The sequence below is a fragment of the Vibrio sp. 704 genome (assembly GCF_033339295.1).
Map to the genome: position 1 here is coordinate 115,343 of NZ_JAWOUH010000005.1, position 57,671 is coordinate 173,013.

Genomic DNA, 57,671 nt, shown 5'->3' on the forward strand with positions numbered 1-57,671 from the left:
GACTCTGCGTCTTCAACTACCCCAGATGCGATATCGTTAACGTTAAGCTCAGACCCTTGCGCAGTTTCAGCGTCTGGTTCGTCTTCCACTTTGTCTTTAACCCAATCACGCAGCGTCTCAGCGACGTCTTGAGAAAGTGACTTTAAGTTACTGTAATCATCATCGTAATCGTCTAGGCCGTCACGCACGTTAAATTCTTCGGACAAGAACATTTTGCGCAGCGCAGCTTTCTTGACGCTTTCTGAGGCTTCAGAAACCAGCAGTTGCGCCACAGACATTTCTTCGGTTTTTTCAGTCTCTACACTCGCGGTAATGTCTGGAGCCTGACTATCCTCATTGACGTTCAAAGCATCTGAGCTTTCGTCAGCGTTTGAAAGCGCTGTGACACTATCTTCGGATTGCGCCGTCTCTGCTATCGGCGTGATCTCTTCATCATGTTGGGAAGATTCTTCTAACTTACGTTTCGACCAACGGCTTAAAAAACTAGTTGCCATTTGCTCTGCCCGCTCCTTTGCGTTTCTTACGTCTTACTTCTAACAACTCACCGTGGCGACCGATAAAGGCTTCCATCCAAGCCTGAACGGCTAACGGCATATCGTTAGATAGTACAAGGTTATCACCATCCATATATTGCGCCGCAACAGATTGTGAAGCCGTCAGTAACTGTATCGCTGGTTTTTCACCAGACTCGACGTTATCCATCACTAAAAAGAGTTTAGGTTGCAGAGAGCTTAAGTTAAAGCGGTAGTCTGTACGTTCATCTTTATGTAATTGCAACGGACAAACATCTGGAGTCTCTTCCGTCGGATTCAGCGCAAATCCTGTCAACTGCCATTGGGTTGTCACCCAAATCCCTGTACTGATCTCATGCTCAACAAGCTCTACGCCGATTGGCCATGTATCCTCAGTCTTTTCGTAATTTTTTTCGAAATCTTTCTTATCCGACATAACTCAACCAGTCTTTCTATTTTTGGTCTGAAAACACACAGGACATTTTGCCCCCGTTTTCGACCATTTTTATTGTCTTCGAAGCAATAAACGCGCCAAGCTGATATAACTTAGTCTATATACTCCCTCAGGCTATAAGTACCAAACTAGACGAAACTCAAATGTATTGATGTGTCATTACTGCGAACTCGCAGTTTTAATGCATTGTTGACATAAAACCTCGCAATTTCTGTGGGAACCGCTATTTTGGAATGAGATTTGCTAGCCACTTAACAAGCTAAAATGCGTAGCAACCTAACGCTCTTAATCACTAGGACACGACTGTGCTGAAACCAAACATTATTAAAACCAGTGAAAATCCCCTGCAAACCATTGAAGTCGATGTGTACGACGAGTACGGCGAAAAACTGACAAAGCAAATCGCGTGCGAGCGTCCTCTTACGGTCATGCTGAACTGGAAAGAAGTGGTCACGCTCATGACGCTAGGTTCGCGTCCAGAAGCACTAGTACTGGGTTATTTAAAAAACCAAAGCTTCCTGTCCGACCCAGCCGCGATTGAATCCGTTATTATTGACTGGGAAACGCATTCCGCAGCGGTGATTACTAAAGAAAACACTGAACACTTAGAAGGCGCCCTGAAAAAGAAAACCGTCACCTCAGGTTGTGGCCAAGGCACTATGTATGGCAACGTGATGAAGCAGCTTGAAAATTATCAAGTGCCTCAAGTTCCTCTTAAGCAGTCAGAAATTTATTCTGCGCTGGAAGCGTTAACTCATTACAACGACACCTACAAAAAAGCGGGCGCAGTACACGGCTGTGCGGTTTGCAAAGGTAATGAAGTGTTGTCATTTGTGGAAGATGTCGGCCGTCACAACGCAGTGGATACACTTGCAGGTGAGATGTGGCTCAAAGAAGAAACAGGTGAAGATAAAATTTTCTACACAACTGGTCGCCTTACATCAGAGATGGTGATTAAAGTGGCTCAAATGGGCATTCCTGTTCTGCTTTCTCGCTCTGGCGTTACTCAAATGGGGTTAGATCTAGCGAAGCAATTTGGTATTACAACCATTGCGCGTGCGAAAGGTTTGCGCTTCCAAGTGTTTACAGGAGCCGACAAGGTTGAATTTGATGTAAAAGGCAACCAATAACACCTTTTCAGTGTAAACTAAAACCAATAATGCGGATTCACAGAGGATGTGGACTATGAATAATGACCAATTGTGGAATTTTCTGCTTACGCCCAGCGGTATCATGCTTTCTATGATTATTACCTTTGGCGTGGTCGGGCTCTATGCGTATATAACCGGTCAGTTTAAGGATTAAGGCCAAATATCAAAAAAGCCTCGCTAAATAGCGAGGCTTTTGCTTTTTAAACGCTTTGCGAGTAATTACGCGTCAACACCACGAGATTTTAGGAACTCAGAGTAAGTGCCTTTAAAGTCTGTGATTTTACCATCGCGGATTTCGATAATACGCGTTGCTAGTGAGTCTACGAATACACGGTCGTGAGATACGAAGAACAACGTGCCTTTGTATTGCTCAAGCGCAGTGTTCAAAGATTCGATCGATTCCATATCCATGTGGTTGGTTGGTTCGTCCATTAGCAACATGTTTGGCTTGTGCATCATCAGCTTGCCAAGCAGCATACGACCTTGTTCACCACCAGACAGTACTTTTACTGACTTCTTAATGTCGTCTTGGCCAAACAGCATACGACCTAGGAAACCACGAACGACTTGCTCGTCATCACCTTCTTGACGCCATTGACCCATCCAATCCGTTAGGTTCATGTCTTCTGCAAAGTCATGCGCGTGGTCTTGCGCGTAGTAACCGATGTTTGAGTTTTCAGACCATTTGTACTCACCCGCACGCGGTTCAAGCACACCAGCAAGCGTGTTTAGAAGTGTTGTTTTACCCACACCGTTCTCACCGATGATCGCAACGCGCTCACCCACTTCAAAAATTGCATTGAAGTCTGAGAACAAGTCCTCTTCGAATCCTTGGCTTAGGTTTTCAACAATCAGAGCGTTACGGAACAGCTCTTTCGACTGTTCGAAACGAATGAATGGGTTTTGACGGCTAGACGCTTTAACTTCATCCAGTTTGATCTTGTCGATTTGCTTAGCACGAGATGTCGCTTGTTTTGCTTTCGATGCGTTTGCAGAGAAACGAGCAACGAACGTTTGTAGCTCAGCGATTTGTGCTTTCTTCTTCGCGTTGTCGTTTAGTAGACGTTCGCGAGCTTGAGAAGCCGCAGTCATGTACTCATCGTAGTTACCTGGGTAAACACGTAGCTCACCGTAATCCAAATCAGCCATGTGCGTACATACTGAGTTTAGGAAGTGACGGTCGTGCGAGATGATGATCATTGTGCAGTTACGTGCGTTTAGCGTGTCTTCCAACCAACGGATAGTGTCCATATCCAAGTTGTTGGTTGGTTCGTCAAGAAGCATCACATCTGGGTCTGCGAATAGAACCTGCGCTAGAAGCACACGAAGTTTCCAGCCTGGTGCTACTTCACTCATTAGACCGAAGTGCTGCTCCATTGGAATACCCACCGCAAGAAGAAGTTCGCCCGCTTTGGCTTCTGCCATGTAGCCGTCCATTTCCGCAAACTGAACTTCTAGGTCAGCCACTTTCATGCCGTCTTCTTCACTCATTTCAGCAAGTGAGTAGATACGGTCACGCTCTTTCTTCACTTCCCATAGCTCTTTATGACCCATGATAACGGTATCGATTACCGTAAATTCTTCGTAAGCGAACTGGTCCTGGTTCAGTTTTGCAACGCGCTCGTTTGGATCGTAGCTTACGTTACCACTGGTTTGCTCAAGCTCGCCGCTGAGGATCTTCATAAAGGTTGATTTACCACAACCGTTAGCTCCAATTAAGCCATAGCGATTGCCTTCGCCGAACTTAACTGAAATGTTTTCGAATAGCGGCTTAGCGCCGAATTGTTGAGTAATATTCGCTGTGGAGATCAAAACCTTTACCTTAGCAATTGGGGTGTATTTAGAAAAACCGGGCAACGGTACTTGTTCATGCTACATACTGCAAGTGTTGTTTTTATTAATTCACTCCAAGTAAAATCATTGTAAGGTTTCTAAGAAGCAAAAGCGCAAACATAAATGCGTCATTAAATACAAAAAAGAGCCACTATCGTCAGTGGCTCTTTTTCCATTAATACTTCAAAAAAGTGACTAAGCGATGTTCGTCACCTCTAGGATCAGTTCGGCTTTTTTAGGTAAATAAATACTGAATTTACTGCCTTTTCCCCATTCAGACTCTGCTTTTAACTCACCACCCGTTTGGCTGAGAATACTTTGGGAGACCGATAGCCCTAACCCTGTGCCTTCTCGTTTCGTTGTGTAAAATGGCGAGAAGATTCGACTCAAGTTTTCTGGTTTAATACCGCAGCCCTCATCGATAACATGAATCGCGGCTCCTTTCACTTCTCCCTCGTCAATCCAGTCTTCACTGACTACTGTTAACATGCCTTTACCGCTCATTGCGTGAATGGCGTTCATTTGCAAATTAACTAAGATTTGTAGCAAGTGGTGACGGTTTATCTCAACGGACGTATGCGCTTGTAGGTCAGTCACAAACTCAACGTCGCGTTTCTTGGTGCCAGTTTTAACCAAGGTGATGCTTTCATCAATGATAGGATTGACATGTTGCCAAGTGATTTCATCTTGAACACCGCCTTGGCGACTGTATTGCAATAAACTGCGTGTGATATTGCGGATACGATCAATTTGCGCGTGAATCGCATCAATTTCTTCTTGTACTCGACTTGCATCGTCACCCAATTCAAAATGGATCAATTCTACGTTGCCAAGAATCACGGCGGTTGGGTTATTAATTTCGTGAGCAATCCCCGCGGTGAGTTCTCCCAATGCTGCCAGTTTTTCATGAACAACGAGTTTGTCGCGAGTTTGGTTAAGCAATTGAATATGCAGCTCAAGATCTTGGGTTTTTTCTCTCAGGCTTGCCGTACGCTCTTGAACTTTGCATTCAAGTTGAGCTGTGGAGTTTTTCAGTTCAATTTTGCGCTCTTCTAGCGCGTCTAACATATCATCAAACTGTCTGGCTAACTGCGCAAGTTCATGATCGGCATCTAATCCTAACGGGCCAATCCGTTTTTCTTTACCTTGTTGGACCTGCTTCACCACTTTGTGAATGCGTTCGATCGGTCGAAACAGATCATAAGAACCGCGATATACCATCACGCCAGAAACCAGCAATAACATAACCGTAATCAAGCTGATTTCGGCAATGTTGGTCATGTAGGCTTTAACGAATGGCCACATTAGGTAACCGGTATAAAGCATACCAATGACGTTGTCGTATTGGTCTTTGATCGGTTGATACGCCGTAATATACCAAGCGTCATACACATATGCTCGGTCAACCCACTGTTCACCCTTCGAAAGTACTTGGTTATACACTTCTGCGCTCACGCGAGTGCCTATGGCGCGCCCTAGTCTATGATCGCTGTCTAGAGGAACGTTGGTGCTCACACGCAAATCATCGAGAAATACCGTCAACGTACCCACAGGGCGAAGGCGGTCATTATCACTTAAGTAAATGAGATCGCGGATTTGATCCACCAGCACTGTGCTGTTGTTAAGGAGCAAACCACCATCAAGAAAGCCGATCAAATCGTTCGCTTGGCTGTATACCGGAATCACGGTTCGACTGACTAACCCACGCACTTCCCTGTCACCATCAGCAAGAATAGGCACTTCAGCTCGTTTGGCGAGTTCAGGATCGAGGCGTTCGAGTTCTTCTTTATTGAGTACATCAAAAAACGATTCGCGCTTGGTGAGATCCATAAAGCGGAATTTGTTTTCCATGGAATTAACGCGTTGGAAAGAGAGAAAATCTAAAGCATATCTTTTCTTCTGCTCTGTGACCCACTTTTGCAGGTCACCTTGTGGCGTTCCTTGATTAATGCGAATACGGAAATCGTACGAATCGGCAAACGCCCGCACGTAATTGGCTTGCTTTTGCTGTAACAACGTTACGCTGTTATTTGCAACACCAAGACGCTCCGAGACATCAAGCAGCGCATTTTGCCACGTGTAATGAATAGACCAATAAATGGTAATGCCGATCAGAGCTAACAATGTGAGGAAAATCGGCGCAGAGGTTAAGAATAACAAGCGATAACGCACCATGGTTTTAAAACGGTGCGTCCATTTTGACAATCCTTTGTACTGTGGGCCGTTAGTCGGCATATTCCTCATCCTCAGAATCCCATTCTTTGTATTTACGTTCTAAGGTCTTGCGAGCTACGCCCAAGTCACGAGCAGCAGCAGACTTATTGCCTTCATGCAAGTTAACGACTTGTTTAATATGTGCTTTCTCGACTTCTTTTAACGTCCAGCTGTTTGGATAGCCTTCGCCAGTAAATTCTTTGCCTTCTCTAAAGGTTGGTAACTCAGCAGAGTGAGAAACAGTAATCGATACATTAGGCAGTGAATGCCCGCCATTCAGCTCTCGCCAATAGTGTGCAGGTGGTTTGCCAAGCAAGATACAACGCTCAATCAAGTTTTTCAGCTCACGAATGTTTCCCGGCCAATCGTACTCACTCATGGCTTCCATGTCCTCGTGCGCCCATTTGGGCGCAGGCATACCGAGCTCGCGCGTCAGCATGTTGCTGAAAAATGGCACCAACTCAAATAAGTCGGTTTTGCGCTCTCGCAGCGGACACACTTCAATTTTCAGAACGTTTAAACGGTAATAGAGGTCACTGCGGAAATTACCTTGATTGACCTCTTCTTGCAGGTTTCGGTTGGTTGCCGCTACGATACGGACATCAATACTGATCTCTCTTTCTGAACCGACAGGGCGAATCGTACGCTGCTCTAACACACGTAATAATGATGCCTGCATTGCAAGTGGCATCTCCCCGATTTCGTCAAGAAATAAGGTGCCACCGTTAGCAACACGGAACAAACCTTCACGCGATTTTTTTGCACCGGTAAACGCGCCCGATGTATGACCAAACAACTCACTCTCTAAAAGCTCAGGTGCAATCGCGCCGCAGTTGATTGGCACAAACGGGCCCGTTCTCCCACTCGCCTGGTGGATACCTCGTGCAACTAGCTCTTTACCCGTACCCGACTCACCTTCCACCAAAACAGAAGCGCGTGATGGTGCAAATTGGTTAATAAGTTGCTTAAGCAGGCGCGTTTTTTCTGAGCCGCCGATGATCTCTGAGGTATTGTGACGTTGGTAATCGCGTGTCATGGCGTACTGCATGCGTTCGTTCAAACGGCGATCCATACAGCGACTGACCGCTTTTAACATCTGCTCAAGGTTGAATGGTTTGAGGATAAAGTCGGAAGCACCGAGCTGTAGCGCTCGAATGGCAATTTCTAAATCCGCATAACCCGTCATAAAAATCACATCGGCACGTTTGTCATCATCTTCAAACGCTTCTTCCCACTCAATTCCAGAACGCCCTGGCAGATTAATATCCAGTAAGATCAGATCATAATGTCGAGAATTACGCAGTTGTTCTGCTTCTTCGATGCTACCAGCTGTATCGACATGTGAAAAAAGCTTACCCAATGCCTTTTTCAAGATGGCTTGCATGCCTAATTCATCATCGACGACCAGTACGGAAAAGGCGCTATATTGTTGGTTTGTACTAAGATGGGATTGAGTAGACATATTTACCCCAGATGGATTTCGATGGGACAGAGTGTACCAAGTTTAAACAGAGATACCCTACAAAAAGTGCGACATTTTGTACCAACGCAAACTTTTATGCAAATAACCCCATGATTTAGTGCATAAACCAAGCACTTTAAGCTTGTAAAAGGTTGGCATCTTGTTTGCTATAAGGTGGATACGGAGCGCATTTAAGTGATCTCAGGATGTTGATGTTTGCTTATTCCAACACCCTGAGACAACTTGCGTATTACGCTAATCGCTCTCGTCCAAAAAGGCTTCTCCCTAAAACCTGGAGAGATTCCAAAGAATCATTGGAAAGGAACACATAAAAATGAAAAAAATTGCGCTAACTCTGGCTGCAACGTCAATCACGCTTGTAAGTTACTCTGCGTTTTCTGCTCAAGACGGAGAACACGTTCGCCTTGCAACCACAACCAGTACTTACCATTCAGGTTTACTTGATTACCTGCTTCCACAATTTGAAAAAGACACGGGCTACAAAGTCGATGTTATTGCTGCAGGTACTGGTAAAGCCTTAAAAATGGGCGAAAACGGTGACGTAGATTTGGTGATGACACATGCACCAAAAGCTGAAGGCGCATTTGTTGAGAAAGGCTACGGCGTTTTACCTCGCAAGCTAATGTACAACGACTTTGTGATTGTAGGCCCGAAAGCTGACCCAGCAACAATCAAAAATGACGAAGGCGTGTTAGATGTATTCAAAGAGATCGCAAACAAAAACGCAACGTTCATCTCTCGCGGCGATGATTCTGGTACACACAAAAAAGAAATGGGCTTCTGGGCTCAAACTAAAATCGAACCGAACTTTGGTGGCTACCGTAGCGTAGGTCAAGGTATGGGCCCAACTCTAAACATGGCGTCTGAAATGCAAGGCTACACCATGACGGATCGCGGCACATGGCTGGCTTACCAAAACAAATTGGATCTAGAAATTCTGTTCCAAGGCGATGAAAAACTGTTTAACCCGTACCAAGTTATTCTTGTTAACCCTGAGCGTTACCCAACGATTAACTACCAAGGTGCGAAGGCATTCAGTGATTGGTTGGTAAACCCTCGCGGACAGGAACTTATCAATGGTTTCCGCCTAAACGGTAAACAACTGTTTGTTGCGAATGCTGAGAGCAAATAACGCAATATGAATCTTGCTGATACAACACTGGAAGCGCTTCGCTTACTGGTGAATTTTGATGCAGACCTATGGGAGATCGTTGCGGTCTCCTTTAGTGTTTCTATCACGGCAATATCCCTAGTGGTATTGCCGGCTATTTTGATGTCCTTTGTACTGGCGTATACCGACTTTCGCGGTAAATGGTTTTTGTTGTCGATCGTAAATACGCTGCAAGCGGTCCCTACCGTGGTGATTGGCCTGTTGCTGTACATGTTGCTGTCGCGTGCTGGCCCTTGGGGAGACTGGCAAATGCTGTTCACTCAGAAGGCAATGATCTTCGGCCAAATGGTGATCTGCTTCCCTGTTTTGGTATCGATGATGCATGGTGCATTACAATCTAGCGACCGTCGTGCAGTGGAAACTGCCATCACGCTGGGCGTCTCCATTCCGCGCTTGGCAGCTACGATGATTTGGGAAACCCGCTTTCCTCTACTTGCGGCTATCATTGCAGGGTTTTCACGTATCGTGACCGAGGTGGGCTGCTCAATGATGGTTGGTGGTAACATTATGGGCGTGACGCGAAATATTCCCACGGCTATCGCAATGGAAAGCAGTAAAGGTGCTTTTGCGCAAGGAGTTGCATTAGGAATTGTATTACTATCTTTAGCGTTGGCTCTAAACTTCTTCTTATCAAGTATGAGAGGCAAAGGCTACCTCAGAACATAGAACATGAAGCAAACAAACGACTCACCATTAACCCCATGTCGAGGCGAATTATGACTATAAAAATCACCGCCGAACAGTTATCCATGCGCTTTAAAGAGCGTGTGCTTTTCCACATCCCTGAGTTAGCCATCGGCCCAAATGATGCCATTTATCTCAAGGGTGACAATGGTGTGGGCAAAACTACCCTACTCAAAATCCTTGCTGGCTTGCTCAAACCCTCTACTGGCGATGTTGTTGCGCCAAAAGATACGTGGCTGAAAAAACTGACGCGTCGCAATGGTCGTGTCGATGTGATTTATCTCCATCAATCCCCTTACCTTTTTGACGGCACTGTATATGAAAACGTAGTCTATGGAGTGAAATATCAACAAGACACGCAAAAAGATAAGCGAGCTCAAGTTATTCACGCGCTGCGCATGGTAGGTTTAGAAACCTTAGCGGACGAACATATTTCCGTGTTGTCCGGCGGTGAAAAACAGCGCGTTGCCATGGCAAGGGCTTGGATCTTAAAACCGTCGATTTTGTTGATGGATGAGCCAAGTGCGTCTTTAGACCAAGAATCCATTGAACGATTGGTGGTGATGGCGAAAGATCTTTTGGATCGTGGTTCCAGTATCGTGGTGACAAGCCATCAGGCCAACGCACTGACCGACTTATGTAAAAAACAGTGGTGGATTAAAGACAAGACTTTGATAGAGTCTCCTCTGTTGTATGTCATACCAAAAGAAACATCCCAAGAGAATGCATATGCTTCAACCAACACAAACTAGTTGGGTCATTTTGGCTGGTGGCCAAGCCAGCCGTATGGGTGGAAAAGATAAAGGTCTGATTGAGTTAAATCAGAAGCCACTCATCGAACACGTTATTGAACGTTTATCTCCACAAACTCCACGCATTTTAATTAATGCCAACCGAAACCAAGATGCGTACAGCAAATTTGGTTTCGTATTTAGTGATCAATTCAAAGATTTCCCTGGGCCTATGGGCGGTATTCACGCGGGTTTGATGCATGCTGAAACTGACTGGGTCGGATTTGTACCTTGCGATAGTCCACAAATTAACACCGACCTTGTCGAGCGTTTCTGCCAGTTTGTCAAAGAAGACAGCGATATTTTGGTCGCGCATGATGGTGACCATCAGCAACCTGTTTTTACGCTCTACCACAAGCGCGTACTGCCAAAACTCACCGCATTTTTAGAACGTGGCGACCGCAAAATCATTCTACTCTACAAAGAGTGCAATACCAGTTACGTTGACTTTAGCGACTCACCAAACTGTTTCGTCAACTTGAACACTCCGGAAGAACTGGCGCAATTTGGACAATTAGAATCATGAAACACACGCTAAACATTCCTATTCTTGGTTTTGCAGCTTATTCAGGCACAGGCAAAACCACGCTACTTGAAGCCCTATTGCCAAAACTGACTGAAGCAGGTTTACGCATTGGCATGCTAAAACATGCTCATCACAACTTCGATGTCGATAAGCCGGGTAAAGACAGCTACCGTTTACGCAAAGCTGGCGCATCTCAAATGCTGATTGCTTCTCGCAACCGTTTTGCGTTAATGACAGAAACGCCAGAAGCCGAAGCGGAGTTTGAATACCTATTAACACGTTTTGATGAAGACATGCTTGATGTGGTTTTGGTCGAAGGCTGCAAAAACATCGCGTTTCCTAAAATCGAATTGCACCGTGAAGAAGTCGGCAAGCCTTGGCTTTATCCAAACGATGAAAACATCATCGCTATCGCTTCAGACGGCGGCGAGTTGGACTCTGAACTGCCACAAATGAACATCAATGATCTTGAAGCGATTGCTCAGTTCGTTATTCAGTATGTTCAAGAAGCGAAAGTACCAAAAAACAAAGAGAAAGAAGCCGCATGTTGCGATACCCTTTCTCCTGCTTTCCTTTCTGTGGTTCAAGGCCAAGAGAAAATCCTTTCTTTGGTGAACACGGTTTCGGAAATAGAAGCATGCAAGATTGAAAACGCCTATGGCCGCGTTCTTGCGGAACATATCGTTTCACCAGTAAATGTGCCGCAATACACCAACTCCGCGATGGACGGTTATGCCATCCGCAGTGATGATGTTGACCGTGATAGCTACCAAGTGGTTGCTGAAGTGATGGCGGGCCATGCTTACGAGCAGCCTCTGGAAGTTGGTCAAGCAGTTAAGATCATGACTGGCGCACCAACACCACGTAACGGCGATACAGTGGTCATGCGTGAGCAAGCCATTCAAGAAGGTGACAAGGTCACTTTTAACGGTGCGAATATCAAAGCAGGCCAAAACGTTCGTCAAGCAGGTGAAGATCTCGCTATCGGCAGTGACGTCTTTACCGCAGGTACTCGCCTCGCCTCTCCAGAGATGGGCATGATCGCTTCGCTTGGCTTTGGTGAAGCGAATGTATTCCGCAAATTGAAAGTTGCCGTGTTCTCCACCGGTGACGAAGTACAAGCACCGGGAACAGAGCAAAAAGCGAATTCTATCTACGATTCCAACCGTTTTACCATCATGGGCATGCTTGAAAAGCTCGGCTGCGAGATCTTGGATTTCGGTATTCTGGAAGACAACGAACAGTTAATGATTGAAGCGTTGGAAAACGCATCGGCGCAAGCGGACGTGGTTATGACTTCTGGTGGCGTATCTGTTGGTGATGCGGATTACATCAAACTTGCCTTGGATAAACTTGGTCAAATCGATTTTTGGCGAATCAACATGCGTCCGGGACGTCCACTCGCGTTTGGTCAAATCAACAACAAGCCGTTCTTTGGTCTGCCGGGCAACCCTGTTGCCGTGATGGTCTCTTTCATTAACTTTGTCGAGCCTGCACTGCGTAAGATGCAAGGCGAACAAGGCTGGAAGCCTCTGAAAGTGAATGCCATCGCGACTGAAAACCTTCGCTCTCGACAAGGTCGTACCGAGTTTAGCCGTGGCGTCTATGAACTGGATGCAACTGGCCGTTTAACCGTTCGTACAACAGGCAAGCAAGGCTCTGGTATTTTGCGCTCAATGAGTGAGGCAAACTGTTTGATCGAAATCTCCCCAGCTATTGATACAGTAAAAGCGGGAGAAAGCGTGACAATTATCCCACTTCAAGGCAGAATCTAGCTCAAACTAGAAATTCAAAGGTCAGCGAGTCTGGCCTTTTTGTTTAATACAGAAACCTTTTCAGAGAGACAGCTATGGCTCGCACCATTCTTTACACTTACAAAGACCAAGACAAAGAACTGACATTCTCATACCAGCAACACCGCAACATTCAAGAAGCAGTTGCCGAGGCAGAAGGTATCGATATCACTGAGTTCCTAAAGATGGAGCAACAAATCGAAGCAGTGTCTGACACTAAAGCAGTGCGCAACTACCGCGACAACTACTTCAGAAAATTAGGCTTTAGTAAAATCACCCTAGCCCAAAAAGAAAACCTAGGCGTAGGCAAAAAGAACAAATAAGCTTAGCTGTAAACAGAAAACTCGCGATTCGTCGCGAGTTTTTTATGCATGCTATTTTTTGTTCGTGCTCTATACCCAAGCATATAGAAGTTACTTGGGTATATAAGTTACTTCGATATACAAGTAAAAGCCCCGTTTTACCTCGATGGTCTAAACGGGGCTTTAAATTTCTTCTTACTTTGTATCGAGTAAGGTTTCAGTCACTACTTGATGTTTAAGAACGCAGCGCCGCGTACACCACCTGAATCACCGTGTTTTGCTTTGATGATCTTAGGACACTTAGCTACAGACAATAAGTGTTTAGGGATGCGTTTTGGCATCTCTTCGTAAATCAATTCGAAGTTAGATAAGCCTCCACCAAGTACAACGGTGTGTGGGTCTGTTGCAGTAAACAGGTTTGCAAAGCAGATTGCTAGCAGCTCCATAAAGCGCTCGACGTGCTCTACTGCTTTCTCTTCACCCTCTGCGTGCGCTTTAATAATGTCGATCGCTTTCTTCTCTTCGCCGTAGTAATGCGCGTAAAGAAGCTCGAAACCACGACCAGATAGGTAACTATCTAAACAGCCTTTGTTGCCACAGCCACAGCCAAGTAATGGTGCGTTTTCGCCCAGGTGGAACCATGCGTCGATAGGAAGACGTGTGTGACCCACCTCACCCGCTACGTGGTTGCGGCCAGAGAATACTTTACCTTCGTAGATAAAGCCACCGCCAAAACCAGTACCAAGGATCAAACCTAGTACAGATGGTTCATCTTGAAGATCTTCGTCCCACGCTTCAGAAAGCGCGAAACAGTTTGCATCGTTTTCAATTTTTACGCTGCGACCGATTTTAGCTTCCAGATCAGCACGAAGTGGTTTGCCTTTTGCCGCAGGAACGTTAACTGTTAGTACCGTTGCATCATCGGCGTCTTCCATACCTGGCAAGCCAAGACCAATCGTACCTTCGCAGCCAAACTCTGTATCGTATTTATTCACCAATTCCGCAATGGTATCAACCAGCAGCTCGTAGTTGTCTGTTGGTGTAGGTACACGTTCCGTCGCTACACGCTCAAGCTTCTCGTTAAATGCACCAAATTCAATTTTAGTGCCACCGACATCAAAGCCGTAATACATGTATTTCTCTCCTAAAAAATGCTTCAAACGACTCTCAAAAATGGCTAGAGTCAAAAGTATAAACTGATGGCATTATCCATATCTGTACGCCTGCAAACCGTGACCGAATGCAGATTTATCCCCTCACCGAAGCCAGTTGAACAACATACCATCAACAAAAGCTCATTCCTTAGAGTCAGCTCTCGGTTTTCATCCACTCTTTGAAACGTTTCAAGTGTGGCTGGTTAGGGTCGCTTTTGACTCGAGTCTTGCTCAGCATGTAAGTTTCTCTGAAGGCTTCAAACCACAATTGAAGGCATTCCGCAGCTTTAGGCTCACCAGCTTGTTTTAAAACTAATGTCGCGACTTCGGCGGTTGAAAGATGCTGATCATTCTCGGAGCGGCGCATGATGTATTCAGACAGAGATTCCGGCTCAATGGAAAGCACAGGCAAAGATTTAAGAAAATCAGAACGACGGAATATCTTTCGTGCCTCACGCCAGCTACCATCAATAAAGATCAGCAACAATTTTTTGTTCTCGACATCTTCTTTTACCAATCGCCCTGGCTCTAGATCTTCAATTAAACGAGAGGGATCATCCACATAGTCTGCAGGAAATACAATCACCGGTTGATAACTGTCATCCTGTAGTAGCGCTAGCATCTCTTCAGACGGTTCTGTTCGGTTCCATTGATACACGTAAGTCTCTTGAATCGTATCAGCGATTAGACGACCGGTATTACTTGGCTTAAACACTTCGTTTTCAGAAACAATCAACATACATGCAATATTGGCCTTGATGTTTGGCTGAAGGTCGCACAAACAGTGTTGCTCAGAAACCTGGCAATATTGGCAACGAACCACTTTACATCCACGCGCGTTGAAAGGCTTGGTTGAGATAGATTGTCGGTACTGATATAAACGGTGGAAAGCGTGAATTCTCATGGTAAGTAATGCCAAGTAAAAAGTAGAGCGCGATTCTACTGATATTATGGCTTCGCCTCAAGATAAGCCCATCAGCAGTGTGTTGAAATAATTTCACTCTTATCTCGGTCATAGATAAAGAAATAAATAAGGGAATGACAGTGACAGAAACGACATTTCAAGAACCCTCATGGCTCAGATTAGGCTTTTTCCTTGGCGTATTATTGCTTTGTGCCATTTGGGAAAACAAATTGCCTAGAAAAACACTGACCGCTTCGCGCAGGTTTCGCTGGGTCAATAACTTGTCATTGGTCGCTTTTAACAGCCTAGTTATTGCTTTAATCATGCCTATCGCCGCCTTTCAAGCTGCGGTCATAGCTCAGGAGCAACAGTGGGGGCTGCTCAATATTCTGTCCCTCCCCGCTTGGTTAAATATTTTTCTAACCGTCATTTTGCTTGATTTCGTCATTTACGCTCAGCATGTTGTCTTTCATCATGTAAAGCCGCTGTGGAAGATTCACCGAATGCATCACGCCGATCTCGACATAGACGTCACTACAGGCGCACGCTTTCATCCCTTCGAAATAATCATTTCAATGGGAGTAAAAATTGCAGCCGTGTTTATCTTAGGTGTTTCACCTATCGGAATTGTGGTATTTGAAATTGTGCTTAATGCGAGCGCGATGTTTAATCACAGTAATGCAAAACTGGCTTTATCCATAGACCAAAAACTGCGAAACGTCATCGTTACACCAGACATGCATCGCGTGCACCATTCAGTGATAGTAAAAGAGACCCACTCAAACTTTGGTTTTTTCCTTTCAGTTTGGGACCGCTTTTTTGGGACATACCGAGCTCAGCCTAAGTTGGGTCATGATGATGTTGTTATTGGTGTGCCGGAAATTAGAGACGAAGAAGAGCAAAGATTAGATAAGCTTTTAACGCAGCCCTTTCGCTACAATAAAGAGAAGAAGTAATGGTTGAAAAAATATTGTTGGATGAAGTATGTCAACAAAACGAATAGACCAAGCCTAAACCCCTGTTAAACACTACTTCATCCTCATGATGTGTAAGAACAGATTAGTTTTCTGCTAGCTGACGCTTTTTGTTTAACTGAGTAATACCAACAAATAAACCAACAACACCAAGCACTGCACATGCCAAAGCATTGGTGTTCATTACTTGCTGTGCCTCTATTGAGCTGTATAGAAAAGCAAGGCTGAAGAAAGTGGTGGCAAAGCTCAAACCTGTCAGTACGCTGAAACCAGCAAAACTGGCCAAGTCTTTAAAATCGTTCATAACGAGTCCCTGTTTACAATCCTTAATCGAGTGTTGTGAAAATAATAATTAACGAAATATTTGGCGCGATTGACTATGTTTTCGCGCATTCCATAACCAGATAGATACCCCAAATGAGAACCCTAAAAACAGTGTCTTCATTTGTAGGGCGACGTTGTTATCTAATATTTCTAATGTATAGTGAGCGTGGGAACTAAAGATAACATTGGTTATAAGAATCAATAACATAACGACTAGGCCAGAGCGGCGATGCTTGACCAATAGATACGCTGCTAATAAGTCCAATAGTCCCAAAGCGCTCCAATACATATTCAACCAGCGTGGCGCAAAATCGTAAGGTAAAAAGCCACCAACAATGTTGTCATAAAGATGAACCACTCCGCCAACTGTCATAAAAAGGCATAAGAGAAACACGACGAATTTATCCATTACCGTTTCCTTATCTGAATGAATGAGCAAAGCATATAGAAGTCACTTAAACATTTGTAATCCCATCGCCATTTTTGAGATCGACAGTGCCATTATCAACACGATGAGAACAGTAACGGCTGCTCTACCTTCTTTATTTAGCATAGTGTTTGCTTTGTCATTGTCCCAAATCCGCCAATGCAACGACAGAATCCTCCTTTAAATCACGCCTTGGTTTATCAACTCTCGTACCTTTTCCAGCCCGCGCTGAAACACAGTATGTGCATTCGCGGGAAGGCCGCTCTCGACATCGTGCCAGAAGAACGCGAAATCATGTCCACCATCGTCTTGCGTATGAAACAGCCATGAATTAGCGAGGTCAGCACACTCACACAAAACAAAATGCCATACTTGATTTTGAAAGCCACTGTCCCATGAGCATAAATATCGTGCGGAACGAACATGTGTGATACCAGACTCCTCAGCGAGCTCCCGCTTGGCCGCTATGATGTAACTTTCATCAAACACTTCAACAGTGCCCTTGACGAGCTGAACACCCGCCAACGGATGTTTAAAAAGTAGGATCTCTTGATTTTGATTACGTAGAACGACGGGGCAAACTTTATCGATCACAAAACCACTCCTTCTTATGGCTTTAGCTTTCTCTGGATATAAAAAAATCGCATGAAGCTGCATGATTCATTCCTTTGAATTCTGGCGACATTCTAGTCAACGAGTCCCTCGAACAAAGCATTAACATCACGTTGTGATAACTAAACCCTTTAGAAATGAACGAGATGAGATGTAACTCACTTTTGCGATGCAAATAGGAGCCATTAAATGAGTAGCCGTAACAAAAAAGCAGAACCTCGGTTCTGCTTTTAGTCGGTGGAAACATCTCATTTACTTGGTCTGATGAAGCTCATACTTGTGCAGCATTGCTTGCTGGTGCCCAGCAATTTCCGCCACTTGCTCAGAACTCTCAACCATAGACTCAAGCTGCAGCTTTGTGCGTTCGCCAAGATCAGAAATATGTGTGATGGATTGAGATACATCTGCCGTCGCTCGTTCTTGTTCTTCTGTAGCAACTGAGATTTGCCCAACACGTTCTTGAATGTGCTTAACCGCGAGGTTGATATCAGAGAATGTCGATTTCACTTCATTGCTGGACTGTAGCGCGTGGGTCATTTCTTCTCTTGAATCATTAACTGCTTGGCGCGAGCGCTCTGCGGCAGTAATAAGCTCGCTCATCATTTCTCGGATGTTCGTAGTTTGTTGAGAGGTATCACTTGCAAGTTTGCGAACTTCATCAGCGACAACCGCAAATCCACGCCCTTGCTCACCAGCACGGGCAGCCTCTATTGCCGCGTTGAGAGCAAGTAAGTTGGTGTTGTCCGCGATCCCACTGATCATATCCACCATTTCACGAATCTGTTTAACACGCTGGTCTAGCTCTAACATTGACTGTTCATTTACATCCAAAGAGCTTTCTAATGACTCCAAACGTTCGCGGTTTTGTTCCACGACTTGAACCCCTTTTTCAGTGTGTTGGGTTGCAAGGAGCGAGTCCTGTGAAGATGCATTTGTCACCATTGCTATTTCACGAATAGAGGCTTCAAGCTGCGTTATGGTCGTGATCATACTCGACAACGCTTCATTTTGTGTTGCCAACCCATCACTTGTTTGTTCGGCTGCACTGTGACTTACTTCTGCCGTCTGATAAAGCGTTTCACAATTGCGCGTCACCGTTTGAATGGAGTCATGTGTGGAATCGATTACTTGATTCAACTTTCGTGCTACTTCTTTCAGCTCATAGGGGCCAACTTCTTCTGCCTTGTCACGAAAATCATGTTCGGTAAGTGCTGAAAGACGCGTTAGTACATTCCTTAACCCTCGGTTTGTCCATGACTTGAGACTAAACCAAGTAACAAGAATAATAAAAGAAATCACACACGCCGCAAACACGAGCACAACGCTCACCGATTCAATGGTCTCGTTGACCACCCGCTCCTTTTCATCGATCAACTGACCAGCGGTTTGGGAGATTTGATCAAGTAACCGCATGGTTTCATCCGCAAGCATCGAAGCCTGTTTAAACTCTGAACGTTGCAATTCCCCTTGTTCTAGTTTGGCGAGGATCAAACGCAGCACGCCCTTTTCACTAAAGCCTTGTTTCACCATCTCATATGGTGCGGTTAAGCTTGCATATTCACTTACTTCAGGATGGAAAGATTGGAAGTCTTCATAGGCGAGTTTAATACCTGCTATGCGATTTCGCATTTCTCGGTATTCTTTTTCGGCTTTGTTTAATTCTGAGTGCATCATCATGACTAAGAACGTACTTTCCATTGAGCTTGCAGAAGCAATGAAACGGTTAGCGGCATCGCTCGACTCAGGATTATCAGCACTAAGGAACGAACTGATTCGATTCATTTCCGGGCCGATAGAGCTAAGCCCATAGCGAAAACCACCAACAGCGGCATCAATATCCATTTGAATTTGTATCACCGAAGATTGCTTCAACAAAATGGACTGCGTGATGTTATGTAAACGCGCTAGTTTGGTGTCTAACTCCTCCGAGAGTTGCTGAGCTACACCAGACGCTTTCACAACCAAAGTTGTGCTTTGAGTTGCAAGAGAGTCGATTTGCTCTTTTATGAGAGGCAACTCTTTCGGCTCAGTAATCTGCATACCATGGTTGAGTAGCTTAACCATCTCCAATACATTCCTGGTTAACTTTGCGTTTGCCATCGCGATTGGTAATGCTTTTTGCGACAAGTCTTCAAATTGTTCCCCTACCTGTTCCATTCCTTTGAAACTTGAGACAGAAAGGGCTATAACAAGAGCAATGATAGTTAAAAATGTTGCACTGACAGCCTGAATCAGTGAAAGTGATGTGCGTGAGCGTTTTCGCTTTGCCATAATCAATTTTTATTCTTTCTTAAGGTTGAATCGGTTCTGCAGTGATTCCGTCACATTTGTGAGACAAAACCGTGATTTGCAGCCCATACTATGGATTGGTTATGACACTAATATTTCAGTTGTGGGTCATAGAGATGACAGGTGGTGATTTGCGTCGAGTATATTTTCCTTTGATAATCAGTGTGCTACTAAGCGCCTGCTCTTCTGGGCCTGAGCCTAGTGAGCAAGCACAGGTGACAACACCTACAAATCAGCTATTGTCGGACAACCCTGACTTGTTCGACTTTTACACAGAGTGGCACGGCACGCCTTATCGCTTAGGCGGGACACAGAAATCTGGAATTGATTGCTCAGCATTTGTACAAAAAGCGTTTGTTGAGGCTTATCAGCTCTCGTTACCGAGGACAACTAGGCAGCAATCAAAGCAAGGTGTGGAGTTAAGTTGGACAGATGCCAAGCAAGGGGATCTAGTGTTTTTTAAAACAAGACGTACAACTTATCATGTCGGAATTTACTTGGGTAACAAGCAGTTCATGCATGCATCGACGTCTAGAGGTGTGATTATTTCAAGAATCGACAACCCATACTGGGCATCTAAGTTTTGGCAAATAAGAAGAGTTACAATGTAACTCCTCTCACTCTTTAACCGGACATTGCTGTAAGTTAAAACAATATCAGTCGTAAGTCGCAACAGCATTATCGAACAGATTTTTGACCAGAGCGATGTATTCATCAAGGAACGTGATCTGTTCATTGGTCGCTTTTTTATGCCATACCCCAGCCAATATCTCACCAAGATCTTCAACAACTGCATCAGCCTCTTTCAACAATTTGAAGCGTACGCTCGAGTGAAGTTCTGGATTTTGCTCAAAAATCGCCATGATGTTTGAAGCCACCATATCGGTGACAACATCTTCGATGCTTTCGGATCCAGTGTCGCCAATTTCGGTCGTAAAAATATCTAGATTTAGAGACAAGTGCTCGATAAGAGCGAGATATCCATCGGTTTCTAAAACCACTGTTTTTCTCCGTTTATTGCAAGCCTTCGAAGCTGAAAGCAGAATAGTTTCAATAGTAAGACATGCCGAGAAAATTTCATTAACTTATTTCATATTAACAAACATTCACGAACCAACTGGATGATTTTCAAACAATTGAGCTTTGCTTCACTGAATTCGGATACAGGGTTTCTTCAAACCTTTTTATATTTCAGCCATTTTCATGCAAACAGGTTTGGTTACGACCATTTTCTTTTGCACGATACAGCGCAGCATCGGCACTCTTTAACCATTGAGTGTGAGTTTCAAAATAAGGCTTATACTCGCAAACACCAATACTTATCGTGTAATTAATCAAAAAATCTTCCACTTTCACGATCTCTTGCTCAATTCTTTTGCGCAAACGCTCTGCGAAATAGCAAGCTTGCTCCTGGTTTGTGTGAGGAAGTAGTACGGTAAACTCTTCACCACCAAAACGACCGCAGATGTCACTGCTTCTTGCTGTTTTTCTCAACAAGGCAGAGGTTCGACGAATGACTTCGTCCCCTGTCGGGTGACCATAAGTATCATTCACCTTCTTAAAGTGGTCGATATCGAATATTACTAATGAGCATGGTCCGTCGATAACTTTTAAGTGAGCAAATTCATCTTTCAATGATTGCTCCCAATAAGCGCGATTAAATAAACCTGTTAAACCATCTTTGCGACTGATTTCCGACAAATGTTGATTTGTTTCTTTCAAATGAATGCGATTTCTCGCAGTTTCAGAAACATCATTGACTTGAATCGCTATGTGGCTGACCTCTCCTGAGAGCCCAATTAACGGCGTGATCACGATATCTTGATACATAAAATCACTGCTGTTTGAAACCGGAGAAAAATTGTTGAACTTAAAAAGATACGGTCGGTTTTCCCAGCTAGAAAAAGAACGAGTTTCCAGATCGGCGGCAGCTTTTATCTTGGTTTCTAGCCAAGTTCTTGGCAGCTCTTCAAAATGCTCAAATAAACATTCACCAAGAATTTCTTGTGATAGAATGCCACTGTATGACTGCATAAAACTGTTCCACACACACACTTTATACTCTTGATCCAAAACAATAAGCCCTGAATCCATCGTATCGAGAATTTGTGTGACCCAATGAAAGTCTGCTATGTCCAGCGTGATATCGGACATTAGATTAGCTCCATGATTTCATAGATTATTTCTACGGATGGCTTATCAATTAAAAACAGTACCTCGCACTCGAAATCGAGCGCTTCTGCCATGTAGGTGTATTCGATAGTAAAGAGCTCACCCAACTCGCCTTGCTCTTCACAATAAGGTGTTAAGGTATCCACAATGCCTGGCTGACGAAGTGAGAACTGCTTGTCGAGTTGATCGCCTAACGACGTGAGAAATGACGAAACCAGTAGGTTAGAGATATTCAAGATGATTTCATTATGAGGCGTAAACTCAAGGAGGTAACCTAATTTTTCCCCAATCTGATTGATATCCCTACCACGTAAGCACACCAGTGCCTCTCCGTGAATACCACCACCGACAAACCTCTGCGCTACCGCAACGGAACTGTCACGCCCAACCACATCAACCAGTGTCATATGAAGCTCGCCGTAGGACAAAGGTCCAACATGAGGAACAGGAAGTTGGATGAACTCATGTAAATGGTCGGCCATAATCGCAGCCCCTTTACCAAGGGCAATGTTCGCAATTTCACGGAATTTGGCTAGTAAGGAAAGCTCTTCGCAACCCTGGTTTTTAGAATCAACCGAATGACTAGGTTTGAACGCATAATGCAGCCCTAATTGTTCGTATAGTGGGAGCACCTGCTCTTCTGTCAGAGGCTTAGCGATAAAAGCTTGAGCACCAAGATCGAGACAGCGCTGTTTTGCCTCTTGTTGAACATCTCCAGAAATAATGACGATTTTGGTCGGGTACTGACTAACAGGTAATGATTCGAGGACCTCAAAACCATCCATTATGGGCATCGTTAAATCGAGAAACAAAATATCGATATTTTGCTCAGCAAGAATATTAAGCGCCTCATAACCATCTTGCGCTTCAATAAGATGCAATGATGTATCTTGTACGATAGAACGCGCAATAAGCTTTCTTGCAACAGCTGAGTCATCACATATCAGTATTTTCATGCCACCAATGGAACTAACGTCAAAAAAATCATAATACCTGTTGTAAACGTTCATCTCCATATGCTAAGCCAACAAATCAGAGGCTTATAAGCGATTTGATTCACATTTATACAAATTGACTACACTAAGAGGAAGGTTTCTTTACTAAGTATGCTCAACATAGCGCCAACTCCCTGCTATTTATCCTAAACTATTGGTGGTCAAATAGATTCGCGAGGTTTTGTATGTGGCAAGCAATATCGCAACAGCTTTCTGATACTTTATTGTTCGATTACCAGATCACGGAAAAAGTAAGACTGTCTGGTGGGGATATCAGTGAAAGCTACATGATCAATGATGGCGAGCAACGTTATTTTGTGAAAATTAACGATCGCGAGTTTTTGTCTAAATTTGAGGTAGAAGCTGAAAGCCTGCATCTTTTGCGTGAAACATCCACCCTATTTGTACCTGAGGTGGTATTGGTTGGTAAAACCAAAAATGCCTCATTCCTAATTCTTAACTACCTTCCAACGAAACCATTAGAAGATGGTCCCAACAGCTTTAAATTTGGGCAACAATTAGCTCACCTACACCAGTGGGGCGAGCAAAAAGAGTTTGGTTTTGATACCGACAACTATCTCGGTTCGACTCTACAGCCCAACAAATGGCACAAGAAATGGTGTGTATTCTTTGCTGAGCAACGTATAGGATGGCAATTACAGCTCCTTAAAGAAAAAGGCGTCACCTTGGTTGATATCGATGACTTTATCGATGTCGTAAAACAGCGGCTAGCAAACCATGCTCCGGAACCTTCTTTGTTGCATGGCGATTTATGGAATGGAAATGCGGCACTCACTGCATTCGGTCCTATCTGTTACGATCCTGCGTGCTATTGGGGGGACAGGGAGTGTGATATTGCGATGACGGAGCTTTTTGGTGGATTTCAACCAGAATTTTATCAAGGCTACGAATCGGTTATGCCACTTTCTTCAAGCTATGAAGAGCGTAAAGATATCTATAACCTTTACCATGTTCTCAACCATTGTAATTTGTTTGGCGGCCATTACTTGGAACAGGCTCAACTGGTTATTAATAAAATCATTTCTTATTAATTTGGAAGCCACTGCATATTTCAATATGTAAAATCTCGAGGCACATCACTACAGAAGATCACCCTAAGCTCAAGGTTGAGTTTGGGGTCAAGTTTTGTACTTATTTCGACTCAATTAGCAACAACTCGACCTAATATCAAAGGAGACTTAACTTTGGATTGTGCCTATTTTCCTTGTAGGCAAAGTAAGTAAAGGGCTGTACTTCCTTGATGAATAGTGTGTTTAAAAGCCCTGCGAGATTAGGAGTTGTTGTATGAAAAATTATACCGAAAGGTATGTAAAGTGCCCGCATTGCGGACACTCTATCGGCATTACATTGGATGCAAGTAATGGTGACCAAGAGTTTTATGATGATTGCCCAGCTTGTTGCCACGCTATCCACCTAAATATGCGAGTGGATGAGTTACAAGATAAGGTCGAACTAATTATCGATGACAATTACGAATAACAGCTCGAGCATGTGAACATCAGAAATATAAAAACGCTTAAATGAAAAAGGAGCATTATGCTCCTTTTTCTCATTCTAAAGCTGTTTTGCTGCAAGAACGCGCTCAACAGTATCAACAATTGCTTGAGTCTGAGGATCAAACTCAATATTAACACGCTCCCCTACTTGTCTCACTCCGAAAAGCGTTCGCTGCAAGGTTTCTGGAATTAGGTGTACCGAAAAACGACACGCTTCAACTTCACCAATAGTTAGCGAGCAGCCATCTAAACCAATGTAACCTTTCGCTAATACATATTTCATTGATTCTTGCGGCAGTTGAAACCAAATCGTGCGGTTATTGGGCGTATCGATGATATCGACAATATCTGCCGTCAAACTAATATGACCAGACATGCTATGCCCGCCTATTTCGTCACCAAACTTAGCCGCGCGCTCAATGTTTACGCTATCCCCTTCCACCAGCCGACCTAAATTAGTAAGAGCCAATGTCGCTTGCATTAAATCAAAACTGATAAGGTTGCCTTCGATCTTAGTCACAGTTAGACAACATCCGTTGTGTGCAACGGATGCACCAATTTCTAACCCTTTACAAAGTTCATCGCTTAACTCGACAACGTGCGTTTGAAAGCGTTCTTTTTTATCAATTTTAACGACCTTCGCCGTACCCTGAACTATTCCTGTAAACATTTCTTTTTACCTATTGATTTAATACCAACTGTAGTCGAAGACTAAGCTCTAAACACTGCGCTACAGGTCGGAAATAAAGACCGCAGACGATAAAGCCATGGCTTAATGAACACTGGTTTGTTCTCATGCATGCTTCAACATTACCATGATTCGCTGCTGTTCTCAGTAAAAGCGTATCCTTAGCGTGGAGAGCGTCCAGTCAGTGTTATCGACTATTCGCTACCTAGCTATGGAATATAAACATACAATTGTTTATCATTTGCGCGGAGTTTCTCCGAGGCATTTTTTCACCTTATCGTGACTAAAATCAACCATCAGATCCGTTCACCACATCTTTTGCCCTCGAGTACTCTCATTCTTTCAACTTATTGTTCCGCTCTGGAGTATTTTTCGTGCATCGCTATAAAGAAGAAGCATCAAGTCTTATCAAATTGGCGACCCCGGTATTGATCGCATCTGTCGCTCAAACTGGTATGGGGTTTGTTGATACCGTAATGGCTGGAGGCGTTAGCGCCACCGACATGGCTGCGGTTTCTGTCGCTTCAAGTATTTGGCTACCATCCATTTTGTTTGGGGTGGGTTTATTAATGGCATTGGTCCCTGTTGTCGCACAGTTAAATGGCTCTGGTCGTCGAGTGAAAATCCCGTTTGAAATTCAGCAAGGCGTCGTTTTGGCATTGCTGATCAGTGTGCCGATAATTGCAGTCCTGCTTCAAACCCAGTTTATTCTCGGGCTGATGGATGTTGAAGCACTGATGGCTGAAAAAACGGTGGGATACATTCATGCCGTTATATTAGCAGTACCCGCTTTTTTACTTTTCCAAACGCTTAGAAGCTTTACGGATGGTATGTCATTGACGAAACCGGCAATGGTTATTGGCTTTATCGGTTTGCTGCTCAACATTCCTCTAAACTGGATTTTCGTGTACGGCAAGTTTGGTGCACCTGAATTAGGCGGTGTTGGCTGTGGTGTAGCAACCACGATTGTTTACTGGGTCATGTTTGCCATGCTATTGCTGTATGTGATGACATCAGAGCGATTGAAAAGCATCAACCTATTTGGAGAATGGCATCGCCCACAATGGAAAGCGCAAGTTCGTCTATTCAAGCTCGGCTTTCCTGTTGCAGCAGCGCTGTTTTTTGAAGTGACACTGTTTGCTGTTGTTGCACTGCTCGTTTCACCACTGGGTCCTATCATTGTGGCAGCGCATCAAGTCGCGATTAACTTCTCCTCGTTGGTATTTATGCTACCAATGAGTATTGGTGCAGCAGTAAGCATTCGTGTCGGCCATCGACTTGGTGAAGAAAACGTAGATGGCGCGCGCGTAGCGTCACGAGTCGGCATTATGGTTGGTCTAGCTTTGTCCGTTCTCACAGCGATTTTAACCGTCTTGTCTCGCGAGTGGATCGCCGAGCTTTATACTAGCAACCCAGAGGTCATCACTCTGGCGATGCACCTGCTCGTGTTTGCCGCTGTTTATCAATGTACGGATGCGGTTCAAGTGATCGCAGCTGGTGCATTACGCGGCTATAAAGACATGCGAGCCATCTTCAACCGTACTTTTATTGCTTATTGGATTCTTGGCTTGCCAATTGGTTACGTCCTTGGCCGTACAGACTGGATTGTTGAGCCAATGGGAGCACAAGGCTTCTGGCTTGGTTTTATCATCGGCCTATCTTCTGCGGCCTTTATGTTAGGCGTCAGAATGCGTTGGATGCATCGCCAAGAGCCAGAAGTGCAATTGAACTTTTCAGTTCAATAAAAAGTAAAAAAAGCCAGCATCCGCTGGCTTTTTTGATCGAATAATCACACGGTTGAGTATACTTATAACAAGATTACGAAGCGGTTGATTTTGCTCTCTAGACAACGGATACGAAGTTATAAAAAAGGATATTTGTGCGGTCTATTTTATTGTTCTTAATCTTGATTCTTAATGGTTGTGATAACTGGTTCAATCCAGAGAACGCCATGTTTGATAAGTATCATCAACGTGTAGCCAATGTATTGGACGTTCCTGCTATTCCAATAACATTACAGTCTACGGTAACGATTCCTGCGAAACGCGTTTTGTTCAAGCCATTGCCAAGGCTATCTATTGGCCTGCTAGAGAGCTATCAATTACGACAGTGCGGACTCTTCAATTTACTTGCTGAGAAAAACTCGCAACTTGGAAAGGTGCAGGATGCCTTTCATGATTTTGATTATCAAACTACCCTTTTAAGAGTCATGCATCGATGTTTATCCGAATTTCCACTTAGCGATGAAGAACGCGCGACATTGACAGAGCTTTACTCAACCAAGTGGCAACATTTAGACATTCATCTCGACAACTTACTACTCGTAAGTGACGCCATGCAAAAGCAACTAACTGCCTCTGATTGGCTATCTCAAAATACGACGAATGATATTGCACGCATTAACGATGTCTATCGTATTTTCAGCGAAATGTATGATTTACCCCACCGCGCGGTCTCACGTCTACCCGATGTGGAAGTTACGCAATATCAAGAAGAGTTAGAGAAATCTCGTTTACTCGGACGACTTTACTATTCAATGGTAAACACATCCCTTTGGTTAAAAGCAACAACTCAGCTACTTGAGCAGAACCAGAGCAACGTATTGTGCGGGCCGAACAGAGACACCACCCAGTTCCGCTACTTAAGAAATGTCTTTCAATCCATTTACGTTGAAGAAGTGCAACCTTATTTGGCTTATTTAGACAGTACCTATCAACAACTTAATGATGGTGCCACTTTGGTGGAGAACCGTATGCAACTCCATGGTCACCAGTACGGCATCATTGAGGCACATAGGACATTTAGGCAAGAAACCCTAAACCACGTTCAGTTTTGGCAGGGTCTCTTCAAACGATGTGGCGTAACCGTTGGCAACTAGTAAGTGCAGAGCGTTCTATTCCTTCAACCTTTCACGCAAGAATCGAGCAAAACGTGGTTTACCAGTATGTGTAAAACCGTTATATCTAAATGTAATGGTTGAACCAATTTTCGGAGGCTGGCGACGCACTTCATCGGTAAATCCGCTACCGATGTAAAACTCAATGCCATTTGGTAAGCGAACTAACATTGCTCCCATCATACCTAATAAGCGCCCTGTTCCTGGCTTATAACCCACAACTAACGCTTCATCATCTGCGTATCGTTTTAGTTTAAGCAAATCACTACCGCGTCCAGCCTGATAGCGGCTTGATACCTTCCGCAACATCACCCCTTCACCGTCGGATATTGAAATTTTATCCAACTGTGTAAACAGATGAGCTTCATTTTGAATGGCTCGGTGCTCGACATATTTGATATGAGGCTGGTCGACTTCAAGCACTAAGGCTTTGATGTTGTAATAACGCTTCCGATAATCACCAGCGGAATATGGCATATCAAAGATCATAAAGTCGATATGTCGCCAAGCAGACTCTACAGGAGTTTTATCTAATACCGTTTGCTGAACAAGATGGAAGTTACCTCTCCCAGCCCAAAGTTCACCGTCCAACGGATAATCAGGCAAAGGTCCTGTAAACCAATCTGGGGCGTAGATTCGATTACCATTTCTCGTCACGAGATGTTGCCCAGTCCAATAAGCGCGAACACCATCAAGTTTTTCGCTATACCAATATTCAGACACATCAATGCCATCCTGATAGCTTTGTGCAAGAGAAACTGGTGGTGCGAGAGAAGTATCCGCTTGAGGCTGTGAAGACGCAGCCATAACAGCCAACGCAATTAATGTCATTTTTAATGGCATAAGAAGACCTTGTACAAAAAATCGCCTTTATTGAAACGTAAGTCCTCTCGATGACCTATTTATTACTAGTTATTCTTCGACTCATAACAATCAACATTAGTAATAATTTGCAAAGATAATCATAAACTTTATGACAGGTTTTGCATTTAGTCGTTACACGTTATTCACGTAAGGCGGATGGTTCGTCAATCGAGGTGGAATCTAATTATGATGCCCCCCGCTCTAACGACTTCTTTCGGCTCAACACCTCTTATAAGCAAACCATTTCTGTGTGCGTTTTTGATTCTCAATTTGAGAATCAGTCCTTTCTCAAATTGAACAATATCATTAACAATATTTAACTATTTGATTTTTAATTAATTTCAAATTGGCACGTTACCTGCTCTATATCCAATTAGAAAAACAAACGGAGACAGAGTCATGGAATTACGCAAACTAGAAATCAATCAAGACAAGTTAGCCATTGAGTTTTTTGGTGACTTAGACGCAAGTGGCTGTCGACAAGCACAACATCACATTGATGAAGTAATTCACAACAATCATCACAAAGAAGTCGAAATTAACCTACAGCACGTCCAATTTCTTGATTCTTCAGGGATTGGTGCCATTGTTTACTTATATAAGCGTCTAGTTGAACGTGAAAGAAGCATGAGTATTGAAAACGTATCAGGCCAACCTTTAGAAATCATGAGCTTGCTTCGTATCAACCATGCCATTCCCGTTAACTCAAAAGGACACTAAAAATACCGGTTTAAACGGAGGTTGGCATGGTAAATCTTATACGACGATATGCAGTAAGCGGTCTTGTTGTCGGCATGTTTGGTTGTTCGTCGTTTGACTACCCAGAACACGGGAAAGGTGGCTTGGCGGAAAGCTATCAAGATATCTCGATCGAGAATTATCAGTTTTCCCCAGTGATGCCTGACGAGCCTTTAGGTCCAGAACATGGGTTAAGGTTTGATTGGCAACTGACCAAGTTACATCTAGACGCACTAATCCAAGAGGGCGCGCGCTGGTGTTTTCCTGCGGCAGTTGTTCAGGCCCTTGAAAAACAAAATAGAATTGCGCGCGAGTTAGAAGGTGGGCTTTTACTCGACGCTGTCAACGACCTTGTGATTCAGCGTCGACGCTTAAACCAGCTCGAACAACAACTCGACTACGTACTGAGCCAAACCACTTGCACACCGCCCGATGATATTGAAGCTCTACGTAGCGACCTAAACATAGTCTCGGATATCTATGCACTACTTAATATCGACAACCAGTTTGCTGTCGATTCAGCAGAAATCAACCCGAAGTACATGGGACATTTGGCAGAAGCAGCCTACATTTTACGTGACCACCCCAACCTATCTCTTGTAGTAACGGGGCATGCGGATGCAACTGGAACACCCGATTACAACCAGAAACTTGCTCAAGCGCGTGCGGAACAAGTAAAGCGTTACCTAACCGTATTTGGTATCACTTCAGAGAGAGTCACTACCAAATCTGTCGGAGATAACCTGCCACTCTATGAAGGTGAAACATCCGCCGTGCGTTTAACTAATCGTCGAGTAAGCATCGAGGTTATTAGCCCTAATTCAGATAGCGATAGCTCAATAAACCGCAACCCAACGGCAGGAGGCGCGCTATGAACACGATGAAACCATTTATCCTCTTAATGTTGTTGTGTCTGGTCGCGTGGGTACCTTCTTCCATAGCGGATGAGAGCAATACTGTTAAGGTCGGTGATTTAATACAGATTAACTTACCTGGAGAGGCGTCGTTAAACCAAGGGTTTCAGGTTGATCGTCGTGGACGAATTAATTTACCAGAAGTCGGCCCTGTATTAGTGGCCGGCTACAATGAAAAACAACTCCAAGACGTGATTATCGACAGGCTAAAGACCGTGTATCGTGACGTTAACAACGCTCGAGTTTTTATTAAACAGCAACAGTTGTTAGTGTCCGTTCAAGGCTACGTGGTCAAACCCGGTGAATATACCTTACCTTCTGGGTCCAACATTCAAATGTTTGTGTACGAAGCTGGCGGCCTGCGCGCTGGGGCTCAGCTTGATAAAATGATCGTGAAACGTGGAAATAAAAACATTGAATTTGACTACAAACGCTTCCTTGATACGGGTGACAATAGCCAGCTGCCAAAACTAGAATCACTGGATGTCTTATTTGTCCCCGCTTCCCCACTCGTAGGGAATATTGAGCAAGAGTTTGATGCAGCAAAACTCGCGAATTCAGGTGACAGCGCAGATTCCGCTCGTGCAATCAAAGTCTTTGGTGAAGTCAACGCACCTGGCTCGTTCTCATACAAGCCAAACACCACGCTAGTTGATGTCGTAATGCGAGCTGGCGGCGTGACACGATATGCCAGTGTTGAGCAAATTCGCGTGATAACAAACAATAACCCAACCATGTTTAACCTGAAAAAGTACCTTGATACTGGAGACCAAAGCCTACTGCCAGAGATCCTGCCAGGTGCCACCATCTTTGTCCCAAAACAGGAAGAAGAAATCAAAGCAGGTGCAAATGTGGTTTACGTGATGGGTGAAGTCGCCCATCCTGGGGCATACGAAGGCAAGCAAGGCGCTAGCTTCATGGATATCCTCGCCAACGCTGGCGGGCCCACTCGCTACGCAGAATCTCGCCAAATTCGCGTTATAAAATCCGATGGCAAAGTCATCAAATTCGATCTTACCGCGCATACAGAAGGACTATCTTCAGCCAGACCACCAAATGTTGGACCAGGAGACGCGATTTTCGTACCGGAGAAAACCGATTTCAATGAGAAGTCTTGGTTAAAAGTAGCACCTAGTCGAGCGGTCGCAGTGATGGGAGAAGTTGTTCGCCCTGGACGCATCGAGTGGTCAGACGAAATGGATTTGATTGATCTGCTTGCACACGTTGGAGGCCCAACTCGACGAGCTGATACCACCAAAATTGAAGTCGCCAATAACGGTCAAATGACACAATTTGACTTAGACCAATACATTCTGGATGGCTCACCAACATCAAGCCTACCTCAAGTTTCCGCTGGTACAGTCGTAAGGGTACATGCATTGCCTGACGACCCATCCGATAATAAATCGCAATGGGTAAGCCAAAGCTCTGACGCATCGATATACGTTTTCGGGCAAATCAATGCACCTGGGCGCTATCGTTTCACTGAAGATATGCATTTTCTGGATATTTTGTCTGCCGCCGATGGACCGACAATGGATGCAGATATTCACAACATCCGTGTCACACACCGAGGCCTAGGTTATGCCAAAGTGAGTAAATTGAATTTATCGATGTACTTTGAAACAGGTGATGAATCAATTCTGCCCCACGTTCGTCCTGGTGATACCATTTACATTCCAGAAAAAAACAAAAACTGGTTAGATCGTTCAAAAGAGTCCACGGTACGCGTATTAGGTGAAGTAAGAGACCCAGGGCGATACGTATTCAATGACAACATGACTGTGCTTGATCTGTTAGCGGAAGCAGGAGGACCAACTGACAATGCCTACCTTGAAAAGATCAGTGTGGTCAATATGTCTTGCTGCCAGGGCCAAGCCCGAACATTTGATTTGGTGAACTTTAGTAAAACAGCCAACATTTATGAGCTGCCAGTCATTCGCGCAGGCGACACGATTTACATTCCCCATAAAGACGAAAGCTTTGTTGAAAAAGCGAGGGCCGGATTAAGAGATATTTTACAAATCACCACAACCATCGTGTTAATAGGAGCGTTGTAATGACTATTCCTGCAACTCACGCTGAGATTGAGCAAATTTATCTTCAGAGTGAACAGAAAGGCCACAAAACGATTTGTGTTGTGGGTTGTAAATCTGAAGATGGTGTCACTTCCGTGGCTTCATCTCTTGCAGAGCGCTTGGTTTTAGCAGGCCACAATACTTTGTATGTAGACCTTAACTTATTCAAACCCGCTTATCACACTGTTCACGAATTTGATGATGACGAGAAGGTTGGCCATTTGATCACACGAGAGAATACACACCAAACTTTAGTCGGCCTCCCTGCTCCGTCTCTCGCCAGTACTCAGTTAGCGTACCGAGACCCAACAACGCTGAAACAAAACATTGCACAATGGTTAACGCAGTACGAGCGCGTCGTGATAGATACATCACCACTTCTTAGTGTCAACCGAAGCAATATTGCGCCTCAAGTGATTGCTGGCGTATGTGATGCTACTTTGTTAGTAGCGCATTATGGCTCTACGACTGCAACCCAGCTCGAGCAAGCCAAAAAGCTACTCGATGCTAGCGATGCGAACTTGATTGGTTCTGTACTGAACATGAAGCACACTCCAAGCCTGAAAGATGAGTTAATCCGCCAAGTTTCCAAGCTGCGTTTCTTACCAAAAAAGTGGAAAGAAAAACTGTCTCAGCAAATTAAAAAAAGCGAACTGTTTATGTTATAGGGAGCGCTATTATGACGATAAATAATACATTGACTATCGAGCAAGAATTAGTGGATGAGCATATTCTTCAGCAAATGATCAAAGATACGTGCGCCGAAATCATCCCTACCTTGATTGATCACTATGTCGAAGAGTCACGCGATCGCATGGAGAAAATAGAGCAAGCATTAAGCACAAAAGACCTTCAAACATTAGAGTTCGAGGTTCACACACTGGGCAGTTCTGCTCTCGCTCTAGGCAATCGAACGCTTTCAAGACAAGCAAGAATGATTGAGAAGTACTGTGTCGAAGGAAAAATACCAAAAGCATTGGAGCTTTGTGAAACACTTCCTCAACTCGCCAATGAATCGTTTGATGCGTTAGAAAAGCGAAAAGCTCAAGGGTTTGAGTAGTATCAGTGTCTTACTCCCTAGCGAAGCATCGCGTTTGATAAAGCGCGATGCCGACATCATCTCAGAAATTTAGGCTCCAAATTCAGTCACCCTCGCCAAGCCACACACCTTGAAATTATTTGGGTATAACTTAATCAATTAAAAAGTATGGATTTTTCGCAAATTTCCTACCTTGTGCTAATACTTAAATAACGCTTTTCTCAAATTGAGAATTTTCAGCACTAGAGAGCTATAAACCACTCATAATGCCAAATAGTAGTGCTGACAAAAATCATAAAAAATGAAACAAACTACGTTGGGATGGGACTATGAGACCAAGGGTGTTACTGGTAGAGGACTCTACTTCACTAGCCATACTTTATAAGCAGTATGTGAAAGACGAACCTTATGACATTTTTCATGTCGAGACAGGTCGCGAAGCGATTCAATTTATTGAAAGAAGCAAACCTCAGCTCATCATTCTCGATTTGAAACTGCCCGACATGTCTGGCGAAGACGTGTTGGATTGGATCAACCAGAATGACATTCCTACGTCCGTTATTATTGCTACGGCACACGGCAGCGTCGACTTAGCCGTTAATCTAATTCAAAAAGGTGCGGAAGATTTCTTAGAAAAGCCCATAAACGCTGATCGCCTAAAAACATCAGTCGCATTGCACCTCAAACGCGCCAAATTGGAAGATTTGGTGGAAAATATTCAGTCCAAGTTTGATCGCCACAACTATCACGGATTCATCGGTTCAAGCCTCCCGATGCAGGCGGTATACAAGACCATTGATGCTGTTGCGCCAACTTCTGCCAGTGTGTTTATTGTGGGAGAAAGCGGCACAGGTAAAGAAGTTTGTGCTGAAGCCGTCCACCGCCAGAGCGACCGTAAAGACAAGCCTTTTATTGCAATTAACTGTGGGGCTATTCCACGAGATTTGATGGAAAGTGAGATTTTTGGTCACGTTAAAGGGGCCTTTACTGGAGCAACAACAGATCGAAAAGGTGCGGCGACGCTGGCACATGGTGGTACGCTTTTTCTTGATGAGCTGTGTGAAATGGAACTTGAGATGCAAAAGAAGTTGCTCCGTTTTCTACAAACGGGCACTTACACCCCTCTTGGTGGCACTCGAGAAATGAAAGTAGATGTGAGAATCATTTGTGCCACTAACCGAGATCCATTAACAGAAGTAGAAGAAGGTCGTTTTCGTGAAGACTTATACTACCGTGTGCACGTTATACCTATCGATATGCCCCCATTACGTGAACGAGGAAGTGACATCGTCACGCTTGCCAAGCACTTCTTGACCACTTACGCCAAACAGGACAAAAAGAAATTCTCAACAATCGACAGTGAAGCTCAACATATCATCAAGCATTACGAATGGCCGGGTAATGTAAGGCAACTACAAAACATCATACGTAACATTGTGGTGCTTAATAACGACGAAAAAGTCACGGTGAGCCACCTACCCGCTCAACTTACTAAAAAGTCTAAAGTGACGAAAACAACGACGCCTGCGCATGTTGCTCAAGAGTCAGCAAACATTGCACCAATCACACCACCACCTGTTTATACTGAGGAACCTTCACCTTCTGCGGTCGAACCTTTGATTACCGCAGCGGAGCTGCCTGGTACACCGTCCTCTGCTGCTACCTCACCGTACTTTAACTCTGATGGAACCATTCGCCCTATGTGGCAAGTAGAGCGTGAAGCAATTCAGAACGCAATTGCGTACTGTGATGGCAACGTCCTCAACGCCGCTGTCATGCTGGAGTTAAGCCCATCTACGGTTTACCGAAAAAAACAAGCGTGGGAAGCGGATGAAATTAATCTCGAACAATCTTGATAAACCTGCCATTGGTGAAATTTGGATCTTGCTTGATAGCCGTCTATTCGGCGGCATTGAAAGTCACGTTATCGAGCTAGCTCGGGGATTAATCGCCTTTGGAAACAAAGCTCGAGTTGTGCTAACCACTGAGTATTCGCCAGCCGCTCAGATTGTACAGAAGGCAAAAGAAGCCGCGATCCCTGTGAGTTACTTAAACTATTTGTCTGGCGAGCCCAATAAAGCTTTAAAAATTAAACACCTAACAAGCGCCGTCGCCAATCACCAACCCTCAGTGGTTCACTCCCATGGTTATAAAGCGTCGATTTTGTCGCGCTGCGCCAAACTGCTCACCCGTACGTTTCCTCGTTTGATTTCAACTTATCATGCTGGTGAATCGTCCTCAGGGAAACTATGGCTATACGATTGGCTTGATAGAAGCTCCGGCAGCCTATCTGACCATTGCTTTGTTGTCAGTCCAAGTATTCAGCGCAAAGTTTTTTGTTCTTCAGAACTGCTGAATAACTTTGTTTCGATTCCCAACAGTCAACTCAACTATCAGGAGATCGCTTTTGTCGGCCGATTGAGTCAGGAAAAAGGCGCCGATCAATTTATTGAGGTAGCGAGGCTCTGTCCAACATTACAGTTTAGTGTGTACGGTGATGGCCCGGAAAAAGAGTCGCTTAATCAAACTGCCCCTTCAAATGTGACTTTCTTCGGCCATCAAACCGATATGGAAGGTGTTTGGGAAAATATCAGTGTACTTATCATTTCTTCTCGTTATGAGGGTCTTCCAATGGCGGCGCTTGAAGCCATGTCGAGAGGCATTGCCGTGATGAGCTTACGTGTAGGTCGTCTTCCAGATATTATCCAAACGGGTAAAAATGGTTTTATCGTCGAAGACATTCCCTCTCTTGCTAAATGTCTTCATGACTGGATGTCGATTGGTGAAGCGCAACAATCACTCATTCGCCAGAATGCTCGACAAACCATCATTGATGATTTCTCAGCGCAAAGTGTGATTCCCGTATTGCTACAAAAATATCAAATTGAAACGGATCACTAATCCATATTGGTTCTCAATATGAGAATGATGAGTTCCAAACATAAATATCATATAAGATTCAATCACATAAACTAATAGCATATTTTGGCATCTCTATTGCAGCTCAGCAGTTAACGCAGATTAATGATGAGACAGAGGTGACTTATGACTACGCCAAAACGCATTCTATATGTTCATTATGGTGATAATTGGATTCGCGGCAGTGAAGTGGTGCTTCTGGATCTCATTTCAGGAATCGACCGCAATAAGTTTGAGCCATTCGTATGGTCAAACTGCCAACCATTAATCGATAAGTGCCATTCGCTCGGAATTGAAGCGGAACATTCATCCTTCAATTTGGTTGGTGGTTGGAGCGCTCCACGCTGGGATATTAGCGGGTGGAATAGCCTTATCAAACAAGGCTCAGCTTTGATCGAAAAGCACAGCATCGACTTGGTACACGTCAATAGCGGCGGCCCTTGTCAATGGATGTGTTTGGCTGCTCGCATGAATCATATACCACTTGTCACGCAACTTCATTGCCATTATACATTGCGCGATCGCTTCTCTCTCGGACTTCACCTCTCTCCAAAATTGATTTGCGTTAGCAAAGATGTTGGACGCGAAATTCTTCAGGACGGCTACCCGCAAAACCAACTTCATGTCGTACACAACGGCGTGTCACTTCAAGGCGTGGATACACCCATCGACATTAAAGATCGACTCGGAATCCCATCACAGGCCTTTACCTTTCTGTCGGTGGGTTCGCTGATTAAGCGCAAAGGGTTCGACCGCCTTATTCGCGCAATGCGCATGCACAACTACCACCACCACAACCCTCACCTTGTTATTGTTGGTGACGGCGAAGAAAGAGAAGCATTGCAACAGCTTGCCGCGGATCTTGGTATCCAAGAGCGAGTGCACTTTGTCGGGGAGCAACACAATGCCGGAGAGTGGATGTGTGGTAATGCAGACGCTTTTATTAGCGGCGCCTATGAAGAGGCCTTTGGTCTCGTGCTCGGGGAAGCGGCTTTAGCTCAACTGCCTATCGTGGCTCCTAAAACGGGAGGCATTCCTGAGTTGTTCGAGCATAATCACTCTGCATTGCTGTACCAGAACAGTGGAATGGCGAGCCTGTTAAACGCGATTCAACAAGTCATGCAAGACGCGGCATTAAGAAACAAGCTGGCGGAAAACGCTTACCTACATGCTAGCCAGAACTTAACGACGACTGCATCTATCAACGCTATTGAACGTATTTACGAAGGTGAACTTAATAACAACGCCATTACACCAATGCCAATGACTCACTGCATGAAGCCTCTTTCACGCTGGTTGAGCATCAATTGAGGAGCCCGGTCATGAAACGTGTATTGATGTTCGACGCCATCCCAATGCAAGGTGGATCCAAAATCGCGAATGCAGAGCTCCTTAAGCAGTGCGATAAGCTGAACGTGATTGGTTATCTACTCACTACAAATCCAGAGCATTGGGCGTCACTGCTTAGTGATACACCGCGTGTGCAAGTTATAAAAATAAAACCATCACCATTTAACTCGACTCATGGACTGACCTACTGGTTGATGAACGCTTACTACTTTCTCCAACTTCTCTACGCGTGCATGAAGCTGCCAAAAATAGATAGCTTTTTGGGCCTATCTTGCCCAAGTAATGATATGCCTTTGTACTTACTACGATTAATTAGCAAAAAGCCTGTGGTACAGATGGTTCATGGCCCTATTGGACGATCGAGATCTGCTGGCTACTGCTTAGTAAAAGCATCGGCAATTTACTACTTGGCAAACACCCGCGAATCAATGGTAGAAGCATTACAGGCCTACCTCAAAACAGAGAAGCCAGCCACCGAACGCTATTGGTGTGGTTTGAATACATCTACGTTTGTTAATGGATTATCGAAAGATCGCTGGCCAAAACAAGCGAATCCGATTTCAAGCCGCGTTTTCTGGGCAGCTAGCTTACTAAAATGGAAGAACATCGATCTTTTGCTTGATGCTTTAACACTTGATGAGTCGAAAAAGATCAAATCCACCGTGTGTTACATCAAACCTAACGTGGCAGGTGTGGAATATTCAACACCGGACTTCAACACACAAGGTGTTGAATGGCATGAGTGCCCAAACAACTTAGATGAATTGCGTTCACAGTGTGGTGTGTTTGTTTCCACCAGTATCAACGAACCTTTTGGGTTATCTATTTTGGAGGCTCTCGCTGCAGGTATGTGTGTCGTCATTCCACATGATGATAGTTATTGGGACCGCGTGTTAACTCACGGCCGAAATTGTATTAAATACACGCCTAACAATGTGGCTTCGCTACACAACGCAATTCGCCTTTTGAATGAATCGCCGTGGATGAAAGTAACGATGGGTATCGAAGCACTCAATGTTTCTCAACTATACACAGCCGAACGTTGTTATTTGCCAATCGCCCAGCACCTTGCTGCCGAAATTGCTACCAACAATGATTGCACACTCAAGACACCGCGAGACATCAAAGGATATGATCATGTCTAAAGCAATGACCAACATGACGCTATTTGCTATCGCCTTAGTGATCAATAAAAGCATCAGCCTAATCATGCTGCCTGTATTGCCCCACTTTCTCTCACCAGAACAAATGGGCAAGCTTGAGCTTCTAACAACCTTTGGTGTTGTTACGACCTTGTTTGTCAGTTTCGCTTTGCATGAAGCGCTTTATCGATTCGTCGGCGTTGAAAAGGATCAAAATACGCGCACAAGCCTACTAAACCAGCTGTACTCACTTGCTTTACTCATCGCTGGCGTCGTCGCTCTTAGCTTGCTCACTATCATTTTAATCGCCCCCATTCCCGCGCCTTTTACGCGAGTCGAATTTGCTATTGTTATGTTTGCCATCGTTCTAGAAGGCAGTATTGCAATCGGCACTGCCTGGTTAAGAACACAAGACGACAAAGCAAGAACACTGCTTAACGTCATGGTCACTACCACCATTTTTCAGGTCATTTTTATCGTCGCGGCGCTGTCTGTTCATCCCCATGTTATTTCTGTTTTGTGGGGGGGCTTGTTGGCTGCTATTACTCAATTTGTTTGGCTGCACATCGTTAACCGTTACAATGTCACCCTTCCTAAGCTGACATTGGCAAAACAATACCTAAACTACTGCCTACCAATGATGATGGCCGGTTTAGTAGCATTTTGTCTCAATGGCGCTGAACGCTGGTTCATTGGTGCCAACACTTCTCTTGCGACGTTAGGGATTTACGCGATAGCGGTAAAATTTGCAGTGGGCATGTGTATTTTAGTGCAGCCGTTTGGCATGTGGTGGATGCCACGTCGATTTAACTACTTAGAAGGGCGCAAGAGCACTGAAGCAGTGCGCATCACACACTTAGGTATGATTTACATTACAGGTTTGAGTGTAGTGGTCGGCACATTAGCAATGGTGATGATCACCTACTTACTGCCAGAAACCTATCATGAGGCGGTACTATTCAGCTTATTCTTGCTACCTATCGCCATGTTAAAAGAATGGAGTGAGTTGATTAACATCTCCATTTTGTACAAGCGTCGTACTCGCTGGCTACTGGGTATAAATGTCGTCTCTGCGTGCGTTGCGATTGCTTTGCTGTTTGGCTTATCTTCTCTGGGTATTTATGGTGTGTTCATTGCGCTTTATTACGCACAACTGTGTAAGCTGGGCCTGACTTATGTAGTAGGCCAACAATGTATGACGTTGCCTTTTCACCTAAGTCTGATGGTTTTATTACAGATTATATCCGGTGTGGCACTGTTCCTGCTTCACTCTTCACAATCAATAGGAATCGCCATCGCAATTTGCATTTTGACATGCAGTTTGCTGGCAGGGATAGCCACTCGCTACATGAGTAAAGAGACGCTCAATGCTCTCACTCGATACATAGTGAAACGGCGTGGACAGGTGAAGAGATACTCGTTATGAATGAAACCAAGGTGAGAACAAAACAGTCCATCGCAGCACTGACGATCACTGTCGGTATCGGCCTGCTTTGGGTTGTTATGCCTCATCCCATTTTGATTGTTGCGTTGTGTTTCGCACCACTCGCGTTACTGTTTGTTCTCAATCAAACGTTTTGGCTTGTCACACTGTTCGTTATTTTTTCATTCTTTCGTATTCACGAAGCCTTTCCTGTTATCTATAACTTCAAGATCCCATTACTGTTATCATTGGGGGCACTCGCCGCACTCGCTTTTCACCTTCTTATAAGCCGCCAGATTACAGCTTTTTGGCACCCTTCATTAAAGTGGCTGTGTATATTTTGGGGTCTGGTGATCATCGGAATCATATTCGCTTCCAGTCGTGATATCGCAATAACGGTGTTCAAAAACACCTATTGGAAAATCATCATTATGACGTTGGCCATCACCTGGCTTATTACTAAACCTTCACAGCTCGCACAGATGTCAAAAGCAATTATTTTCGCCGGATTATTGATTGGCTTAGTGGCATTACAAAACGCTGCGAATGGCATTGATTTGGTTGAAGGGACGCGCGTGTCGATAGGACGATCCATAGGTTCAGTACTTGGCGATCCTAACGATTTGGCACTAGTGCTGATGTTTCCCCTTGCCTTTACCGTTAGTCAATTGATGGAGAAGCATTCCCCCAAGCATCTCAGGCTCTTTGCCCTTATCACCTGTTTGGTTTTGTTCTTTGCGATCATTGAGACGCAGAGCCGCGGGGGGTTACTAGGTTCACTGTCTGTATTTGCCTACTTTGCTTTTAAACACATCAAAAGCAAAACATTAGTCTTGGTATTAGGCGCTATCGCAGCGATCGTACTCTACGCATTCGCTGGTATTTCAGGACGAGAATCGGGGGGAGCCGCTGAGGATGGTATAGATGCCTCTGCGATGGGGCGACTTTATGCGTGGGAAGCGGCATTTAAAATGGCGCTGCATCATCCGTTGACTGGCGTAGGTCTAGATAACTTTTACTTTAATTACTATTTCTACAGCCCACACTGGGATGGTATCAACCACGCGGTCCATAGTACTTGGTTTGGCGTGTTAGCAGAAACGGGTTTTGTCGGGCTCGCGGTGTTCATTACTTTAATTGTGTCATTGATCCGCACCTCTTTGCATTCCATCTCATTGTTGACACCAAAATCAGATTACACCCTCTCTGTAGGAGCAAACGCCGTGTTAAGTGGGCTTATCGGTACCATCGTATCAGGCACTTTTCTGACTCAAGGTTTCACCTGGCCAATTTACATTCTAGCGGCATTAACAGTTGTCGTTAGCCGAATTGTTCAAAGTGACTGTCAAAATGAGAAATACTAGTTTCAAACATAAACAAAACCCATAACTCACTGTTTTAAAATGGCTAATTCCTTGGCACGCATTGTGATTACTCACTTAATTAGTAATCAAATAACTAAGACTCAAGGAGAGCCACATGACGGACATCGTAGTATTTGGAGAAGATTTTGGTGGGTTACCCTCTTCCACTCAGCATATTGTCAAGCGACTAGCAGCGAACCATCGAATCCTTTGGGTGAACTCCATTGGCCTTCGTCAACCTAAGCTGGATTCTAAAGACATACAACGTGCGTTAAACAAACTCACTCGTGTATTTCATAACGTAGGCTCACACAAGCCAACATTGGACTCTGAAACAAACCCAAACATTCACATCATCAACTTGCTCACGATTCCTGCCCCTAGTTCTGCATTAGCAAGAAAAGTGGCCGCTAAGATGATGAAACACCAACTCAACAAACAATTACAAGCTCTTGGTTTTGATAAGCCTGTATTTTGGACGTCGCTCCCGACTGCTGCCGATGTTTGTGCAGAAATGAACCCACGTGGACTGATTTACTATTGTGGTGATGACTTTAGCGCTTTAGCTGGTGTTGACCACGACACGGTAGCTAAGCACGAACGTACTCTTGTTAATGCGGCCAGCGTTATCTTTACGGCAAGCGAAACGCTCTCCACCAAATTTCCATCACATAAAACCGTCACTTTGCCTCATGGTGTCGACGTTAGTCTGTTTTCTGAGCCAGCACCGAAGGCCAAAGACTTGCCTGACAACGGCCGCAAAGTGCTGGGCTTTTATGGCAGTTTGTCTGAATGGTTAGATTACGACTTAATTGCCCAAGTCGCAGACCAAGCACCTGACTGGGATCTGGTTTTCATCGGCCCCAACGAACTCAGTGACAATCCGCTACCTCAAAGAAGTAACGTTTACTATCTCGGCCCAAGAGCTCATCACACTTTGCCAAGCTACTCTCAACACTGGGACGCAAGCTGGTTGCCCTTTGTTAATAACGCTCAAATCAAGGCATGTAATCCGCTTAAACTTCTTGAGTATTTGGCAACAGGAACCCCTGTTATCAGCACACCATTTCCTGCATTAATGCCCTACAAACATATGCTTCATGTGGTTCAAGATGTCGAAGACGTGCGTGCCAGTCTCGATCACCTCCTACCGCCACCGACAGATTCAAAGTCATTTGTTCAACAGCAAAGCTGGGAAGCAAGAGCCAACCAAGTTGATAAATTAGTGAGGGCGCTATGAACGATTTAAGAGAAAACCTCAGCGTACTGTTACATGGAGCTTGGAGACGTCGCTACATGATCGTTATTCCTATGCTTGTCTTGCCGGTGCTGGGTTTCATCGTAAGTAAACTGGTTCCGACGACTTATGTTGCTCATACCAGCATGCTTATTCAAGAGACAGCGAAAATGAACCCGTTCCTTCAAGACCTTGCCGTCTCAACAATGCTTAAAGACCGATTGAGCGCACTCAGTACTCTGCTAAAAAGCCGACACGTTTTGTATTCTGTCGCAAAAGAACAATCGTTGATCAATGACGAGATGAGTGCAAAAGAGCAAGAGTTCATCATAAAAGATCTTGCGTCGCGCCTGTCTGTTCAGCCACTCGGTAAAGACTTCATTCAAATTCAATTGCAAAGTGGTAAATCAGAAGGAATGGAGTCGATGCTGCTCTCTGTCAGAGAGCATTTTGTCGAACAGCTTTTGGCTCCTGAGCGTTCTTCGATTAAAGATTCGAGTCATTTTTTGACTATCCATATCAACAAACGCAGGGAAGAACTAGACAAGGCTGAACAAGCTTTTGCAGAGTATAAAAATACTTACTCAGACGCGACACCCGAAATGCAAGCTCAAAGCCTTACTCGCCTTGCTAGCCTCAAACAAACGCTAGCCGAAAAGGAGGCGGAGCTTGCTGGTGTTTCACGAAGTCTAGGCAGTTTGGATCAACAACTATCCAAAACGAACCCGGTTATCGGTAAACTGGAAGAGCAAATCATCGACATTCGTAGTGAACTTACCCTGCTTCGCGCTAAATACACAGAGGCGCATAGTTTAGTGCAAGGTAAGTTGCGAGAATTAAACCGGTTGGAGCAGGAACGCTCGGTACTCTTGAACTCTAAACAACCAGAACTAAACAGTGCTCAACTATGGGATATCGCGAGCAATACCACAGTAAACAGTCTTGGCGAAGCACAGCCTCTACTTGTCTCCCAACTACATCAATTACAAATGATGCGCGGACGTTTTGAAGCACTTACGGAAGAAACCAACAGCTTGCGAGACATGATCCAAGAATTAGAGCGAAATGCGCACCAATTTGGGAGCACAGCGACAGAAATCAACCGCTTAGCTCGTGACGTCGCAGTGAAGAGAGAAATGTATGATGAACTCGTCGAACGCTATGAGATGGCCCAACTAACGGGTTCTTTGGGAGAGTTTGAAGAGAATAAGCGCGTAAAAATCATTGATGAACCGTTCACGCCAACGATTCCAACTAACTTACCTAGTTTTGTATTTGTCATTTTAGGATTTATTGGTGGCGCTGGTTTAGGCATTGGATTAGCGACGATACTAGAGTTAGCCGATAACTCTATCCGCTCTAAAAGAGCATTAGAAAAACACCTTGGTGTTCCTGTCATCACCACTTTACCTAACGTAGTGTACGGAAACTAACCGCCATAAGAACTCATTTACAAGCACTCGGTCGGCGAGTGCTTTTCTTTTACTACTGCCTTATACAGCCTCATAGCATGTCCACTAATATGAATCTCAAATTGAGAATAAACATAAAGTCTCACAAACATCAATATTAACCCATTGTTTTTAAATGATTAATTTTTTGGCACGCAGTCTGCAATTCCTAAATAAACAAAGAACTCAACGAGGGTTTGAAAATGGAATTCAGACAAAAACACAATAACACTAAGCACAGCAAAAAAGTGATATTACACGTCGTGCAACACTTAGCTCCTGGTGGTTTAGAAACGCTCGTACTAGAAATGCTTCGTTTTGCGCAGCCAAACCATTCCGTTTTTGTCGTGAGCTTAGAAGGAAGCAAAGAACATGCACTACAAGGCTGGCAAAAACTATTGCCCTACCAAGGCCAACTGCACTTTCTTAATAAGAAACCTGGATTCAGCGGAAAAACCATCAGTACGCTGACTTCCATGCTCAAAGGACTTAAGCCTGACGTGGTCCACACCCATCATATCGGCCCACTTCTGTATGGTGGTATTGCTGCACGTTTAGCGCACGTACCTGTAGTGATTCATACCGAGCACGACGCATGGCACCTTAATAACAAAAAATCAGCTCGACTACAGTCCCTTTTGCTAACGATGATTCGCCCGCAAGTGGTTGCCGATGCTAACTTTGTCGCCCATCAAATACAGACTAAGTTAAAGTATCGCAAAGTTTGTACTATCCATAACGGGATTGACTGTCAGAAGTTTAAAAGCGGTGACCAAACGGCAACAAGACACTTGTTTGAACTTCCAACCGACAAAATCGTGATTGGCGTTGCCGGGCGTCTAGAAGCAGTTAAAGGCCATAAAGTGCTTATCGAAGCATTCTCTCATCTTACGCCAAACACACACCTAGCCATTGCTGGAGATGGTTCTCAGCGAGCTCAATTGGAAGCACAAGTTAGAACGTTAAAACTTGAAGATCGAGTAACCTTTTTAGGCTTGGTCGACGATATGCCCAGCTTTTACCAAAGCCTAGACTTGTTTTGCTTACCATCACTTCAAGAGGGATTTCCTCTCTCAACCCTCGAGGCTCAAGCATGTGACATTCCTTGCGTCGCGACGGATGTTGGCGGCGTGAAAGAGACGCTCTGTCCGAACAACAGCACACTGGTTGAAGCAAATCGCGTGTTTTCGTTGGCCGAAGCGTTATCACAGCAACTGGAATCATCACACCATTCTCCTCGAACTTTTATTCTCAAACACTTTGATATCAGAGACATGGTGAGTCGCTACTCACGTTTGGCCAAGGAGGCTAGCTATGAATGATTTACTTTGGATTATAGGGTTTGGTTTATCCGCGTTTTTGATTGTCTATCATCACGTTGGGTATCCACTGCTCCTTAAGTGGCTTCCTTTAAAACAGCAAGACGAAACCAAAGCACCATTTGTAGAGCGAGCTTACAAAGCCTCCAAAACAGACAGCCAGCTACCCTCTATTACCGTCATCGTGCCCGCCTACAATGAAGAACAATGGATAGCAGAGAAGATCCGTAACCTTGCGAGCCTAGATTACCCAAGGGATAAGTTAAGAGTAGTGATCGCATGTGATGGCTGCACAGATAACACAGCCGAGATTGCTCAAGCGACAATTCAAGAAGCAATCTGCTCTGATACTCTGTTCATTATTAATGATCACCAAATCAATCGCGGTAAAGTTGCCCTACTCAACGAAGAAATGCGTCATGTTAGCTCGGACATTACCGCACTGAGTGACACGTCGGCATTGATTTCTTGCGATTCTCTGTTGCTAGCTAGTCAGCATTATCAAAATGAGAACGTTGGAGTGGTTAACGCAACATATCAAATAATGAGCACTAATAACCAAGGTGAAGCGGCGTATTGGCAATACCAGTCTCGAGTAAAGCACCAAGAATCCTTGTTAGGTTCAACGATTGGTTCCCACGGTGCGTTTTACACTTTCAGAACTCACTTATTTGAACCACTGGAAGTTAGCACCATTAATGACGACTTTATTCTCCCTATGAGAATCGTTTTGCGAGGCTATAGCGCTATTTACGAGCCAAACATGCTGGCTCTTGAGCTCGAACAAAGCTCAGACGACGCAGATTTCAAACGACGCCTAAGAATTTCAGCGGGTAACATGCAGCAGCTCATGCAATTAAAGAAATTACTGCTACCTCGTTATCGTGGCACTGCCTTTGCATTTCTATCGGGAAAGGTTCTGCGCTTAGCAACACCCTATTTGATGATTGTTTGCTTTATTTGCTCACTACTACTGGCACACAATCCGCTGTTTCAAGTAATGCTGTTCGCACAAGTTGGTATTTACAGCATCGCGCTTATTACTTACTTAATGCCAGCACTTAACACTATTAAACCTTTTAAGCTGATTAGCTACATCGTCATTGGTCATCTCGCCAACTTTATCGGCGGTATGAAGTATTTGCTCGGAATGGAAAATGGACGTTGGAAACGCGTCAACCAATAAGGAAAGCATCATGAAAAACTCACGCTACGATTCAAATGTATGCCACGCAAAAAGAACGTTTGATGTACTGGTTGCAATGCTTATTTTGGTCGTCACTGCACCACTATTCCCATTTATCGCGCTAGCGATCAAAACCACATCGAAAGGCCCTGTGATTTATCGCCAATTGCGAGTAGGACGCTGCACACCAGAAAAAATGGATCTTTTTCAAATCATGAAGTTTCGCACCATGTATATTGATGCAGAGCAACGCTCTGGCGCAGTATGGGCAACTGAAAATGATCCCCGCATCACGCCAGTAGGACGCTTTTTACGCAAAACGCGTTTAGATGAACTACCTCAACTGTTTAATGTGTTGAGAGGTGAAATGTCGATGATTGGGCCGCGCCCAGAACGCCCAGCTTTCTACCAGAAATTAGAAGATGAAATCCCCTATTTTGTAGAGCGCACATATGGCGTGTTACCGGGTATCACAGGCTTAGCTCAGGTTAACCAAGGCTATGATGCATGCATTGAAGATGTAAGACGCAAAGTTGGGTTTGACCACAGTTACGCACTAAGCTTAGGTTCGTTTTACTCTTGGATTTCAATGGACCTTTCAATCATGAGCAAAACATTCGTTGTGATGATTGACGGACGAGGTCAATAACTTCCGGTTCTGGTAACGGTCACTCTTGCCACTGGCGTCGCATCTTTTCTATCGTCGCTGGTGGCACATCATGAATGCTTTGATACGCTCCGTGGCACACTTTAATTTCCACCTCGATGCGCTTCTTCATGCAGTAGTCCATGTAACGCTTCATCTCCCAATGTCGAACAAACGTATTGCTCACAATCACGACTCTCCCTTTGTTCAACCACTTTCTAGTTTGCTGAAAACACCACTCATGCGCTTGAGGTAATTGAACTGGTTCAAAGTGATAATCACCTTCATCATTTTCAAAATACATGTCAGCTTCAAAATGCTTAGCACCAAGCTCTATTGCCAGTTGTTTTGCTAAGGTTGTTTTACCTGAACCCGGAAGTCCACGAATAAGAATGAGTTTAGCCAGTGACATAATGCAGTTTAATGAGGTGGGAATAAGCCTAAACTGTAACGAAATTATTGGAAAAGAAAAGTAGAAATAAAAAATGCCGAGCACATTAGGCTCGGCATTTAAACTCAATCATGGATCGTGTTGTATTTATTTGTAAGCTGGCAGTTCAGTTCTTAACCCTTTCACCAAACTTACGCACATCAACAGCAGAACAAAAGTAAACGGTAACCCTGTTGCAACAACGCCTGATTGCAATGCTTGCAAGGCTTCTTTACCACCAACCCAAAGCATTACGGCTGCAATTGCGCCTTCAATACACGCCCAGAAAATGCGTTGCGGTACTGGTGCATCAATCTTACCACCGGCGGTAATACTATCGATAACCAGCGAGCCAGAGTCTGACGATGTAATAAAGAATACCAGAATCAGCACGATAGAAAGCATTGAAATCACTGAGCTATACGGAAGCGCATCGTAAACATGGAACAGAGTCAATGAAATATCAGTTAGGCCATTTGCACCTAGCTCACCAACTTTATTCACCACTTGGTCAAGCGCAATACCACCAAACACAGACATCCAAATCAAAGTAACAACTGTAGGAATAACGATGACTGCGAATAAGAATTCTCGAACCGTACGACCTTTAGACACACGCGCGATAAACATACCAACAAACGGTGACCAAGATACCCACCAAGCCCAGTAGAATACCGTCCAGCCGTGCATCCAAGTTTCATCTTCACGACCGTGAGGGTTACTCAATGGAATAATATTTTCAATGTAAGCCATTGTTGTGTCGCGTAGCGAGCTCCACGCCGTATCAAACGTGATGAAGGTAATGAAAATAAGCAGCGCAAACGCAACCACCATATTGACGTTACTCAGTAGCTTAACACCACCATCAATACCACGAATCACTGATAGCACCGCGATAAAGGTAACGAAGGTGATCACAATCATTTGTGTACCAATGCCGCCTTCTAGACCAAAGACATGGTTAATACCACTGGTCGCCTGCTGAGCACCCAGACCTAGCGACGTTGCAAGACCAAATAGCGTCGACAAAACGGCAAGGATATCAATAACGTGACCTAACCAGCCCCATGCACGGTCACCAAAAATTGGATAGAACGCCGCGCGCAATGAAAGTGGTAAACCTTTGTTAAATGCAAAAAACGCTAATGCTAGTGCAACGAGTGCGTAAATACTCCAACCATGCACACCCCAGTGGAACATAGTGGCACCCATCGCGAGGGATTTTGCTTCTTCGGTGTATGGTACTGCGTTAAGTGGCATTCCCCACCAATCAGTGAAATACGCGGTCGGCTCAGCCACACTCCAGAACAGAAGACCAATACCCATACCCGCGGCGAAAAGCATCGACAACCAAGAAACGGTTGAGTGATCCGGCGTTGCTTCTTTGCCACCTAAGCGGATTTTACCTAGCGGAGAAAAAAGAAGAGCAACGGCGAACAATAAGAAGAAGTTTGTCGACCACATAAAAAACGCATCAAACTGTTCGATAATTCCGTTTTTTAGACCGTTTAATACGTCACGAGCAGTGGTTGGCTCAACAAGAAGAAGTGAAATCAGACAGAAAACAACGAGCCCCGCACTAATGCCAAAAACCGGATTATGTATATCGAATCCCCACTTTTGAACGTTATCCTGTCCAACCTGATAATCGGTTGTATCAATACTATATTTTTTAAATGCATTATCCATAAATACAAATTTAACGTGAATTTGAAACGCCCCTCAGGTGAGAAGAACTCCAATACCGCCCTCCATTAATTTGAACTCTAAAGTTTTAAAGCGGGACGAATTTTAGCAGCAATCACATATTTTTGCAAAAAGTCGTGATTTATTGCATTTTAAGCTCAATTCGAGACAGATGAAGGGGAAATAATATCAACACAAAAATTATGAGGTCTAACGATTGATTTTGTCGTAGGTTGTAGACTAGAAAAGACATAAGAAAGACTTAAGTTCATAGCCAGTCACTGCGCAAATAGAGAAGACCTGCGCTGATTTGGTTTCACAATTAACGACGAAACCAAATCAGCAAACCTTTCATCCAGCGAGCGTTATAAGAAATGGAAGGTGATGTTCCCTGTTACGCTGCTAACGGTATCGCTATCGCCTTCAATATCCACGCCAAACGCTTGATAACTCGCGCCCACAGACACATTGTCAAGCAAGAAGTATTCGGCACCAACACCATACATATAAGAGACGCCATCATCTTTGTCTAAGTTTCTCAGTCCGCCGTCATAATCAACGTTGAATGCATTGATGCCGCCTTTTGCGTAAACGTGTAACGGGCCGAAGTCGATACTAGGTTTCGCCGCTAAATAGAATGAATCAAAATCAGCACTACCCCTGCTGCCACTCAAAGATAAATCCACTTTGCCGTGGTTAAAGTAGCCTGCCTCAATGCCAATGAACGGCAAAATACCAGTACCGACATGAATACCATAAGTTGTATCATTTTCGCTGTCGATATCGGACTGACCAATTTGGCCACCAGCGTAAATCCAAGAGTCAGCCATTGCTGACGTTGAGCACAACGTTAGAGCGAATAACGAGAGTGTTTTTTTCATACTATCCCTTCCTGATCGATTCCTAAGCGAAACATTACGCAAATATGCGCATTTAATCGCCACTATATATTGGAAAGCATAGGCATTTTAAGACTCTAAAAGTGAATAATTTATGTTCAACTTTTGTTTTGTGACTTCCAGACAAAAAAACACCGACATAAAGCCGGTGTGTTTCATATGGTGTTAGAAAGCTTGACGCTTATAGGAAATGTAGTGTTGCGTTAACAGAGAACGTGCTGATATCGTCTTTACCAGCAGTGTAGTTCATGTAGCTAGCACCAACAGACATTGGGCCAAAAATGAAGTACTCAGCACCTACACCGTACATTAGGTCCAAATCGTCATCGTCTTTGCCGCCTTTCACTTTTTTGTCCCACTGATGGAAACCACCTTTTGCGTACACGTGTAGCGGACCGAAGTCGATACTTGGCTTAAGTGCTGCGTAGTAAGAAGTTAGCTTAGTGTCTTGACCATTTACGTTGAACTCACCGTGTTGTGTTACACCAGCTTCAACACCAATGATAGGTAGAATGCCTGTACCAACGTGAACAGAGTATGATGTGTCCGTCTCACCTTTGTAGTCAGACTGACCTACTGTTGCACCACCGTAAATCCAAGAATCCGCCATTGCCGCAGAAGATGCGCCAAGTAGCGCCACTGCTAATAGAGTTTTTTTCATCATCTACCTTTACTCTTTATTATTCCCACGTCTGCATAACTCAGTCGTTGGTACTACAAATAAAGGGAGGCGAACTATTGCCTCCCAGAACTAAAAAATAATGCTTATTGAGTTACTAGCAATTAGTGTACCAGCAACTTCTTAAGCGATAATTACAAATCTGACACTATTTTACTGGTTGATTAGCAAGCATCAATCGCGTTTTTGACTCGTTTATCAGAAACAGGATAAGGAGTGCCTAATTGTTGAGCAAAGTAACTCACGCGAAGTTCTTCAATCATCCAACGCACTTCTTTTACATTTTCAGGAATGGCCACACCTTTCGGGATCTTGTTCAGCAACTCTTTATAGTCTTGAGTCACAGATTCAATCTTCAGCATATGTAAACGATCTTTGTTTGGATCGATTGGCAACTTCTCCATACGACGCTCTATCGCGCGCATGTAGCGAAGAATATCCGGCAAGCGTTTCCAGCCACATTCCGTTGCAAAGCCTTTGAAGATCAAGCCTTCAATTTGTGCTTTGATATCGGACAGAGCAAACGCCATTGTGAAGTCGATCTTGCCTTTTAGCTTCTTATTGATGCTAAACGCCGTGGTCAGAATAGTCTCAACCTGTTGAGCGATCTCTACAACGGTGTCACCCAATTCAGCACGAACGTGTTCTTTCAATGCTTCGAACTTCTCTGGCTCCCAAACTAAGCCACCCTGCTCTTCAATAAGCTTATCGACACCACAGGCGATACAGTCATCAATCAGATCAAGCACTTTGCCGTAAGGGTTAAAATACAAACCCAACTTCGATTTGTTCGGTAAGTTGGCGTGCAAATATTTAATTGGCGACGGTACGTTCAATAAAATTAGGCGACGCTGACCAGCACGCATTGCCGTTATCTGCTCGTACTCCGTTTCGTAGAGTTTGATTTCAACGCTGTCTTTGGTATCAACAAGCGCCGGATACGCTTTTACATCGTAGCCGCCACGTTTTTGTTGATACACTTTCGGCAATTCGCCAAAACTCCACGTATGCAGACCTTGCTGTTCGATATCGTCATCCGCAACTTTGGAAAGCGTTTCTTGAACTTTGTCTTTCAAACTTTCTTTCAGTTCATGAAGGTCTTTGTTTTCCTTCAATTTACGATTTCGGTGATCAACCGCACGAAACGTGACTTTCAAGTGCTCAGGTACTTGTTCCAAGTTCCAGTCTTCACGCAGTACCTCTACGCCCGTCATGCGTCGCAACTCTTTCTCTAATGAATCTAGCAGCGGCGCTTCCATTGGCGTGACACGTGCTAAGAATGCATCGGCATAGTTTGGCGCAGGCACAAAGTTCTTACGAATTGTCTTTGGCAACGATTTAATCAAGCTAACCACAAGCTCATGGCGTAAACCTGGGATCTGCCAATCAAAACCCGCTGGTTCAACTTGGTTTAAAATCGGCAACGGCAAATGCACTGTGACACCGTCACTATCATCGCCTGGTTCAAATTGGTAACTCAATTTGAGCTTCAAACCATTTTGATGCCAGAAGTTCGGGTAATCCAAATCGGTCACATGGCTAGCATCACCCTTGAACAGCATCTCTTTTTCAAAGTTCAGCAGTTCCGGATTTTCTTTAGATGCCTTTTTCCACCACGTATCGAAGTGTTTGCCAGAAACGACTTCAGTACCAACACGTTGGTCATAGAAATCAAACAGCTCATCATCATCCACCAAGATGTCACGACGACGAGATTTATGCTCAAGCTCTTCCACTTCTTGCAGAAGCTTACGGTTTTGCTTAAAGAACGCGTGTTTGGTTTCCCATTCCCCCTCAACCAATGCACTACGAATGAAGATTTCGCGACTTACGGTCGAATCGATACTGCCGTAGTTGACCAAGCGTTTCGGTACGATTGGTACGCCGTAAAGCATCACTTTTTCGTGCGCCATCACCGCAGCGCGTTTCTTCGACCAATGTGGTTCGCTGTAACTACGTTTAATAAGGTGTTTAGCTAACGGTTCAATCCATTCTGGCTGAATCTTTGCGATGATACGACCCCAAAGTTTTGAGGTTTCCACCAACTCAGCAGACATGATCCACTTAGGCTGTTTCTTGAATAGACCTGATGCAGGGAAGATATGGAAACGAGCATTACGCGCGCCTTGATATTCATTCTTTTCTTGGTCTTTCATGCCGATGTGCGACAGCAAACCAACCAAAATGGCACTGTGTACGCCATGGTAAGAAGCGGGCTCATCGTTAAGCTTGAACTCCATCTCACGCATCGACTGATGAATTTGGAAGTACACGTCTTGCCACTCGCGAACGCGCAAGTAGTTCAAATAGTCTTGCTTACACTGTTTGCGGAACTGATTGCTAGACAAGGCTTTTTGCTGCTTTTGGATGTATTCCCACAAATTCACAAATGTCAGGAAGTCCGACTCTTCATGGAAGAAGCGACGATGTTTATCGTCTGACGATTGTTGTTTGTCGGAAGGACGCTCGCGTGGATCTTGAATCGACAAGGCCGCTGCAATGATCATCACTTCTTTAAGCGCACCATATTTTGGTGCTTCCAATACCATACGCGCCAAGCGCGGATCGATTGGCAAACGCGCTAATTGGCGACCAATGGAAGTCAGGCGTTTTTTCGGGTCTTTTACCTCAGAGTTAATCGCACCAAGCTCTTCCAGCAAACGTACGCCGTCTTGGATGTTACGTTTATCCGGTGCTTCCACAAATGGAAACGCTTGAATATCACCCAAACCAAGTGCCGTCATTTGCAAGATAACCGACGCTAGGTTGGTACGCAGGATTTCAGGATCAGTAAACTCTGGGCGCGACTCAAAATCTTCCTCTGAGTACAGACGAATACAGATACCCTCTTCCACACGACCACAACGACCTTTACGCTGGTTCGCACTCGCCTGAGAAACTGGCTCGATTGGAAGACGCTGAACCTTAGTACGGTAACTGTATCGACTGATACGCGCCGTACCCGGGTCGATAACGTATTTAATGCCCGGAACAGTTAGCGAGGTTTCTGCCACGTTGGTTGCCAGTACAATTCGGCGACCAGTGTGAGGTTGGAAAATCTTATTCTGCTCACCTGCCGACAAACGCGCGTAAAGCGGCACAATTTCCGTGCTCTTCAGATTACGTTTGGACAATGCATCTGCGGTATCACGGATTTCACGTTCACCGTTCATGAAAATCAGGATGTCACCTAAACCTTCATCGCACAGTTCATCTACCGCTTCGAAGATGCCTTCAAGCTGGTCACGATCATTGTCGTCATCACCGCTTAGTGGGCGGTAACGTGTTTCTACTGGGTAAGTACGACCCGATACTTCAATGATTGGTGCATTGTTGAAGTGTTTTGAGAAGCGTTCTGGGTCGATGGTTGCCGACGTGATGATCACTTTCAAATCAGGACGACGTGGCAGCAACTCTTTCAAGTAACCCAAGATGAAATCGATGTTGAGGCTGCGCTCGTGCGCTTCATCGATAATGATGGTGTCGTATTGATTCAAGAAACGGTCATGCTGAATTTCAGCTAGCAAGATACCGTCCGTCATCAATTTGATTTGGGTATTTTCAGAGATCTGATCGTTGAATCGAACCTTGTAACCAACAAACTCACCAAGCTTGGTTTCCATCTCTTCGGCAATACGGTTAGCAACCGAACGCGCTGCAAGACGACGAGGCTGAGTATGACCAATCAGACCAAATTTACCGCGACCAAGCTCAGCACAGATTTTGGGTAGCTGAGTGGTTTTACCTGAACCGGTTTCACCCGCGACGATAACCACTTGGTTTTCTTCGATCGCTTTCGCAATATCGTCGCGTTTTTGGCTGACTGGAAGAATTTCAGGGTATTCAATCGTTGGTTTGTAGCTACTACGTTGCTCCACAACCATCATGGATTGGGCGATGTCTAATGCGATTTCGTCGAACACAGCATTACGCGCTGCGTCCTTCTTAATTTTGCTTGCACCAGAAATACGTTTACTCAAGCGGAAACGGTCGCGCATCATGCACTGATTCAGCGCTTTACGCAGAGATGCAGCACTATTCACTTGAGCCTGAGGTGTTTGAGCTTGTTTCGCTGTCGCTTTTTGCGCACCATTTGACGGTGTCGCTTGCTCTTCAGCTAGATTCTTTTTTGGGGGCTGTGACGAAGTCAAAGCGTTTCCTATTCTTTTCATTACAAAAACTGCGCGGATTGTATCACACAAGATCTGTAACAAGATAACCGAAAGCTCATTCAATTTTTTCGAACATGTTCAGCGAATCGCTAGGCTTTTGAACTCACTTACGTTGCTTATAATAGCTCCCATAGTCGAAAGCACTTATTTAAGGAATAACCATTATGTCTCGTGTACTAGCTCTAAAATCAAGCATCCTTGGCGATTACTCTCAATCAAACAAATTGGTTGAAAACTTCATCAAAAATGTAGACCAAGACAAGCTTACTGTTCGTGATTTGGCTGCAAACCCTCTACCTGTTTTGGACTTCGCCGTTGCGACTGCACTGCGCGCTACGGAAGATCTTTCACAAGAACAGCAAGCGGTGGTCGACTTGTCTGACACCCTTATTGAAGAAGTAAAGGCCGCAGACACTTTGGTTATTGCCGCTCCAATGTACAACTTCACCATCCCGACTCAGCTTAAAAACTGGATTGATTTGATTGCTCGTGCAGGCGTGACATTCAAATACACAGAAAACGGCGTTCAAGGTTTGATTGAAGGTAAAAAGGCGATTGTAGTAACGACTCGCGGTGGTATCCATAAAGATTCACCAACTGACAACGTTACGCCATACCTACGCACTGTGCTGGGTTTTGTAGGAATCACTGATGTGGAATTTGTTTACGCAGAAGCGCTAAACATGGGTGAAGATGCGGCTGCAAAAGGCATTTCAGAAGCGCAAAGCCAACTTGCAACAATGGCGTAAGTTAGAATAAACCAGAATACAAAAGGGATTGGTTCGCGCCAATCCCTTTTTGGATCCTGATGCCTTAATCGTATTTATAGGGTCTCTTACATCGTCAAAAACGATTCACTTTCTCCAAGTTGCGTATTGCATCAAGGTAGACTTTTTCTAAAGACCGCTCAGCTTCGCTTATCATATTCTCGATCATCGCATTAAACGCGACATCGCTACGGATTTCTATATTGTCTCCCGCCTTAACGTCAAGAGAGTTGACGTACAACACCAACCATTCATCGCCCTCCAAGTGCCCTTCTCCGTGAATGGCAAAAAAGCGTTTGGCAAATTCAGCGTTGGTACAATTTATCGCTTCAATTTGAAGATTGAATGAGGAGTCGATACTCATGGTGCTCATCCCATCCGATTCATCAGATGCATCACAAACAGCCTTAACTCTGGCACGATATACGAAATTTCTCGTTGAAAGCAGCATAGTATTATTCATCATTACTCATAATGGGCGATAAATAAGTCAGTTGCAAATCCGACTTATATGCATCTCGCGATGCGCTAAAACTCGAACTGGAAATAAATAGTATTGTAGTTACTCCCACCTTTAATTCGCCCAAACTGGGAAGCGCTTTCAAAAATCGCCGAGCGGTGATGCAATGAATAGCCCACCCACATATTGTTCCAGCTCTTTTGGTTGAAGAGATCGCCTACATTGACATCAAACGAGAAATCTAAGTAGTTGAGCAACTTGCTTGGTGTATAACCCTTGTCTTCCATTTCTGTGCCTTCAATATAGGTAATGCTATCAATGTATGACACACCTTCCGCTACACCAAATCGCCAAGTCGTAGGCCAATTAACCGTATAATAAGCCTTAATCGCCATGACGTATTCTGTGCTCGCAGACTGAACACTGGACGACCAGTGATGAACCAACCCTGGCGTTAAATAAATATCAAGAGGAAAACCAAACAGCTCATCCGTTAATGGATGCCCATAAAACAATGAAGTAAGTTGATTGTCGTATGGGTCTTTTTCTCTCTCAAAGCTAAATATTTCACCGATGTTCGAAGGCGTCGCCCAACCATGCGCAATACGTAGATATGCTTTATTGCTCAGTGTCGGTTTCGGAGCTTTGCTTTTATCGTTGAAAAAGCCAAAACCGACAAACACTTCTCCCTGATATCGATCTTCTACAAGCTGACTGTTGTAGGCGTTATCATCTAAGCGAGTAACACTCGTCTCACCCAATAAATACAAATTTGAAGTTACATGGTAACGCGCTTTAATACCAAGATTGGTGTCAAGCCCAGCTCCAATTCTCTCGCCAGTAATATCCTTAAAGGAATAATATTCACTATTGAAATCAGCGTCTTTGTATCGAATCGTAATCGATGGCTCTAATTCCCAATCACCAAATACATAATTGGCAGCAAGGCGGTAATTAGAGTGAAACTGGAGTTCGTCGTCCGTCATCAACTCTACTTCTGCGCGCCAAGTGTCGTTAATGCTATAACGCACTTGCCCACCGA

At 44.4% G+C, this 57,671-nt stretch carries 53 protein-coding genes (2 of these 53 running past the window's edge); 30 read left to right on the plus strand and 23 right to left on the minus strand.

Annotation, left to right across the window (positions count from 1 at the left end):
* Together R7R24_RS10100 and R7R24_RS10105 are read right to left on the minus strand one after the other, a co-directional pair.
* Positions 1–494 carry the 5' portion of a DUF3306 domain-containing protein gene (locus R7R24_RS10100; RefSeq protein WP_053307092.1) on the minus strand. 136 nt of this gene lie to the left of the window's left edge, so only the first 494 of its 630 coding nucleotides appear in the window; the start codon lies at positions 492–494; its stop codon lies off the left edge, out of view.
* Positions 484–948, minus strand: coding sequence for a DUF3305 domain-containing protein (locus R7R24_RS10105; RefSeq protein ID WP_017634910.1), 465 nt, complete (start codon positions 946–948; stop codon positions 484–486). Before R7R24_RS10105 ends, R7R24_RS10100 begins: the two co-directional genes overlap by 11 nt.
* 323 nt (positions 949–1,271) lie before the next feature.
* Between R7R24_RS10105 and R7R24_RS10110 the strand changes: the two genes are divergently transcribed.
* Complete coding sequence (locus R7R24_RS10110; RefSeq protein ID WP_017820681.1) at positions 1,272–2,096, plus strand: formate dehydrogenase accessory sulfurtransferase FdhD; 825 nt, start codon at positions 1,272–1,274, stop codon at positions 2,094–2,096.
* Positions 2,097–2,336: 240 nt separating this feature from the next.
* Here the strand turns inward: R7R24_RS10110 and R7R24_RS10115 are convergent, their stop codons facing one another.
* From R7R24_RS10115 to R7R24_RS10125, 3 genes are all read right to left on the minus strand, one after another.
* The gene (locus R7R24_RS10115) at positions 2,337–3,929 is read right to left on the minus strand and encodes an ABC-F family ATPase (RefSeq protein ID WP_017634911.1); all 1,593 of its coding nucleotides are present in this window, start codon (positions 3,927–3,929) and stop codon (positions 2,337–2,339) included.
* A 216-nt stretch (positions 3,930–4,145) separates the two neighbouring features.
* Positions 4,146–6,185, minus strand: a complete 2,040-nt coding sequence (locus tag R7R24_RS10120; RefSeq protein WP_191116139.1) for a cache domain-containing protein — start codon at positions 6,183–6,185, stop codon at positions 4,146–4,148.
* Entirely contained in the window at positions 6,175–7,626 is a 1,452-nt protein-coding gene (locus R7R24_RS10125; protein WP_017820677.1) for a sigma-54-dependent transcriptional regulator, read from the minus strand. The genes R7R24_RS10120 and R7R24_RS10125 overlap by 11 nt, the downstream gene beginning before the upstream one ends.
* Positions 7,627–7,960: 334 nt before the next feature.
* Between R7R24_RS10125 and R7R24_RS10130 the strand changes: the two genes are divergently transcribed.
* The 6 genes from R7R24_RS10130 to R7R24_RS10155 all read left to right on the plus strand — a co-directional run bounded on the left by R7R24_RS10130 (position 7,961) and on the right by R7R24_RS10155 (position 12,935).
* A complete protein-coding gene (locus tag R7R24_RS10130) occupies positions 7,961–8,779 on the plus strand; it encodes a substrate-binding domain-containing protein (RefSeq protein WP_005389522.1) in 819 nt (272 codons plus the stop codon).
* A 6-nt stretch (positions 8,780–8,785) separates the two neighbouring features.
* A complete protein-coding gene (locus R7R24_RS10135) occupies positions 8,786–9,484 on the plus strand; it encodes an ABC transporter permease (RefSeq protein WP_005389524.1) in 699 nt (232 codons plus the stop codon).
* A 50-nt stretch (positions 9,485–9,534) separates the two neighbouring features.
* Complete coding sequence (locus tag R7R24_RS10140; protein WP_017634914.1) at positions 9,535–10,254, plus strand: energy-coupling factor ABC transporter ATP-binding protein; 720 nt, start codon at positions 9,535–9,537, stop codon at positions 10,252–10,254.
* Positions 10,232–10,819: a molybdenum cofactor guanylyltransferase MobA gene (mobA, locus tag R7R24_RS10145; protein WP_005377572.1), complete on the plus strand. Its 588-nt coding sequence runs from the start codon at positions 10,232–10,234 to the stop codon at positions 10,817–10,819. Before R7R24_RS10140 ends, mobA begins: the two co-directional genes overlap by 23 nt.
* On the plus strand, positions 10,816–12,594 hold the full coding sequence (locus R7R24_RS10150) for a bifunctional molybdopterin-guanine dinucleotide biosynthesis adaptor protein MobB/molybdopterin molybdotransferase MoeA (protein WP_191116138.1): 1,779 nt from the start codon (positions 10,816–10,818) through the stop codon (positions 12,592–12,594). Before mobA ends, R7R24_RS10150 begins: the two co-directional genes overlap by 4 nt.
* 74 nt (positions 12,595–12,668) lie before the next feature.
* A complete protein-coding gene (locus R7R24_RS10155) occupies positions 12,669–12,935 on the plus strand; it encodes a DUF2960 domain-containing protein (protein WP_005377584.1) in 267 nt (88 codons plus the stop codon).
* A gap of 203 nt (positions 12,936–13,138) precedes the next feature.
* Here R7R24_RS10155 and nagK read toward each other — a convergent pair whose 3' ends face one another.
* Both nagK and R7R24_RS10165 read right to left on the minus strand, forming a co-directional pair.
* A complete protein-coding gene (nagK, locus tag R7R24_RS10160) occupies positions 13,139–14,047 on the minus strand; it encodes an N-acetylglucosamine kinase (protein ID WP_005377586.1) in 909 nt (302 codons plus the stop codon).
* Positions 14,048–14,222: 175 nt separating this feature from the next.
* The gene (locus tag R7R24_RS10165; protein ID WP_054730066.1) at positions 14,223–14,972 is read right to left on the minus strand and encodes a tRNA-uridine aminocarboxypropyltransferase; all 750 of its coding nucleotides are present in this window, start codon (positions 14,970–14,972) and stop codon (positions 14,223–14,225) included.
* A gap of 140 nt (positions 14,973–15,112) precedes the next feature.
* Here R7R24_RS10165 and R7R24_RS10170 point away from each other — a divergent pair, with 140 nt between their 5' ends.
* On the plus strand, positions 15,113–15,928 hold the full coding sequence (locus tag R7R24_RS10170; RefSeq protein ID WP_031781345.1) for a sterol desaturase family protein: 816 nt from the start codon (positions 15,113–15,115) through the stop codon (positions 15,926–15,928).
* Between the two features lie 103 nt (positions 15,929–16,031).
* Here the strand turns inward: R7R24_RS10170 and R7R24_RS10175 are convergent, their stop codons facing one another.
* The 4 genes from R7R24_RS10175 to R7R24_RS10190 form a co-directional block, all read right to left on the minus strand.
* Positions 16,032–16,250, minus strand: a complete 219-nt coding sequence (locus R7R24_RS10175; protein WP_005389537.1) for a hypothetical protein — start codon at positions 16,248–16,250, stop codon at positions 16,032–16,034.
* Between the two features lie 48 nt (positions 16,251–16,298).
* Positions 16,299–16,679, minus strand: a complete 381-nt coding sequence (locus tag R7R24_RS10180; protein WP_005377611.1) for a hypothetical protein — start codon at positions 16,677–16,679, stop codon at positions 16,299–16,301.
* Positions 16,680–16,877: 198 nt separating this feature from the next.
* The gene (locus R7R24_RS10185) at positions 16,878–17,291 is read right to left on the minus strand and encodes an NUDIX hydrolase (RefSeq protein ID WP_053307087.1); all 414 of its coding nucleotides are present in this window, start codon (positions 17,289–17,291) and stop codon (positions 16,878–16,880) included.
* A 270-nt stretch (positions 17,292–17,561) separates the two neighbouring features.
* On the minus strand, positions 17,562–19,580 hold the full coding sequence (locus tag R7R24_RS10190; protein WP_206946890.1) for a methyl-accepting chemotaxis protein: 2,019 nt from the start codon (positions 19,578–19,580) through the stop codon (positions 17,562–17,564).
* A 134-nt stretch (positions 19,581–19,714) separates the two neighbouring features.
* On the opposite strand from R7R24_RS10190, the gene R7R24_RS10195 reads away from it, so the two are divergent.
* Positions 19,715–20,209 carry an NlpC/P60 family protein gene (locus R7R24_RS10195; RefSeq protein ID WP_054579488.1) on the plus strand — a complete coding sequence of 165 codons (495 nt, stop codon included), beginning with the start codon at positions 19,715–19,717 and terminating at the stop codon, positions 20,207–20,209.
* Between the two features lie 45 nt (positions 20,210–20,254).
* Here R7R24_RS10195 and R7R24_RS10200 read toward each other — a convergent pair whose 3' ends face one another.
* The 3 genes from R7R24_RS10200 to R7R24_RS10210 form a co-directional block, all read right to left on the minus strand.
* A complete protein-coding gene (locus R7R24_RS10200) occupies positions 20,255–20,599 on the minus strand; it encodes a DUF3802 family protein (protein WP_005377620.1) in 345 nt (114 codons plus the stop codon).
* Between the two features lie 190 nt (positions 20,600–20,789).
* The gene (locus tag R7R24_RS10205) at positions 20,790–21,752 is read right to left on the minus strand and encodes a GGDEF domain-containing protein (protein ID WP_005377621.1); all 963 of its coding nucleotides are present in this window, start codon (positions 21,750–21,752) and stop codon (positions 20,790–20,792) included.
* Positions 21,752–22,726, minus strand: a complete 975-nt coding sequence (locus R7R24_RS10210) for a response regulator (RefSeq protein ID WP_021033872.1) — start codon at positions 22,724–22,726, stop codon at positions 21,752–21,754. Before R7R24_RS10210 ends, R7R24_RS10205 begins: the two co-directional genes overlap by 1 nt.
* Before the next feature lie 224 nt (positions 22,727–22,950).
* On the opposite strand from R7R24_RS10210, the gene R7R24_RS10215 reads away from it, so the two are divergent.
* Both R7R24_RS10215 and R7R24_RS10220 read left to right on the plus strand, forming a co-directional pair.
* Positions 22,951–23,817: a fructosamine kinase family protein gene (locus tag R7R24_RS10215; protein ID WP_005377623.1), complete on the plus strand. Its 867-nt coding sequence runs from the start codon at positions 22,951–22,953 to the stop codon at positions 23,815–23,817.
* Between the two features lie 253 nt (positions 23,818–24,070).
* Complete coding sequence (locus R7R24_RS10220) at positions 24,071–24,265, plus strand: CPXCG motif-containing cysteine-rich protein (protein WP_005377624.1); 195 nt, start codon at positions 24,071–24,073, stop codon at positions 24,263–24,265.
* A 75-nt stretch (positions 24,266–24,340) separates the two neighbouring features.
* Here the strand turns inward: R7R24_RS10220 and R7R24_RS10225 are convergent, their stop codons facing one another.
* Positions 24,341–24,952 (minus strand): riboflavin synthase, encoded by a 612-nt coding sequence (locus R7R24_RS10225; protein WP_005377625.1) that lies wholly within the window; start codon positions 24,950–24,952, stop codon positions 24,341–24,343.
* 392 nt (positions 24,953–25,344) lie between these two features.
* Between R7R24_RS10225 and R7R24_RS10230 the strand changes: the two genes are divergently transcribed.
* Positions 25,345–26,715, plus strand: coding sequence for an MATE family efflux transporter (locus R7R24_RS10230; RefSeq protein ID WP_005377626.1), 1,371 nt, complete (start codon positions 25,345–25,347; stop codon positions 26,713–26,715).
* Between the two features lie 134 nt (positions 26,716–26,849).
* The gene (locus tag R7R24_RS10235) at positions 26,850–27,848 is read left to right on the plus strand and encodes a DUF3080 domain-containing protein (RefSeq protein WP_206946892.1); all 999 of its coding nucleotides are present in this window, start codon (positions 26,850–26,852) and stop codon (positions 27,846–27,848) included.
* Between the two features lie 15 nt (positions 27,849–27,863).
* Here R7R24_RS10235 and R7R24_RS10240 read toward each other — a convergent pair whose 3' ends face one another.
* Positions 27,864–28,709, minus strand: coding sequence for a DNA ligase (locus R7R24_RS10240; protein WP_191116136.1), 846 nt, complete (start codon positions 28,707–28,709; stop codon positions 27,864–27,866).
* Positions 28,710–29,129: 420 nt separating this feature from the next.
* On the opposite strand from R7R24_RS10240, the gene R7R24_RS10245 reads away from it, so the two are divergent.
* The 16 genes from R7R24_RS10245 to R7R24_RS10320 all read left to right on the plus strand — a co-directional run bounded on the left by R7R24_RS10245 (position 29,130) and on the right by R7R24_RS10320 (position 47,539).
* Positions 29,130–29,450 (plus strand): STAS domain-containing protein, encoded by a 321-nt coding sequence (locus R7R24_RS10245; protein ID WP_017634929.1) that lies wholly within the window; start codon positions 29,130–29,132, stop codon positions 29,448–29,450.
* 26 nt (positions 29,451–29,476) lie between these two features.
* Entirely contained in the window at positions 29,477–30,343 is an 867-nt protein-coding gene (locus R7R24_RS10250) for an OmpA family protein (RefSeq protein WP_191116135.1), read from the plus strand.
* On the plus strand, positions 30,340–32,442 hold the full coding sequence (locus R7R24_RS10255; RefSeq protein ID WP_033905259.1) for an SLBB domain-containing protein: 2,103 nt from the start codon (positions 30,340–30,342) through the stop codon (positions 32,440–32,442). The genes R7R24_RS10250 and R7R24_RS10255 overlap by 4 nt, the downstream gene beginning before the upstream one ends.
* A complete protein-coding gene (locus R7R24_RS10260; protein ID WP_005377635.1) occupies positions 32,442–33,128 on the plus strand; it encodes an AAA family ATPase in 687 nt (228 codons plus the stop codon). Before R7R24_RS10255 ends, R7R24_RS10260 begins: the two co-directional genes overlap by 1 nt.
* Positions 33,129–33,139: 11 nt before the next feature.
* Positions 33,140–33,520 carry an Hpt domain-containing protein gene (locus tag R7R24_RS10265; protein WP_005377636.1) on the plus strand — a complete coding sequence of 127 codons (381 nt, stop codon included), beginning with the start codon at positions 33,140–33,142 and terminating at the stop codon, positions 33,518–33,520.
* Between the two features lie 308 nt (positions 33,521–33,828).
* Positions 33,829–35,355, plus strand: coding sequence for a sigma-54-dependent transcriptional regulator (locus R7R24_RS10270; protein WP_054579483.1), 1,527 nt, complete (start codon positions 33,829–33,831; stop codon positions 35,353–35,355).
* Positions 35,330–36,400, plus strand: a complete 1,071-nt coding sequence (locus R7R24_RS10275) for a glycosyltransferase family 4 protein (RefSeq protein WP_054579482.1) — start codon at positions 35,330–35,332, stop codon at positions 36,398–36,400. Before R7R24_RS10270 ends, R7R24_RS10275 begins: the two co-directional genes overlap by 26 nt.
* Before the next feature lie 144 nt (positions 36,401–36,544).
* Positions 36,545–37,729: a glycosyltransferase gene (locus R7R24_RS10280; RefSeq protein ID WP_053350559.1), complete on the plus strand. Its 1,185-nt coding sequence runs from the start codon at positions 36,545–36,547 to the stop codon at positions 37,727–37,729.
* An 11-nt stretch (positions 37,730–37,740) separates the two neighbouring features.
* The gene (locus tag R7R24_RS10285; protein ID WP_017634933.1) at positions 37,741–38,913 is read left to right on the plus strand and encodes a glycosyltransferase; all 1,173 of its coding nucleotides are present in this window, start codon (positions 37,741–37,743) and stop codon (positions 38,911–38,913) included.
* The gene (locus tag R7R24_RS10290) at positions 38,906–40,336 is read left to right on the plus strand and encodes a lipopolysaccharide biosynthesis protein (protein WP_017820656.1); all 1,431 of its coding nucleotides are present in this window, start codon (positions 38,906–38,908) and stop codon (positions 40,334–40,336) included. Before R7R24_RS10285 ends, R7R24_RS10290 begins: the two co-directional genes overlap by 8 nt.
* On the plus strand, positions 40,333–41,697 hold the full coding sequence (locus R7R24_RS10295) for an O-antigen ligase family protein (RefSeq protein ID WP_017820655.1): 1,365 nt from the start codon (positions 40,333–40,335) through the stop codon (positions 41,695–41,697). Before R7R24_RS10290 ends, R7R24_RS10295 begins: the two co-directional genes overlap by 4 nt.
* 115 nt (positions 41,698–41,812) lie before the next feature.
* Complete coding sequence (locus R7R24_RS10300) at positions 41,813–42,937, plus strand: glycosyltransferase (RefSeq protein ID WP_191116132.1); 1,125 nt, start codon at positions 41,813–41,815, stop codon at positions 42,935–42,937.
* Positions 42,934–44,367, plus strand: coding sequence for a GumC family protein (locus R7R24_RS10305; protein WP_005377649.1), 1,434 nt, complete (start codon positions 42,934–42,936; stop codon positions 44,365–44,367). Before R7R24_RS10300 ends, R7R24_RS10305 begins: the two co-directional genes overlap by 4 nt.
* Positions 44,368–44,588: 221 nt before the next feature.
* Complete coding sequence (locus tag R7R24_RS10310) at positions 44,589–45,707, plus strand: glycosyltransferase (RefSeq protein WP_085569871.1); 1,119 nt, start codon at positions 44,589–44,591, stop codon at positions 45,705–45,707.
* Positions 45,700–46,890, plus strand: coding sequence for a glycosyltransferase family 2 protein (locus R7R24_RS10315; protein ID WP_005377652.1), 1,191 nt, complete (start codon positions 45,700–45,702; stop codon positions 46,888–46,890). Before R7R24_RS10310 ends, R7R24_RS10315 begins: the two co-directional genes overlap by 8 nt.
* Before the next feature lie 10 nt (positions 46,891–46,900).
* Positions 46,901–47,539: a sugar transferase gene (locus R7R24_RS10320; protein WP_005377654.1), complete on the plus strand. Its 639-nt coding sequence runs from the start codon at positions 46,901–46,903 to the stop codon at positions 47,537–47,539.
* Positions 47,540–47,558: 19 nt separating this feature from the next.
* Here R7R24_RS10320 and R7R24_RS10325 read toward each other — a convergent pair whose 3' ends face one another.
* The 5 genes from R7R24_RS10325 to hrpA form a co-directional block, all read right to left on the minus strand.
* Positions 47,559–47,948: an ATP-binding protein gene (locus tag R7R24_RS10325; protein WP_005377656.1), complete on the minus strand. Its 390-nt coding sequence runs from the start codon at positions 47,946–47,948 to the stop codon at positions 47,559–47,561.
* Positions 47,949–48,074: 126 nt separating this feature from the next.
* Positions 48,075–49,655 carry a BCCT family transporter gene (locus R7R24_RS10330; RefSeq protein ID WP_005377659.1) on the minus strand — a complete coding sequence of 527 codons (1,581 nt, stop codon included), beginning with the start codon at positions 49,653–49,655 and terminating at the stop codon, positions 48,075–48,077.
* 362 nt (positions 49,656–50,017) lie between these two features.
* Positions 50,018–50,533 (minus strand): outer membrane beta-barrel protein, encoded by a 516-nt coding sequence (locus R7R24_RS10335; protein ID WP_005377661.1) that lies wholly within the window; start codon positions 50,531–50,533, stop codon positions 50,018–50,020.
* 199 nt (positions 50,534–50,732) lie between these two features.
* A complete protein-coding gene (locus tag R7R24_RS10340) occupies positions 50,733–51,212 on the minus strand; it encodes an outer membrane beta-barrel protein (RefSeq protein ID WP_021033871.1) in 480 nt (159 codons plus the stop codon).
* Between the two features lie 182 nt (positions 51,213–51,394).
* Positions 51,395–55,381 (minus strand): ATP-dependent RNA helicase HrpA, encoded by a 3,987-nt coding sequence (gene hrpA, locus R7R24_RS10345; RefSeq protein ID WP_206946894.1) that lies wholly within the window; start codon positions 55,379–55,381, stop codon positions 51,395–51,397.
* Positions 55,382–55,566: 185 nt separating this feature from the next.
* On the opposite strand from hrpA, the gene R7R24_RS10350 reads away from it, so the two are divergent.
* Positions 55,567–56,151, plus strand: a complete 585-nt coding sequence (locus R7R24_RS10350) for an FMN-dependent NADH-azoreductase (protein ID WP_017820648.1) — start codon at positions 55,567–55,569, stop codon at positions 56,149–56,151.
* Positions 56,152–56,245: 94 nt separating this feature from the next.
* On the opposite strand, the gene R7R24_RS10355 is transcribed toward R7R24_RS10350, so the two are convergent.
* Both R7R24_RS10355 and R7R24_RS10360 read right to left on the minus strand, forming a co-directional pair.
* The gene (locus tag R7R24_RS10355; protein ID WP_005389458.1) at positions 56,246–56,533 is read right to left on the minus strand and encodes a hypothetical protein; all 288 of its coding nucleotides are present in this window, start codon (positions 56,531–56,533) and stop codon (positions 56,246–56,248) included.
* Positions 56,534–56,697: 164 nt separating this feature from the next.
* On the minus strand, positions 56,698–57,671 hold the 3' portion of the coding sequence (locus R7R24_RS10360; RefSeq protein WP_033905356.1) for a MipA/OmpV family protein. 331 nt of this gene lie beyond the right edge of the window; the window shows 974 of its 1,305 coding nt (coding positions 332–1,305); its start codon lies off the right edge, out of view; the stop codon is at positions 56,698–56,700.

What these genes read in the sequence shown, in the direction of transcription:
- R7R24_RS10150 (WP_191116138.1), top strand. Translation starts at nt 10,816, where the DNA reads ATGAAACACACGCTAAACATTCCTATTCTTGGTTTTGCAGCTTATTCA.
- R7R24_RS10190 (WP_206946890.1), bottom strand. Translation starts at nt 19,580, where the DNA reads ATGGCAAAGCGAAAACGCTCACGCACATCACTTTCACTGATTCAGGCT.
- R7R24_RS10245 (WP_017634929.1), top strand. Translation starts at nt 29,130, where the DNA reads ATGGAATTACGCAAACTAGAAATCAATCAAGACAAGTTAGCCATTGAG.
- R7R24_RS10130 (WP_005389522.1), top strand. Translation starts at nt 7,961, where the DNA reads ATGAAAAAAATTGCGCTAACTCTGGCTGCAACGTCAATCACGCTTGTA.
- R7R24_RS10350 (WP_017820648.1), top strand. Translation starts at nt 55,567, where the DNA reads ATGTCTCGTGTACTAGCTCTAAAATCAAGCATCCTTGGCGATTACTCT.
- R7R24_RS10225 (WP_005377625.1), bottom strand. Translation starts at nt 24,952, where the DNA reads ATGTTTACAGGAATAGTTCAGGGTACGGCGAAGGTCGTTAAAATTGAT.
- R7R24_RS10280 (WP_053350559.1), top strand. Translation starts at nt 36,545, where the DNA reads ATGACTACGCCAAAACGCATTCTATATGTTCATTATGGTGATAATTGG.
- R7R24_RS10300 (WP_191116132.1), top strand. Translation starts at nt 41,813, where the DNA reads ATGACGGACATCGTAGTATTTGGAGAAGATTTTGGTGGGTTACCCTCT.
- R7R24_RS10205 (WP_005377621.1), bottom strand. Translation starts at nt 21,752, where the DNA reads ATGTCCGATATCACGCTGGACATAGCAGACTTTCATTGGGTCACACAA.
- R7R24_RS10165 (WP_054730066.1), bottom strand. Translation starts at nt 14,972, where the DNA reads ATGAGAATTCACGCTTTCCACCGTTTATATCAGTACCGACAATCTATC.
- R7R24_RS10125 (WP_017820677.1), bottom strand. Translation starts at nt 7,626, where the DNA reads ATGTCTACTCAATCCCATCTTAGTACAAACCAACAATATAGCGCCTTT.
- R7R24_RS10155 (WP_005377584.1), top strand. Translation starts at nt 12,669, where the DNA reads ATGGCTCGCACCATTCTTTACACTTACAAAGACCAAGACAAAGAACTG.
- mobA (WP_005377572.1), top strand. Translation starts at nt 10,232, where the DNA reads ATGCTTCAACCAACACAAACTAGTTGGGTCATTTTGGCTGGTGGCCAA.
- R7R24_RS10330 (WP_005377659.1), bottom strand. Translation starts at nt 49,655, where the DNA reads ATGGATAATGCATTTAAAAAATATAGTATTGATACAACCGATTATCAG.
- R7R24_RS10120 (WP_191116139.1), bottom strand. Translation starts at nt 6,185, where the DNA reads ATGCCGACTAACGGCCCACAGTACAAAGGATTGTCAAAATGGACGCAC.
- R7R24_RS10180 (WP_005377611.1), bottom strand. Translation starts at nt 16,679, where the DNA reads ATGGATAAATTCGTCGTGTTTCTCTTATGCCTTTTTATGACAGTTGGC.
- R7R24_RS10295 (WP_017820655.1), top strand. Translation starts at nt 40,333, where the DNA reads ATGAATGAAACCAAGGTGAGAACAAAACAGTCCATCGCAGCACTGACG.
- R7R24_RS10355 (WP_005389458.1), bottom strand. Translation starts at nt 56,533, where the DNA reads ATGAGTATCGACTCCTCATTCAATCTTCAAATTGAAGCGATAAATTGT.
- R7R24_RS10255 (WP_033905259.1), top strand. Translation starts at nt 30,340, where the DNA reads ATGAACACGATGAAACCATTTATCCTCTTAATGTTGTTGTGTCTGGTC.
- R7R24_RS10275 (WP_054579482.1), top strand. Translation starts at nt 35,330, where the DNA reads ATGAAATTAATCTCGAACAATCTTGATAAACCTGCCATTGGTGAAATT.
- R7R24_RS10305 (WP_005377649.1), top strand. Translation starts at nt 42,934, where the DNA reads ATGAACGATTTAAGAGAAAACCTCAGCGTACTGTTACATGGAGCTTGG.
- R7R24_RS10140 (WP_017634914.1), top strand. Translation starts at nt 9,535, where the DNA reads ATGACTATAAAAATCACCGCCGAACAGTTATCCATGCGCTTTAAAGAG.
- R7R24_RS10265 (WP_005377636.1), top strand. Translation starts at nt 33,140, where the DNA reads ATGACGATAAATAATACATTGACTATCGAGCAAGAATTAGTGGATGAG.
- R7R24_RS10210 (WP_021033872.1), bottom strand. Translation starts at nt 22,726, where the DNA reads ATGAAAATACTGATATGTGATGACTCAGCTGTTGCAAGAAAGCTTATT.
- R7R24_RS10315 (WP_005377652.1), top strand. Translation starts at nt 45,700, where the DNA reads ATGAATGATTTACTTTGGATTATAGGGTTTGGTTTATCCGCGTTTTTG.
- R7R24_RS10220 (WP_005377624.1), top strand. Translation starts at nt 24,071, where the DNA reads ATGAAAAATTATACCGAAAGGTATGTAAAGTGCCCGCATTGCGGACAC.
- R7R24_RS10270 (WP_054579483.1), top strand. Translation starts at nt 33,829, where the DNA reads ATGAGACCAAGGGTGTTACTGGTAGAGGACTCTACTTCACTAGCCATA.
- R7R24_RS10240 (WP_191116136.1), bottom strand. Translation starts at nt 28,709, where the DNA reads ATGCCATTAAAAATGACATTAATTGCGTTGGCTGTTATGGCTGCGTCT.
- R7R24_RS10105 (WP_017634910.1), bottom strand. Translation starts at nt 948, where the DNA reads ATGTCGGATAAGAAAGATTTCGAAAAAAATTACGAAAAGACTGAGGAT.
- R7R24_RS10215 (WP_005377623.1), top strand. Translation starts at nt 22,951, where the DNA reads ATGTGGCAAGCAATATCGCAACAGCTTTCTGATACTTTATTGTTCGAT.
- R7R24_RS10290 (WP_017820656.1), top strand. Translation starts at nt 38,906, where the DNA reads ATGTCTAAAGCAATGACCAACATGACGCTATTTGCTATCGCCTTAGTG.
- R7R24_RS10195 (WP_054579488.1), top strand. Translation starts at nt 19,715, where the DNA reads ATGACAGGTGGTGATTTGCGTCGAGTATATTTTCCTTTGATAATCAGT.
- R7R24_RS10175 (WP_005389537.1), bottom strand. Translation starts at nt 16,250, where the DNA reads ATGAACGATTTTAAAGACTTGGCCAGTTTTGCTGGTTTCAGCGTACTG.
- R7R24_RS10320 (WP_005377654.1), top strand. Translation starts at nt 46,901, where the DNA reads ATGAAAAACTCACGCTACGATTCAAATGTATGCCACGCAAAAAGAACG.
- R7R24_RS10335 (WP_005377661.1), bottom strand. Translation starts at nt 50,533, where the DNA reads ATGAAAAAAACACTCTCGTTATTCGCTCTAACGTTGTGCTCAACGTCA.
- R7R24_RS10325 (WP_005377656.1), bottom strand. Translation starts at nt 47,948, where the DNA reads ATGTCACTGGCTAAACTCATTCTTATTCGTGGACTTCCGGGTTCAGGT.
- nagK (WP_005377586.1), bottom strand. Translation starts at nt 14,047, where the DNA reads ATGTATTACGGCTTTGATGTCGGTGGCACTAAAATTGAATTTGGTGCA.
- R7R24_RS10250 (WP_191116135.1), top strand. Translation starts at nt 29,477, where the DNA reads ATGGTAAATCTTATACGACGATATGCAGTAAGCGGTCTTGTTGTCGGC.
- R7R24_RS10340 (WP_021033871.1), bottom strand. Translation starts at nt 51,212, where the DNA reads ATGAAAAAAACTCTATTAGCAGTGGCGCTACTTGGCGCATCTTCTGCG.
- R7R24_RS10135 (WP_005389524.1), top strand. Translation starts at nt 8,786, where the DNA reads ATGAATCTTGCTGATACAACACTGGAAGCGCTTCGCTTACTGGTGAAT.
- R7R24_RS10260 (WP_005377635.1), top strand. Translation starts at nt 32,442, where the DNA reads ATGACTATTCCTGCAACTCACGCTGAGATTGAGCAAATTTATCTTCAG.
- R7R24_RS10285 (WP_017634933.1), top strand. Translation starts at nt 37,741, where the DNA reads ATGAAACGTGTATTGATGTTCGACGCCATCCCAATGCAAGGTGGATCC.
- R7R24_RS10310 (WP_085569871.1), top strand. Translation starts at nt 44,589, where the DNA reads ATGGAATTCAGACAAAAACACAATAACACTAAGCACAGCAAAAAAGTG.